This window comes from Lacrimispora amygdalina, from assembly GCF_900205965.1.
Taxonomy (GTDB): Bacteria; Bacillota; Clostridia; order Lachnospirales; family Lachnospiraceae; genus Lacrimispora; species Lacrimispora amygdalina_A.
In genome coordinates, this window is record NZ_OAOF01000014.1 from 57,672 (window position 1) to 115,342 (window position 57,671).

Here is a 57,671-nt window from a genome sequence, read left to right on the forward strand (position 1 = left end):
TTTCCATGGTGATTGCAGGAGCCATTGCAGGTCTTGCAGGCGGACTTCTGTTTCTTGCAGGTACAGGAAAACATATTGAAATTAAAGATGTGCTTCCTTCGGAAGGCTTTACTGGTATTTCCGTCGCACTCCTTGGTCTGAATAATCCCATAGGGGTTCTGTTCTCCGGTATTTTTATTGCATATCTGACAGCAGGCGGCTTTTATTTACAGTTGTTTGAATTTTCAACGGAAATTATTGATATAATCGTTGCAGTTATCATTTACTTCAGTGCTTTTGCCCTGATGGTTAAGATTATTATGTCAAAGTTAGTGAGCCAGAAAAATACAAACTCAAACGAAACGGAGAAAGGAGGCACGAAATCATGAGTGTTATTTATTTCATTTTTCAGCAGACCATGTATTTCATGATTCCTCTCATGATCGTTGCCCTTGGAGCCATGTTTTCGGAACGCAGCGGTATTATCAATATCGCGCTGGAAGGTATTATGACCATGGGCGCTTTTACTGGAATTCTGTTTTTAAATTTAACCGGGAATAACATGAGCGGCCAGCTTCAGCTGACTGCCGCCATCTTAATTTCCATGGGAACGGGAATGATATTCTCTCTGTTCCATGCTTACGCCTCCATCAATATGAAATCAAACCAGGTAATCAGCGGTACTGCCTTAAACATGTTCGCTCCTGCTTTTGCAATCTTTGTAGCCCGTGTCATTCAGGGGGTACAGCAGGTTCCGTTTAACAACACCTTCCGCATTGTCTCAGTCCCGGTTTTAGGAAGTATCCCTTTTATCGGACCACTTTTATTTCAGAATACCTATATTACCACATACGTTGGTATCATCATCTTTCTTTTATCTGCAGTCGTTCTGTACCGGACCCGATTCGGTTTAAGACTTCGTGCATGCGGGGAACATCCTCAGGCAGCAGATTCCGCAGGAATTAACGTTTACCGTATGCAGTATGCGGGCGTTATGATTTCAGGAGCGTTAGGCGGTCTGGGAGGCCTGGTATTTGTTGTTCCCACTTCCACCAACTTTAATGCTGATGTAGCAGGATACGGTTTCCTGGCTTTGGCGGTATTAATCTTCGGTCAGTGGAAACCGGTGAATATTATGCTGTGCTCTCTTTTCTTCGGACTGATGAAGGCGATCGCTTCCTCCTATTCCGGAATTCCTCTATTAAGCGCTCTGGGGATTCCAAGCTACTTCTACAAAATGATACCTTATATCATTACATTAATTGTACTGGTCTTTACCTCAAAGAATTCCCAGGCTCCAAAAGCGGAAGGAATTCCTTACGACAAAGGACAGAGATAACGAATATGCCGCAGGACCGGGATCCAACTGGATTTCCGCCTGCGGCATTTATGTTTTCCTTTTAGAGTCACTGATAAAAAAATACTGCCATATAATACAATACAGAATACGAAAAGAGTGATCTCATAATGTCTGACTGTGATTCCTTTTGCAATGTCATCTGCCACAACCGCTCCTATAATTCCTGGGATGTGACTGATTACGGTCCTTTTCCTCTCATTCTTAATATCCGCGATGAAACATTAAGAAATCCCTCCTTCCGGACAACAAGATGGACCGGAGAACATATGCAGCTTACTTTAATGAGTATTCCTGTGGATTATGAAATTGGTGCGGAGATTCATCCCAATGAGGATCAGTATTTGTGTGTGATAGACGGTGATGGAATTATTTATATGGGAGACAGTCCATATAATCTTTTTTACTCCCACTCACTGGACAATGGCTGTGCGGTTTTAATTCCTGCCAGTACCTGGCATAATCTGATTAATACCGGAGACCGTCCTCTGAAACTCTATTGTATCTACGCTCCGGTTGTCCATCAGCCGGAAACCGTGCACTGGACCAAACGAGAATCTGATATGGAAAAGTAAATTCAAAAGGTGCAGGAAAAGGCATCAGCCCCTTACCTGCACCCTGATCTTCAGTTATTAAAAACAGAATTTATCTTCGAAATAGCTCTTAAGTTCTGCAATAGGAACTCTGACCTGATCCATGGTATCACGGTCACGGACGGTGACTGCGTGATCTTCTTCTGAATCAAAGTCATAGGTAATACAGAATGGTGTACCGATCTCATCCTGTCTTCTGTAACGTTTTCCAATATTTCCCCTGTCATCAAATTCACAGTTATAGTATCTGCGCAGCTCGTCAAATACTTTCTCTGCACCTTCATTTAATTTCTTGGACAATGGAAGGACCCCAATCTTAACCGGAGCAATTGCCGGATGGAAATGGAGAACTGTACGCACATCGCCTTCTGCAATCTCTTCCTCATCGTAAGCAGCGCATAGGAAGGCAAGTGTCACGCGGTCAGCTCCCAGAGACGGTTCTATTACGTATGGAATATAACGTTCCTTTTTCTCGTCGTCAAAATAAGTCAAGTCCTGACCAGAGGTATTCTGGTGCTGGGTCAAGTCATAATCGGTTCTGTCAGCAATTCCCCATAATTCCCCCCAGCCGAAGGGGAATAAAAATTCTATATCAGAGGTTGCCTTGCTATAGAAGGAAAGTTCTTCCTTTTCATGATCTCTGACACGCATTTCATCATCTTTGATGCCTAAGTTCTTTAACCAGCTGATGCAGAACTCTTTCCAATAAGCAAACCACTCTAAATCGGTATCCGGTTCACAGAAGAACTCCAGCTCCATCTGTTCAAATTCTCTGGTACGGAAGGTAAAGTTTCCAGGTGTAATCTCATTACGGAAGGACTTACCAATCTGTCCGATTCCAAATGGGATTTTCTTACGGGAAGTTCTCTGGACATTCTTAAAGTTTACAAAGATACCCTGTGCTGTCTCTGGTCTTAAATAAACCGTGTTCTTCGCATCCTCGGTAACTCCCTGAAAAGTCTTGAACATTAAGTTGAACTGACGAATATCGGTAAAGTCATGTTTTTTGCAGCTTGGGCAGCAGATGTTTTTCTCATCGATGTATGTTTTCATCTCTTCCTGAGACCATGCGTCTACGGAACCTTCGATAGTAATTCCATGTTCACTCATGTAATCTTCGATCAGCTTATCTGCACGGAAACGCTCCTTACATGCCTTACAATCCATAAGGGGGTCGGAAAATCCGCCTAAATGGCCGGAAGCGATCCAGGTCTGGGAATTCATCAGGATTGCACAGTCCACTCCTACGTTATAGGGACTTTCCTGGATAAACTTCTGCCACCAGGCTTTCTTAACGTTATTCTTTAATTCTACTCCCAGATTGCCGTAATCCCAGGTATTTGCAAGACCTCCGTAAATTTCTGAGCCCGGATATACGAATCCTCTTGACTTTGCCAGTCCCACTATCTTTTCCATTGTCTTTTCCATGATCTTAACCTCTCTTATTTATAAATAATGTAGCTTTTTCCCTTTGTTGTCTGTACTGTATGTTTATCTTTTATTACCACATTGTCAGAGACAAACAGCAGCCTACCCTGGGTCTGTATGGTTACCGGATTTTCCGACGTCACTACTATCGCCTGGTTCTCTCCTCTTTTTGACAATGCTTTCCTGTCTGCTTTTTTCCCGTCTGAAGCTTTTATAAAAGCCGTTCCCTCTGATTCGCTCTGATCATAAACATCAGACAGTCTGCTGACTGCAATGGATTCCACCTGGTTTGCCTTATCCTCATACTGTGTTGTAAATCCAATCAGTGCGTCCGGGGAAGCATAATGAAACATCATCCTGGCTGTTCCGCTATCCAGAGTACAGGAATCTAAGGTTACCTGGTTTTGACCGTTTTCCCCGTTATACTTAGAAACTGCCTCTTCCAGAAATGATTTCAGTTCATCTGCGCTGTAATAATCCTGCTGCGCATAAGATTCCACCGTTGCAGTCTGAAAAGTTCCTTCTTCTGTTACAAAGATTCTGCTGCTCTCTGTATTCAGGGTACTGCTGCCGCCAATTCCAAGACAGCCTGTCATCATACCTGCTGCCAGCACAGCCGCCAGAACCGCTTTTAATTTTTTCATCCAAATTCCTCCTGCATTGGCACATATGAGAGCATTATATCAAATGCTGCCTGTCATTTCAATACTTTACTCCCCATCATAGTCTGCAAAATCTCCAGAGAATGAAACTCCCGGTCTACATACCGTTTTTTATTGATTTCCACACACCGGGAGAATTCCAAAAGTACCGGTTCCGTCAGGGTAAAGGTATATAAATGCTCCATGGGAGAAGCAATCACATACTCCCAGGCATAGTTTGCCGAATCACTGACCTGCCGGGGGGGCTGCTCCGTATATTCTCCGTTCAATACCATGGACTTAAGTTCGAATATCCGCTGTACCAGCTGATTATTTAGGGCAGGCTTTAAAAGAGCTCTTACTGACTGGTATAAAAGCTTTAAGAATCCGGTCCCGTCGATATTCTCCCTGGAATAGTAATCGGCAAATTCCAGAAAGTAGGAGCCATAGCAGGTGCATTCCATATCTGCTGCCAGCTCATCAAAATAATTGGAGATTTCCGCAGACTGGAGCGTATAGGAATCCCTGCCGGCATATAGGGAAAACTGACCAAAGGCGAAGGGCCTGGCCACCGCCATAAACGGATTGCCGGGTCTCCTCGCTCCTCTGGCAAATGCGGTGACCTTTCCTCTTTCCCTGGTCAGTATCACAAGACGTTTATCCATCTCTCCTACCGGAGATACCTTGATTACCATCCCCGTCAGTTTTTCTGTTTCCCTCAATGTTAACCACCACTTTTAAATATCCTTCTGGCTATACCCATAATTTTTCATATACAATTCACTGTCACGCCATTCTTTGCGGACCTTCACCCATAGCTGTAAATTCACTTTCATCTCCAGCTGGCTTTCAATTTCCCGGCGTGCCGCACTTCCGATCTTCTTTAACATGGAACCGCCTTTTCCGATGATGATTCCCTTGTGGGATTCCCTCTCACAGACAATGTTTGCTTCAATATCCATGATTCCGTTGTCCCGTTCCTTCATCTTTTCTACTGTTACGGCTATTCCGTGAGGGATCTCATCGTTTAACAGACGAAGTGCCTTTTCCCGGATCAGCTCTGCAGAAATCTGGCGCATGGGCTGATCTGTTACCGTATCTTCATCATAATACTGGGGACCTTCCGGAAGATACTTATATATCAGCTCCAGCATTAAATCCGTATTTTTATCCTTCAATGCGGAAACAGGAACAATCTCCGCAAACTTACAGATATCCTTATAGGCGTTTATGAACGTAAGAATCTCTTCCTGGTTCTTCACCGTATCGATCTTATTGATGACCAGAATAACCGGTGTTTTTACCTGGTTTAACTGCTCTGCGATATGCTGCTCCCCGGCACCGATAAAGGTGGAGGGTTCTACCAGCCACAGCACTACGTCCACTTCCTTTAACGTATGCTCTGCCACATTCACCATATATTCTCCAAGCTTGTTTTTCGCCTTGTGAATTCCAGGAGTATCAAGAAATATGATCTGCCCCCTGTCATCCGTATATACAGTCTGAATTTTGTTTCTTGTAGTCTGTGGCTTATCTGATGTTATGGCAATTTTCTGCCCGATTAAATGATTCATCAGGGTAGATTTTCCCACGTTTGGGCGGCCGATTAAGGATACGAAGCCAGATTTATAGTTATGATCCATATAGTTTCTCCTTTGTGTTATGAATGGAATAAATTCTTGGTCTCTGCAAACAGAGCATGATCCGCTGTAATTTTCTCTTCATTGCCGATCACACAGAGACTGTTTGTGCTTAATACCGCTTTTACGATAGAGGCCAGGTTCCTGATATCTTCCTGGGAAGCATTTAACACCTCTTCCCGCTCCTTTATCATCATCTCTTTCGTCACACCTGATATATAGGCAGACAATCCCCGGTTTCCTTTGGTAGACGGCGGATACGGTACATCCATATCGCTGATGGTTCCGATTACGTATTTGGTCATATCCCGGTCTTCTACCTGGAAGTTTTCTAAATACTCCACCACACCTTCGTAGATCCGGTTTGTTTCTTTTAAATTAGGGTCACGGTAGGAAACGAAATAGCCCTCGCCGGAACGGCCGAATCCGCTCATGCAGCCATATGCGCCTCCTTTGACTCTTAAATTGATCCAAAGGTAATCGTAGCTTAAAATTACTTTTAATATCTTTAATGCCCCGGTATACTTCAGTCCTGTGCCTGCAAAGGTTCCGCACCTTGCCACATAGTTAACCTGTGATGCCGTTGTAAATCCCTCATTTCTGTTTCCTGACGGATAAAGAAACGGAATCCGCAGACCGTCTCCGGAGGGCAGAGCATCAGTCAGTTTTTTCATCGCATCGGGAAGAAGGGCATAACCTTCCTCATCCGCCGTATAGCTAACTATCATATTGCCGGTTGTAAAAAGCTTTTTCACCACGGACTGAAATCTGGCAATGAACATTTTCTTATTGGCTGGATACTCCTTATCCAGCTTCTCTAAAAATTCATAATATCCGATACCGCCGGTTATATCATTAAAATAAGCAGCCGGCGAAAAATAGGATGTAGCTCTTGTCACTGCTGCGGAGTGGCAGGCACCCTCCAGTTTCATTCTTGCTCTGGATCTTGTTTCGCTGATCACTTCTCCCACCCGCTTCTCATCATCCAAAAGAGAACGTGTCAGGATTTCATTCAGAATGGAAAAACCAAAGTCGATCTTATCATAAAGTACTCTGGCACTTGCCATAAAATAACCTTTAAACTGGCCTCTATTCTTTAAATCAGGATAGGACGTTACGCTGAAGCTGACACCTCCGCTGTTTAAATGAATCTCACTGGTTAAATCCCCGTAGGTGTAATTTTCCGTATTCACATATCCTAGCAGAGATTTTAAAAATCCCACATATGGCAAATCTTCCATAGGAAGAACCGATGTGTCAAATAGCACTTTTAAATATCCGATACCAGAACTGAACATCTCATGATGAATGACCTTAATCCCATGGACTTCCTTCTCCTCCCAGATAATCTGTTCCGGTTCCCTGCTTATATCCTCTCTGGAAAGCATGGGAATCTTCTCTAACTCCTGCTGTGGAGATGGGATTTCCTGATATTCCTTTAATGCTTTTGTCTGTTCAATCAACCGGCTGATCTCTGCTTCTGAAAGAGAAGCTTTATATTCTGCAAGCTTTTCTGCTGTTTTTTTATCTTCCTGGGCTGTTAAGTTCTTCTTCGGACTGACCGTCAATACTGCCTCGAACGGATTATCCAGTAAATATTCCCGGATCAGCTGTTCAAAATATCCATCATCTACAACCTTCTTCAAATAATCAAACGTAGCCTGGTACTGTAAATGCATCATGGGATCACCATCATAAAGCCAGCTGTCCATGCACTGCAGACCGTACATCAGCCCCTTCGGTGCTGAACCGTAATCTGCTTCCCGATAACGGAATTCATAATAATTCATCCCGGCTTTTAAACTCTTTTTATTGATTCCTTCATCAGACAGTTTTCTCAGGGTACCCTTGATCACTGCGAGGAATTCACCCAGCTGCTCTTTGTTGGCGTTTTTGGCAATGACAGTAAAATATGGCTGCAGAATTCCGTTGTTATACCCACCGATAATGTCCTGTCCGATCCCTGCATCAATAAGCGCCTGCTTTAAGGGAGCGCCTGGTGCATCCAGAAGGGTATATTCAAGAATCTGGAATGCCACATACAGTTTGGGATCCAAACCGGTTCCCACTACGGTATTAATGGAAAGATAGGTGGCATTCTCTTCTGATTCGCCTTCCGTTATGGAATAGTATGTCTCCTCCTGCACCGGCTTCTCAAACGGCTTCTGCATTCCGATTCTGGAGTCCACCTCAGTCTTGTCATATCGGCTTAAATAATCCTTATCCAGCCACGTAAGTTTCTCCTCCATATCCATATCACCGTACAGGTAGATATAGCTGTTAGAAGGATGATAATATTTTCTGTGGAAATTCAAAAAATCCTCATATGTCAGGTCTGGAATGAAGGAGGGATCTCCGCCGGATTCCTGGCCATAGCAGTTATCCGGGAAAAGCACCTTCCTGGTAAACCGGTCAAGAACCTCTTCCGGCGAGGAAAACGCGCCCTTCATTTCATTGTAAACCACACCGTTGTAGATCAGATCGGAATCTTTGCTGTCCAGCTCATAATGCCAGCCTTCCTGCATAAAGATCTTCTCTTCCTTATAGATATTTGGATGAAGTACAGCATCCATATAAACATTCATCAGGTTATGAAAATCCTTTTCGTTACAGCTGGCAACCGGATATACGGTCTTATCCGGATATGTCATGGCATTTAAAAATGTGTTAAGGGAACCCTTAACCAGTTCCACAAACGGATCCTTGACCGGAAACTGGTCGGAACCGCATAAAACACTGTGCTCCAGAATATGAGCCACTCCCGTGCTGTCCTTTGGAGGAGTCCGAAATCCAATGTTAAATACCTTGTTCTCGTCGTTACATGGTATGATAAATATCCTGGCTCCGCTTTTTTTGTGATGGAGTACGCACCCTGTAGCGTTTAACTCCACAATTTCTTTCTCCTCAACAACCTCATAGGCTGCAAGATTTTTCAACTGATTCATATATGATTTCTTCCTCCTGAAATACTGTATTAATTACATATTGCCCACTAATTTGTCTTTTAATATTGCCGCGCATTCCCTGACACAAAAATGTATAAAAAGAACCGGATCTGAGCCGCAGGATATCCCGTAAATATCAGGTATTCCCCATTTTTCTGCAATCTGCTCCGCCCGGAATACATGAAAATCGCTGGTCAGTACGCCGATTCTTATGGGCTTATCCGGCACTTCTTCAAAGGCTCCCGGAATTATAATATCCGGGCCGTTCTGCCTGTGGGCCTTCTTTCTGGCCTGGTCCTCTTCAATGGCTACACGGCTGTATGCAATATTCTCAACTGTGCTATGGGAACGTGTCTCCAAAATAAGCTGCTCTTCCCGCACACCGTTATACACTAGATAATCTCTCATGGCAACTGCCTCAGCGACCGGTTCATCCTCACCCTTTGCACCGGACAATATAAGGATAGTGCCCGGGTTTTTATCTACATATTCCACCGCCTTATCCAGGCGTTTTTTTAAGGACTTGCTGATTCCCGTATCCTTGACTCTGGCACCCAGAACGATCACATAGTCCAGATTTGATGTATCACGGGCAGCTACTCCGGTAAATACCAGAATTTCCACCACAGCAAATACAAGGACACCGGTACAGCACATGGTAACAACCGAAACCGGAAGCCATAGGGGCACCTTATCCTTATGCTTTATATAAGCTTCCCATCCTGCTGCCAATCCCATGCATATGACTGCAAAAAACAGCCAGATCAGGGAAAAAGAAGTGGTTAAGCCTGAATAAATGACAATCACAATATAATAAATGACACATAAAACAGCTGTCAGCCATAACAACCATATCATACGTAAGCCTCCGCTCTTATAACTTCTTTCTATAAACCGTGTAGACATTGTATAGCATACCACAATATGGCAGTTTCTACAACAGCCATACATCGCCCCGGAAAAAGAAAAACACTGTCCGGCTGGGTAACCTGCCATGCCGGACAGTGTTTAAAATAAGATCATTTATTCCATTTCGCTTCTGCGAAGTATATCGAATGGTTCGATCTGTGCGTCAAGATCGACAAAAAGGATCTGCCTGGAATGAGGCGCACTATCCTGCGGTTCTCCCTCTTCATTAAATATACCCTTTACAGGAACCTCCAGGTTCCTTCCATCAGGCTTCATGACCTCAATGGTTTCTCCCACGGTAAATTTATTCTTCTGCTCGATTCTTGCATATCCTCGCTCATCAACCGCTTCAACTGTCCCTAAATAGGTGTAATTCTTAACATAGGTGTTGTTGTCATAAATCTGAGTGGTTGCGTCTGGTTTTCCAAAGTAAAAGCCGGTGGTAAACTCTCTGTAGGTACATTTTCCGATTTCAGACTTATACCAGTCCATATTGGCTTTATAAATCTCCGGATCTTTATTATAGTCATCGATGGCTTTCCGGTAAGTTCTTGCCACAGTGGCCACATAAAGAGCCGTTTTCATACGTCCTTCAATCTTAAAACTGTCGATCCCTGCATCCATCATTTCCGGAATGTGCTCAATCATGCACAAATCCTTGGAATTAAAGATGTAAGTCCCACGCTCATTTTCATAAACCGGCATATACTCACCCGGACGCTTTTCTTCTACAATGGAGTATTTCCATCTGCAGGGATGGGTACAGGCTCCCTGGTTTGCATCTCTGCCCGTCATAAAGTTACTAAGCAGACAGCGGCCGGAATAGGACATGCACATGGCTCCGTGTATAAAGCTTTCAATCTCCAGTTCATCCGGAATCTTTCCACGTATATCCTTAATTTCAGCAAGGGATAGTTCTCTGGCTGATACCACACGTCTGGCTCCCAGTTGATACCAGAACAGGTACGTTCCATAATTTGTGTTGTTCGCCTGGGTGCTGATGTGAATTTCCATATCAGGAATCACCCGTTTCGCAATGGCAAATACCCCCGGATCGGAAATAATCACGGCATCCGGTCTGATTTCCTTTAACTCATTAAAATATTCTTCTACTCCGGAAAGATCTTCGTTGTGGGCCAGAATATTGGCTGTTATATAAACTTTTACCCCGCGGTCGTGGGCAAAGGCAATCCCTTTGCGGATATCTTCATTCGTGAAGTTTTTTGCCTTTGCACGCAGTCCAAAGGCTTCTCCTCCGATATAAACAGCATCTGCACCGTAAATAACTGCGGTTTTCAACACTTCCAGGCTGCCTGCCGGAATCAAAAGTTCGGTCTTTCTCATGAAACTCCTCTCTCGTATTTCTCTTTTAAAATGCTGACGGTAATTCCATCTCCAATAGGAACCACCGATGTAATAAGCTGGTCACAATGCTTTAATTCAAACAAATATTCCCGCATCCGTCCGTGAATGGTACGATTGCGCCGCTCCACGGCATATCGTGATTCAATAATATCTCCGTCCTGGAGAACATTGTCTGAAATCAGCATTCCGCCCGGTCTTAAAAGTTCAAGAATTCTGGGAAGCCAGATTAAATACTGACCCTTGGCCGCATCTAAAAAGACAAGGTCAAAGGGGCCGTTAAGCCCCTCTAATACCTCCTGTGCATCTCCCTCGTACAGGGTGATCCGTTCCGTTTCTCCGGCCATTAAAATATTAGACCTGGCTTGTGGAATTCTCTTCTCATATTTTTCTATGGTAGTGATATGGCAATTTTCTGGCATAACCTCTGCCATCAAAAGTGTGGAATAACCAACAGCTGTTCCCACTTCTAAAATCGCCTTCGGCTGCACAGCTGCGGTCATCGTCTGCAGAAAAGCCGCAGTCTCCTCCCGAATAACAGGTACCCCTTCTTCTCTCGCTTTTGTTCCGATCTCAGTAAGAAGTTTGCTCCGGTCAGTCTCCAGAGATTTAATATATTCCGTTATCCTGTCGTTAACAATCATTGTTTCTCTTCCTTTTCCTCCGTATTATCATTCATCATCTGAAGGATCTCTTTGGAGGTCATGGAAGTGTTAAAGGTATAGACTCCCGGATTCACCTTGTAATTAAAGAACTCCGCCTGTATGATAAAGGAATACTCATTGGTGATTAAACCGCTGCCCTTTAAAAGCTTTGCCACCCGTACGGCCGAAGCACCCTTTTCCACAGTAATGCTCTTATCATGTCCCGGGCTCTGCTCTACAGCGGAGGCATAAAATATATCATGCCCAAACTCATAGCCCCTGGTCACACCCTCATACACCAGCAGTACGACCAGTGCTAAAACGATAAGTCTGGTGGAAACAGCAATGATCGCTCCTGTTATTTTATTTATCTCATTGGTTGTCCGGCTCATAACGATCTAATCCTTTCGCCTCCTAAACCTCCATAATAATCGGCAGAATCATGGGATTACGCTTCATACGCTTCCAAAGGAAATCGCTTAAACTGTCCCGGATGATATTCTTGATTTTCCCCCAGTCATTGATCTTGCGTTCCAGGCAATCCTGTACCGCATCATTGACTATGGTTCTTGCCTCTTCCATCAGGTCTTCCGATTCTCTCACATATACAAATCCTCTGGATACGATATCAGGTCCAGCAAGAAGCTGATTGGAGTATTTTTCTAATGTGAGCACGACTACAATAATACCGTTCTGAGCCAGATTCTGTCTGTCTCTTAATACAATGTTACCAACATCACCAACACCAAGTCCGTCTACCAGAATACCTCCGGACTGAACATGATCCACTATTTTACAGGATTCCTGTCCCAACTCCACCACATCACCTGATGACATGATGACGATATTCTCTTTTGGTATTCCCATTGCCTCAACCAGCTTCTTCTGAGCCATAAGGTGACGGTATTCTCCATGGACCGGAATCGCGTATTTGGGACGCACGAGGGCATACATCAGTTTAATTTCCTCCTGGCACGCATGCCCGGAAACATGTGTATCTTCACAAATAACCTCGGCTCCTTTCATGGACAGTTCGTTCACTACCTTAGAGACCGCCTTTTCGTTACCTGGTATCGGATGGGAGCTTAAAATGATCACATCATTCGGCTTAATAGAGATCTTTTTATGGGTGCTGCCTGCCATTCGTGAAAGCGCAGCCATGGATTCTCCCTGACTTCCTGTAGTAATGAGCACTGTCTGCTCATCCGGATAATTTTTCAGCTGATCAATATCAATCAGTGTCCCTTCAGGTATGTTAATATATCCCAGTTCACTTGCTGTACCAATTACATTAACCATACTGCGGCCTTCCACAACAACCTTACGTCCGTATTTTGCAGCCGAATTGATAACTTGCTGCACTCTGTCTACATTGGACGCAAAGGTTGCTACAATGATACGGTTGTTTTTATGATCAGCAAAAATGTTATCGAAAGACTTTCCTACGGTCTTCTCAGAAGGTGTAAATCCCGGTCTGATTGCATTGGTGCTGTCACAAAGCATAGCCAGAACACCTTTCTTCCCTAATTCTGCAAACCGCTCCAGATTAGCAGGTTCTCCAAATACAGGTGTGTAATCAATCTTAAAATCACCGGTGTGTAAAATCACGCCTGCCGGAGAGAATATGGCAAGGGCGGAAGCATCGGCGATGCTGTGGTTCGTTTTTATGAATTCAATACGGAAACACCCCAGGTTAATGGACTGTCCATGTTTGATCACTTTTCTTTTTGTATTTTTTAAAAGGTTATGCTCTTTTAACTTATTGTCAATCAGACCTATAGTCAGCTTTGTTCCGTATACAGGTACATTGATATCCCTTAAAATATAAGGGAGTGCACCGATATGGTCCTCATGCCCATGAGTGATTACAAATCCCTTCACTTTGTCCAAATTTTGTTTTAAATAGGATACATCCGGGATAACCAGGTCGATTCCAAGCATATCATCTGTGGGAAAAGCCAGTCCGCAATCCACAACAATGATGCTGTCCTCGTATTCAAAAGCAGTGATATTCATACCAATCTGCTCCATTCCACCTAAGGGAATGATTTTTACTTTCGCGTCAATATCTTGTTTCTTCAATCTTTTACCTCCGTTTTATTATTTCCCGTCCTGTTCTTCCATTTCCTCCCGGCATTCCCTGCAGTACCCGTGAAGTTTCACTTCATGATCTGTTACCATAAACCCCTCTGTATCAAGAAGTGCCTGTTCCAGAGTATCTAAAAGGTCGCCCTTAAAGGAAAATACTTTACCGCATCGGCTGCAAATCGCATGGTGGTGGTGATGTCCGGACTCACGATTAAAGCCCCCCAGTTCATAGCGGGCAAATCCATCATCAAAGCTGACCTTATCAATTACGGATAAATCCACCAGTACCTGTACGGTCCTGTAAATCGTAGCAAGCCCTATCTCCGGACAGCTCTGTCTGGCCAGATCATAGATCTCCTCTGCAGTCAGATGTTCTCCCGGACGCTCAGCCATGAGTTCCAGTACCAGCATGCGCTGATTGGTCACCTTGAGTCCTTTTTTTCGAAGCATATCTTTAAAAACTTCCTGTTCCATACAACAGTCCCTCAATCACTTACCATCATTTTTCAATATCTACATCCGCTCCGTCAAGCAGTTCGGAAAATATTTTAAATAAATAATCTATCTCGTTATCATCCTCAACAAACTCATACAGGGCATCTTCTTCATCCCGTTTTGACAAGTCTTTTAAGATGTAACATTCTCCTTCTTCGTCCTCATCTGCCGTGTCTGTAACCAGCAGATAATTCATACCATTAATTCTGGTTTCTTCTAAAACATAAAAAGCAATCTCTTCCCCTTCGTCATTGGTCAGGGTAATTTTCTTCTCTTCACTGTTCATTGCCTGTCTCCTGTTTTAAGCTGTCTAGATATCCCTGCAGAATCAGTCCTGCTGCAACCTTGTCAATTACCGCTTTCCGGTCTTCCCGTCTTACGCCGCTTTCCATTAAAATTCTCTCAGATGCGGCTGTCGTCAGTCTCTCATCCCATAAAACTACAGTAAGACCTGTCCGGCGTTCAAGCATTTGTTTAAATTCTTCTGTTTTTTTCGCTCTGTCACCAGCTGTATTATTCATATTCTTAGGATAACCCAAAACAATGGTTTCAATCTCATAGTCCCCAATAAGCTGCTCAATCCGGGCACAGGTTTTTCTCAGTTTGTTTTCTTCTTCTCTCGTAATTGTCTCCACGCCCTGGGCGGTTATACCCAGTAAGTCGGAAACAGCAACTCCAACAGTCTTAGAGCCGTAATCAAGTCCCATGATTCTCATATTTTCTCTACTCACCTTCATACGCGCACGAATTGCGCTTAATTTTTAAGCTCCAGCTATATATAGCAAAAAAATGTGTAACAAAATAAAGCTGGTCCCAGCCAACTGGATAAAAACAAACTGTCAGACTCCGCCTCTTTCCACTTCATCTGACAGCTGTAACGCACTGCAAAGGTCTTATAGAGTTGAAACCTACCGGACTGACGTATCTGACATCAGTCCTTTAACATCGTATCAATATATACCCGCATCAATTCTTCCAGAATCTCGTCCCGCTCCACTTTCATGATCAGACTTCTGGCATTCTTATGGCTGGTGATATAGGTAGGGTCACCTGACATAATATACCCCACAATCTGGTTAACCGGATTATAGCCTTTCTCTGTGAGGGCAATATAAACCTGTTCCAGTACCTGACTTACGTCCAGCTTATTTTCCTGGACTGCTTTAAAAAATTGTGTATTATGAATATCGCCCATGTTTCTCACGTCCTTTAACTGTTCTTCCTTATTTTAAACCATAATCATGAATTCGGCAAGATAAAAATAAATTTTGTCTGTCAGCGTTTTAAAATTATAATATCATTGGTCAGCATTTTCCATAAGGTTCCTGTTATCATGGTACCCTTTATACCATCTTCAAATGGCACTGCTGCTTTTATATATTCTCTTGTATGACCGATCATATAACGAGTTCCATCCACTTCATATTCCTCTTCCATAAGCACTTCGGTCAGTGTGCCCAAATGGGATTTACGGTAAGAAAGTGACATCTCCTGTTCCAAAGCGAGAAGTTCACTGCTTCTTTTCGTTTTCACTGATTCCTGTATCTGATCCGGCATATCTGCTGCTCTGGTTCCATTTCTGACGGAATATTTAAACACATGCATTTCATAAAACTGAAGCTTTTTTAAATATTCCCTGGTCGTTTCAAACTCTTCTTTGGTTTCTCCCGGAAACCCTACTATGATATCGGTTGTAATCGCAGGATTCTTAAATGCCTTGCGGAGAAGCTCACACCCCTCAAGATATTCTGTAGTGGTATATTTCCGGTTCATGCGCTTTAATGTGGTATCACATCCGCTTTGCAGAGACAAATGGAAATGGGGGCATACCTTTTTTAGCCCTGCAAGTGTAACTGCAAATTCTTCCGTTATGATACGGGGCTCTAAAGAGCCGAGACGAATCCGTCTGATCTGGGGAATCTCATGTACCTTTATAATTAAATCCAGTAGACTGATTCGTTCCTCCGCCGGAAAATCCATTCCATAAGAACTTAAGTGGATACCGGTCAAAACAGCTTCTTCATATCCAAGAGCCGCCAGACGTCTGATCTCTTCCACCACTTCCTCTGGTTTTCTGCTTCTGACCCGGCCTCTGGTATAAGGAATGATACAGTAGCTGCAGAACTGGTTGCAGCCGTCCTGAACCTTTATAAATGCCCTGGTATGATCTCCAATCCTGCTGATAGAAAGATTCTCATACTCTGCTGTGTGGCTGATATCAATCACAGTATCGTCTTCCGCTTCCTGATTCTTAGAAAAGTAATCTTCCAGAATGGTAATCAGATCCGTCTTCTTATTATTCCCGATAACCAGATCCACTGCATCATCCTTTTTCAGTTCTTCACCTGCTGCCTGGACATAACAGCCTGCCGCAACAACGACTGCGCCGGGATTTAATTTTTTTGCGCGGTGAAGCATCTGTCTGGATTTCCTGTCTGCGATATTGGTAACAGAACAGGTATTAATAATATATACATCTGCTCCCTCTGTAAACGGAACAATTTCATAGCCTGCGTTTTCCAAAAGCTGCTGCATCGCTTCTGTTTCGTATGAATTCACCTTGCAACCAAGGTTATGCAGGGCTGCCTTTCTCATTTTATTTTCTCCTATCTAAATAATGCTTAAATTTTCAGTATTTTCATGTAAAATTACCATTGACTTTTATACAATAAATCAGTAGTATTGAAGTGAAAAAGGGGCGGTTCCCTGATTAATATAAAAGCTCACGCAAGGAGGTTTCTCACATGAAAACAGTTCGTATATCTTTAAATTCCATCGACAAAGTAAAATCTTTCGTAAATGATCTGACAAAATTTGATACAGACTTTGATCTTGTTTCCGGCAGATATGTGATTGATGCAAAATCTATTATGGGTATTTTTAGTCTGGATTTATCCAAACCCATTGATTTAAACATTCATTCCGAGAACAGCGTCGATGAAATCTTAAACATTTTATCTCCATATATTGTAGATTAACTGGATTAAGAATCATGACCAAATGGGATCCGTCCTTTTAAAAAGGAGCCGGACCCCATTTTTTATTTCTAACACCAGATCTTTTCTACCGTGCGTATGGCCGTCTCAACCAGCTCATCAATCTTTTCTTCCAGTTTTTCCTCTGACCGCTCGATCATCTTGATACTCGGCTTCGTCACCGGATGCTTCGCAACAAAGATGGTGCAGCAGTCCTCAAACGGAAGCACGGAAGTCTCATAAGTACCGATCTTTTCCGATACATCAACAATCTCCTGTTTGTCAAAACCAATGACTGGGCGGAATACTGGAATTGTGCAGGCTGCATCAGTGGCTGCCAGTGACTGCATGGTCTGAGAAGCTACCTGTCCGATGCTTTCTCCTGTAATCAGTGCCTGGGCTCCTGATTCCCCTGCCAAATGCTCTGCGATCCGCATCATATACCGTCTCATGATGATGGTAAGCTCCTCATGAGGGCATTTATCATAAATATACAGCTGAATATCAGTAAAATTCACAATATGAAGATGAATCGGTCCGGAGTATCTGGATACCAGCTTTGCAAGATCAATTACCTTTTCCTTTGCCCGTTCACTTGTATAGGGCGGAGCATGGAAGTAAACAGCATCAATCTTCACGCCTCTCTTAGCAATCATATAGCCGGCCACCGGACTGTCGATACCGCCGGATAATAAAAGCATGGCTTTTCCGTTAGTGCCTACCGGCATTCCTCCCGGTCCCGGAATGATTCTGGAATATATATTAATTTTATTTCTGACTTCCACATGAAGCATTACTTCTGGCTTATGAACATCGACCTTCGTCTCCGGAAATGTATGAAGAATTATTTCTCCCAAATCACGGTTGATCTGTTCGGAATTCACAGGATAACGCTTGTTTCCTCTTCTTGTATTTACTTTAAATGTAAAATGCTTATCCTCATAATACTGTTCCACATAGGATAAAGCCTGCTGTTTTAAATCCTCATAGCCATTGTCTTCTACCTGAACCATGGGGCAGATGGCTGCGATTCCGAATATGCGGCTTAATGATTCAACCACCTCATCATAATCATAATCTGATTCTGCTGTAGCATAGATACGTCCTGATTCCTTTGAAACGATAAAATCTCCATCCAGTCTCTTTAATGCGTGACGGATGTGTGCCACAAGGGCATCTTCAAATAAGAAACGGTTTTTTCCCTTTACACCGATTTCTGCGTATTTTATTAAAAATGATTGATATTGCATCTGTTGTCCTTTCTTTGTAAAACCCTAACCTCTCTGATACCGTCTGAGCACAGGCAGCAGTTCCTTTAAAGTATCAATGCAGTAGTCCACTTCTTCTCTTGTATTAAAAACTCCAAAACTGAACCTTAAGGTGGAATCCAGAAGCTCTGGCTTCAATCCTATTCCCTTTAAGGTCCCGCTGACAGCCGGGTGATTGGATGAGCAGGCGGACCCGGAAGAAACATAGATCTCCCGCTCTTCCAGCGCGTGAAGAAGAACTTCACTGCGGATATTTAAGAAACTGGCACTGACTATCTGTGGTGCCGACAATTCACCCTTAAAGCTGTTTATCGTTACTCCCTCTATTTCAGAAAGTCTGTCAATCAAATAGTCCTTAAGCTCTATGATACCCCGTATTTTCTCCCTGTAATTGGTGTACATAAAGCTTGCCGCAGCAGATAAACCTGCAATCCCCGGAACATTTTCCGTTCCGGAACGCATCCCTCTTTGCTGGCCGCCGCCATAAATTAACGGTTTTATCTTAACCCGTTTGTCAATATAGAGGAAACCTGCGCCTTTCGGTCCATGAATCTTATGGGCGCTTGCAGAGAGAAGATCAATTCCCTGGCTCTTTGGCCGGATTAAAAGCTTTCCATATGCCTGAATGGCATCAACATGGAATAAAATATTGGGGTTTTTCTTCTTAATCACTTTTGAAATGGCTTCCACCGGCTCAATGGCACCGATCTCATTGTTCACATACATAATGGAAACAAGAATGGTCTCCGGACAGATTGCATCTTCCAGCTCCTGTAAGCTGATATGCCCATGTTCATTCACAGAAAGATACGTCACCCGAAATCCCTGCTCTTCCAGATAGGCAAGAGGGTTGTATACGGACGCGTGTTCAATTCCGGTACTGATGATATGATTTCCCGCCCGTTTATTGGCCATGGCAGTCTCTATAAGCGCCATATTGTTGGACTCTGATCCTCCGGAAGTAAAAACGATCTCCTTTGCAGCCACCTTTAAGGTTCCGGCTATGGTTTCTGCTGCTTCTTTGATATACCGTTCCGCATCCAGTCCTTTTTTATGCCTTGCAGATGGGTTTCCATAATCCTCCATCATTGTTTTTATCACAATGTCTTTTACCGGCTCCAGAACTCTGGTTGTAGCCGAATTATCAAAATATGCTTCCATTTAAGTCATCTCCTTAAACGCTTTCCAACTGAAACGCCAGTACGGACAGGACAAAAAGTCCTGCTGTTTCCGTGCGTAAAATCCGTTTCCCCAGTGTAATTGTATTCGCGCCGTACGTTCCTCCCAGTTCCACTTCTCCGTCTTCAAAGCCGCCTTCCGGCCCAATAAAGATCCCGACTTTCATACCCGGTTTTATAAGGGAGAAAATCTCTCTGGTCTGTGTCATACCTTCTGCGTGCTCAAAAGGAAGTAAAAGTATATCAAACTCCTTTGCATATTCAAACGCTTCCCGAAGAGTCTTCACACCTGTCACTTCCGGTATTAAAAGCCGCTTGGACTGCTTTGCCGCGCTTTCTGAAACAGCGGACCATCGTTTGATTTTGGATTCCTCTTTCTTCTTATCAAGCTTCACCACAGCACGCTTTGTTTCAACAGGAATAATCTGATATACGCCAAGTTCAACTGCCTTTTGTATGATCAGCTCCATCTTATCGCTTTTGGGAAGTCCCTGAAACAGATAAAGTTTTACAGGCAGCTCAGAGCCGCCTTCACGGACTTCTAATATCTTCGCTGTTACCTCATCAGCTGAAACGGATTCAATCTCACATAAGTAATCCTTATCCACTCCGTTACTGAGCAGGATTTCTTCTCCCGGTCCCATGCGCAGGACATTTTTAATATGATTCACATCAGTTCCTGAGATCCGGACCGTTGTCTCTGTGATCTGCTCCTGCTTCACAAAAAAATGGTACATGATTTCCTCTTTTCTGTCCATGTTCTTTGGACATAAAGGTATGTCCGCAGGACGCGCTCCTATTTCTTCCTTACCGTCACAGAAACCCATTCACCCTGATAGGTAATCTCCACCAGTTCAAAAGCATCGTTGGCAGCAAATGCCTGTTTCACCGCTTCTTCTTTCATATTAATGATACCTGAAGTAATAAAAACAGCGCCCTTCTTCATATGAACAGGGATTTCCTTTTGCAGGGGGATAATGACATCAGCCAGAATATTAGCGACTACAACATCATATTTTTCAAAGCCTGCAGCTTCTTTTACTTCTTTTTCATCGATGATATTTCCCTTTAAAACATGAAACTTGCCGGGATCAATGTGGTTGGATTCCATATTTTCCATAACAGCTGTAATGGCGTTCTCATCCAGATCTGTTCCGAATACCTCTCTGGCACCCAATTTTAACGCTGTGATTCCAAGAATCCCGCTTCCTGTGCCCACATCGAGAATAAGGGTATCCGGTGTCACATATTTTTTCAGCTGGCGTATGCAAAGCTGTGTTGTTTCATGCTGTCCTGTGCCAAATGCTGTTCCCGGATCAATTTCTATTAAAAGCTTATTCTTATGTTCTTCGGGAATTTCTTCCCAGGTAGGCTTAATTAGAATATCGTCAACTGTAAATGGTTTAAAATACTGCTTCCAGTTATTTATCCAGTCCTTATCCTCTGTCTCGCTGGTCTCAATGGTACGTGCTCCCAGATCGGTAAACATGGAAAGTTCATTCAGACCCTGCTCCACCTTTTCTAACATTTCATCAATATTGGTATCGGAGTCCGGGTCCAGATAGAAACTGACTCTGGCGATCCCCTCGTCAGGCGGCAGTTCCGGAAGAATATCAATAAACATCCCCTTTGTCTCCGCCTCTGTAAGAGGAATATTATCTTCTATTTCAATTCCTTCAATTCCAATTTCATCAAACATGCTGCTGACCAGATCAACAGCTTCCGTTGTTGTTGTAAGCGTAAATTTTTTCCATTTCATAACTATTTCCCTATCCTTTTATAATTTTCACAAAGAGACACAAGAGTACTGCCAGGACAACAGGACGGACAATCTTCAGACCGTTTTTTACCACAAGTCCTGAACCGATGTAATGTCCGGCAATACAGAAGAGGCCGGCTGTAAGCCCCAGCGGAATTAATACTTTTCCATTTATTAAAAATGTTATGAGAGCCGCTATATTGGAAGATAAGTTAATAACCTTTGTCGTTCCGGATGCATTCCTGATATCCATACCTGCAAGTCCGGTCAGAATAAGTATTAAAAATGTTCCCGTACCAGGACCGTAAAAACCGTCATAGCAGCCAATTACAAGGGCTGCTCCCATAGCAACCAGAATCATTTTTTTCTCAGATATTTCCTTTTTATCCTTCTGCTCTCCCATATCTTTATTTTTTAAAACATAAAATGCAACAACCGGTAAAGCCACCAGCATCATGGTCTTTAACACCTGTTCGCTGGCCAGCATGGATAAATGAGCTCCGATTACAGAACCAGCCATAGCCAAAAGCGCAGCACCCAAAGACAGCTTCACTTTTATATAACCATTTTTCGCAAACCTTGCCGTAGATACCACTGTTCCCATGGCAGATCCCAGCTTATTTGTTCCAATTGCGAGATGAGGCGGTATTCCTGCTGCAAGATAGGCAGGCAGTGAGATCAGTCCTCCCCCACCGGCAATGGAATCCATAAGGCCCGCAAGAAAAACGAGAGGACACACAATAAAATATTGAATCATCGTCTGTTTCCTTTCTTTTGTAGGTTCCTCTTCGAATATAGATCCTTCATAAGGAAAACCACATGATATCATAACATACAATGATATGGGTTGCAAGCGCAGAAAACAAGGCATTTCAGGGTATATTCCGAAAAAAAATATTTTTTTGAAATTTTTTTAAAAAGTATGCAATAAAAATTACTCCTACTGCATTAACTAATTGAACGGATGAAAAAGACTTTTGTTCCGTACCGGATATAAGGGCAAAAAAAATATCAAGTAAACGAAATTCCTTGATGCATTACACCCCATCACACCCGCCTGAGTGTCCGGAACCGGAACAGAATCTTTTTTACAAAATTACAATCTAAAGGCAATTAGAATTTGTAATGAAAAACAGGAGGAATTTGAATGGCTGATCAGTCATTACAAATTTCTCCTGTTTTTTTTATATGAAACGGATCTTACTGAACCCATGCCCCGTCAGCCCCCACCTTATATCCATCCGGTGTGACTGTATTTAAAAGGAGCCTGCCCAGTGTTCCATCCGACATGGTATTAAAATAATAGGCCTTACTATCAATCAGCTGCCAACCGGTTCTCATGGCGCCAAGCATTCCGTCGTCCACCGGATTTAAATAATACTTAGATCCGGACTCGTCTGTATACCAGCCAGTCAGCATATGACCTCCCTGGTCAAACCGGTACCACCTGCCATTTAAATATTTCCAGCAGTTATTCGGCCAGCTTCCGTCCCCATACTGGAACCACCAGCCTGCAGGGCTGTAGTACCACCCTCTTACATAACCATAGTCCCCGGGACCGTCTTCATCTTCATCCTCGTCATCCCAGAAGCAATCTGAGTTATACGGTCCGTTTACTTTCGTTCCGGAACCATTCCATCCCGGAAAGTCCCTCACGGACCTGTCATAGTCTGCCCATGCATTCATGGACAGCAGGATCATCATTCCCATGACTGCTGCTGCCCATACCATTTTTTTCCTTACCCCGTTCATACCTTCCCCCTTCCTGTGACATGTACATGTAAAAGTTTTATTTAAAAAGTCCCTTCTTTTTATGTTTATCGCTGTCGGAATTACCGTTCATCGCATCATCAAAACTTCTAAGGGCCTCTTTCTGTGCTTCTGTCAGCCGCTCAGGCACGGAAACTACCAGTGTGACATAATGATCCCCTCTGACGGCACGGTTTCTCAGAGTAGGAACACCCTTTCCTTTTAAGCGCACCTTGGTATCTGTCTGGGTTCCTGGTTTTACTTCATATTCCACATCGCCATCTACTGTTTTAATCAGTATCGTTCCGCCCAGCGCCGCTTTTACAAAAGAAATCGGAACCGTGGAGAAAATACTGGTATCCTGGCGCTTAAAGATGGGGTGATTGGATACCACTGCTTCTACCAGAAGGTCTCCTCTTTCTCCGCCGTTGCTTCCAGGTTCTCCTGCTCCAGCTAAACGGACAGACTGTCCGTTATCAATTCCAGCCGGAATGGTTACTTTGATCTTCTTTCTTTTCGTTATATATCCGGTTCCATAGCAATCCGGGCATTTCTCTTTGATCACCTTGCCGGTACCGCCGCAGTCCGGACAGGTCTGTACGTTTTGTATCTGTCCAAAAAAGGATTGCTGGGTGTACATGATCTTGCCCTTGCCGTTACATTTGTGGCAGGTTACCGGGGAAGTCCCTGCTTTTGCACCGCTTCCGTGACAGGAAGCGCACTCTTCCTTAAAATTGATCTCAATTTCCCGCTCACAGCCAAAAATTGCTTCTTCAAAGCTGATCCGGATGCTGGTTCTTAAGTTGGCTCCCTTTAACGGACCGTTATACTGGGCGGTTCTTCTTCCGCCGCCAAAGATATCTCCGAAAATGTCTCCGAAGATATCTCCCATATCCGCTCCATTAAAATCAAAACCGCCGAAACCGCCTGCTCCGCCGCTTCCGTCAAATGCAGCAGAACCAAACTGGTCATACTGGCGTCTCTTATCGGGATCACTTAAAACACTATATGCTTCGGAGGCCTGTTTAAACTTTTCTGCAGCGGCAGTATCTCCAGGGTTCGTATCCGGATGGTATTTTTTAGCCAATGCTCGATAGGCCTTCTTAAGCGCTGCATCATCTGCATCTTTGGAAACACCAAGGATTTCATAATAATCTTTTTTACTTTCTGCCATCTTAGGTCTACCTCTCATAATTGTAGGGAATTTATTCCTGCGGAAAAAGTGCTGTATTCCTACAACACTTTTCCCAAAGCCCTGTCAAACGACTTCTTATTAAACTTCTTTATAGTCTCCGTCTACCACATCGCTGTCCTGGTAAGAAGCTCCTGCTGCTCCCATGTCAGGACCTGCTTCTGCTCCGCCCTGAGACTGTGCCTGCTCATATACCTTTGCAAACAATGCCTGTGCACTGGTCATCAGTTTTTCCTTGCCTGCCTTGATATCATCAATCTGAGCATCTGTCATTTCTTCGATTGGTGCTCTGTTAATTGCTTCTTTTAATGCATTTAAGTCAGCTTCTACTGTTGCTTTATCATTCTCAGAGATCTTATCTCCCACTTCCTGTAAAGCCTTCTCTGTCTGGAATACCATGGAATCTGCGTCATTTCTGGCATCAATGCCTTCCTTACGCTTCTTATCCTGAGCCTCATATTCAGCCGCTTCTTTCACAGCCTTATCAATGTCGGAGTCGGACATGTTGGATCCGGAAGTGATGGTAATGTGCTGCTCTTTGCCTGTTCCTAAGTCCTTAGCAGAAACATTAACAATACCGTTGGCATCGATATCGAATGTAACTTCGATCTGCGGAACACCTCTTCTTGCTGGCGGAATTCCATCCAGACGGAACTGTCCGAGAGTCTTGTTATCTCTTGCGAACTGTCTTTCACCCTGTACTACATGGATATCTACTGCTGTCTGGTTATCTGCTGCTGTGGAGAAAACCTGGCTCTTCTTTGTAGGAATTGTTGTGTTTCTCTCAATCAGTCTGGTTGCAACACCGCCCATTGTCTCAATGGATAAGGAAAGAGGTGTTACGTCAAGAAGAAGAATATCTCCTGCACCTGCATCGCCTGCAAGCTTGCCGCCCTGGATACTTGCGCCGATTGCCACACACTCATCCGGATTTAAGGATTTGGAAGGTTCTTTGCCTGTCAGCTGTTTTACCTTCTCCTGTGCTGCCAGCATACGGGTAGATCCGCCGACTAAAAGTACTTTTCCAAGCTCTGCTGCTGTGATACCTGCATCTTTTAATGCGCTCTGTACCGGAACTGCGGTGCGTTCAATTAAATCCAGTGTCAGTTCATCAAATTTTGCTCTGGATAAATTCATATCCAGATGTTTCGGGCCTTCTGCTGTTGCTGTAATGAAAGGTAAGTTGATGTTTGTGGTAGTAGAAGAGGATAATTCCTTCTTTGCCTTTTCAGCAGCTTCTTTCAGTCTCTGCATAGCCATCTTATCAGCGGATAAATCAACACCCTCTGCCTTTTTGAATTCATCCACCATCCACTGTGTCAGACGGTTGTCGAAATCATCACCACCTAAATGGGTATCACCATTGGTAGAAAGTACTTCAATAACTCCGTCACCGATTTCAATGATGGAAATGTCGAATGTACCGCCTCCTAAATCGTAAACCATAATCTTCTGCTCTTTTTCGTTATCAAGACCGTAAGCAAGCGCTGCTGCTGTCGGCTCGTTGATGATACGCTTTACATCAAGACCTGCAATTTTACCTGCATCCTTTGTTGCCTGACGCTGTGCATCGTTGAAATAAGCCGGTACTGTAATAACTGCTTCCGTAACTTTTTCTCCTAAATATGCCTCTGCATCAGCTTTCAATTTCCGAAGAATCATAGCAGAGATTTCCTGAGGGCTGTAATTCTTACCGTCAATGGTTACTTTATAGTCAGTACCCATATGTCTTTTGATGGAAGAGATGGTGCGGTCCGCATTGGTTACTGCCTGACGTTTTGCAGGTTCACCAACCAGTCTCTCTCCGTTTTTTGTAAATGCAACAATTGATGGTGTTGTTCTAACGCCTTCGCTGTTGGGAATAACAACCGGTTTACCGCCTTCCATAACGGCTACACAGCTGTTTGTTGTTCCTAAGTCGATTCCAATGATCTTACCCATAGTTTTTTCCTCCTATTTGATAAACAAAATTGTGTATGTTTCTGATTTATGTTGTTAATTAGCTACCTGCACCATGGAGTGTCTTACCACGGTATCCCGATAGGTGTAACCTTTCTGAAGTTCCTGGGCAACCACATTCTCGCCCAGAGAATCATCTTCCACATGCATCACTGCATTATGGTAATTGGGATCAAACGGCATTCCAACCGCTTCAATCGGCTTAACGCCTGCCTCTTCCAGTGTTTTCATCAGCTGTTTATAGATTTTCTCCATTCCGTCAGCAAATGGTGATTCCTTTTCCTCTTCCGGAACTGCTGCCAGTCCCCGTTCAAAATTATCCACTACGGGAAGGATTCTCTCAATGATATCCCTGGCTCCGATTTCAAACATGGCTGATTTTTCTTTTTCTGTACGTTTTCTAAAGTTGTCAAATTCTGCCATCGACCGCTGGAGACGTTCTGTCAGCTCTTCTATCTTCTCATCTTTTAAATCTTTTTTCTCTTTTTTCTTGCCGAAGAAGCCTTTCTTTCCAGAATCCTCTTTGCCATCATCCTCTGAATTTTCCGGCTCTTCCTGCACAGCTTCTTCGCTGCATTCACAGGTTTCCTCTATCTCTTTTTCAGCGGATACGGCGTCTTCCTGACTGATCGTCTCATCCGCCTGCTGTCCGTCTGTTTTAACATCTTCCATGCTCAATATTCTACCCTTTACCTTTCCTCTTTTTTCAATATTGTATCCAGCTGGATCATTAAATTTCTCAGCGTATTTAATACCTTTTCATAATCCATCCGCTTAGGACCGATAATACCAATTGTGCCTCTTAATCCTTCCCCAAGCTCATAATTCGCAGTAACAATACTACAGTCCTTCATCGTCTGTACAGGCGCCTCATCTCCGATGTATACCTGTATTCCGGAACTTCTTTCCGAACTGTTAACATCATCTACCAGTTCCTGCAGCAGTTCCTTCTGTTCCAGTGCACCGATTAACTGACTTGCTTTTTCTCCATCGCTAAGCTCGGGATATTTAAAAATGTTAGTTGCGCCGCTGGTATAAATCTGAAGATCTTCGTCATCGGCTCTAATTGCTGCTGCTACTTCAGACAATACCTGATCCACCACTTCACTGTGAGGACCAGCCTGAACCTTCAGTCTGCTGATTACTCCTAAATTAATCTCTTCTATCGAAAGCCCGTTTAAAGCATTATTTAAAAGAATATTAAGATTCAAAAGCCCTTCATCGCTCAAATCTGAACGAACAGGGATTATGGTGTTCTTTATAATATTGCCTTCAACCACAATCACAACAAGAAGTTTTCCTGCATCAACCTTAGACAGCTGGATAAACTTTAATTTATTGCGATGGTACTGGGGCGCGCTGATCATGGCTGCATAATTGGTATTCTGTGCAAGCAGCTTTGCCATCTGCTTGAGCAGAAGCTCTACCCTGTCCACACGTTTCAGCATTAAATCCTTGATCTCTGTAAACTCATCTTCTTTTTCCTGAAGAATCTGATTTACATAGAAGCGGTATCCTTTATCGGAAGGAATCCTTCCTGCAGAGGTATGGGGCTGCATAATAAAACCCATCTCTTCCAGATCAGACATCTCATTGCGGATGGTGGCGGAGCTTAAATTTAAGTCTGTATATTTAGAGATCGTGCGGGAGCCTACCGGCTCTCCTGTTTCCAGATAAGTTTTAATAATCGCTTTTAGTATAATGATCTTTCGCCCATCCAGTTGATCCTTATCATCCAAACTGCCACGCTCCTTTCTGAGTGTTCTGTTAGCACTCAACGTTCAGGAGTGCTAACATCTTCTTTTCATAATATATTCTTTTTTTCTACATTTGTCAATACATTCCTAAAAATTTTTAAATGAAGTTTTTATTACCAGCATGTCCAATTTATATCAAAATTCTATCAAATATTACAAACCCTGTGACATTTTTTTCTTGACTTTTAACACTTTTGTAATATAATGGTAATTGATACACCATAACAACACGATTGCGAGGTAAATCATGAATAGTTTTTCAAGACGAATACGGGTCACCGGATTCCTGACACTCCTTTGTATTCTGCTGTTATCCACTACTGCATTGGCTGCCCAGACGGCTGAAAGCCAGAGTACAGCAAACCAACAGTCCTGGAGTGTTAAAACGGATAACCAAATGAAAAAGAACAGTACCGGAACGGTAGCTACTGCAAGTGAAGCCACGATGAGTGAAGAAGTAGGACCGGGCATAGAGAAGAAAGTACAGCCAGAAGAAACAAAACCCACAGGTCCGGTTTATGAAAAAGGAGCATCTCTCGGAATATTCTCTGCAACGGCCTACTGCCCCAGCAGTTCAGGAAAGCAACAGAGAACTTACTCCGGCACGATACCAAAGCCGATGCACACACTATCTGCCGATCTCACTGTTCTGCCTCTTGGAACAAAAGTCATGATTGACGACATTGTTTATACAGTAGAAGATACCGGAAGCGGAATCAGAGGTAATAAAGTAGATATTTATTTTGGAAGTTATGGAGAAGCCATTGCGTTTGGAAGACGACCGAAAGAAATATTTGCTGTCATAGAAAGATAATTAAAAATTGAATATTGAATATTTTCTGCCGGAAAGCGTACCAATCGCTTTCCGGCAGTTTTTTTTATGAAGAAAAGTGAGTACGGGCATAAAATATCTTTAAAAACTTGACAAATCTGGAAAAAAGTGTAAAATGTGTACTTGTACCTTATTTATTACAAATATGTTACATATATTTATATTATATTAAATCATATGTACTTTTTGTGAAAAAGAAAGGAAGAAAGTATTACATGAAGAATTCAAAGAAAATAAAGTGGTTCCTAGGAACGTTACTAATGATAGCATTTTTAATACCATCTCCCACCGTGGTCTTTGCAGGAGCGGCCCCGGGAATTATAGACGGTGCGGATGAAGCCGGTGTCAGAGGCTGGGCGTGGAACAGCTTAGATCCGTCTGCATGCGAAGAGGTTAAAGTCACAATCACAAGCCAGACAACCGGAACGGTTGTGGGGGAACTGACCTCTTCTGCCTCCAAATACAGAAAGGATTTAGCTGATCAGGGCACAGGCACGGGAAATTATGGTTTTGAGATATCCGTCCCATGGAGCAGCTACGGGGATGGCTCCTATCTTGTGGAGGCCTATGCCGGCGGACAGAAGCTCTCCGGTTCCAGAGTATATGGGGTGGGTTCCTTTGCCTCTGCGTCAGGAATCCGTTCTCTGGGCATTTTTAAAACAACTGCCTACTGCCCCTGCAGAAGCTGTTCCGGCAGATGGGGCGGACGGACCAGTACCGGTACGGTTGCCACTGCAGGACATACGATTTCCGTTGATCCGAGAGTCATTCCTTATGGAAGCCGGCTTATGATTGGCGGAGTTATTTACACGGCAGAGGATTGCGGCGGCGGTGTAAAAGGAAATCACATCGATATCTTCTTTAATACACATGGAGAAACCCGGGCTTATGGAACCAGAGATATGGAGGTTTTTCTGGTTCCATAACATAACCAAAAAGGTCTGCAAAGAGAGATTGGAAAACACACTCTTTGCAGACCTTTCTGTTATATCAGAAACTGGCTCATAACATAATTGCTGATGTCAATCCCCCGCTCTGTCAGACGGTAGTAACCGTCTTTTATTTCAAGCAGTCTATCCTGCTTTAACTTATCAAGAACAGGACCGTATACGTGACGTATATTCTGTCCAAAGCTGCTGACAAACCCCTGGGCAGATACCCCTTCTATCAGGCGGAGTCCTAAAAACATATACTCTTCCATCTTTTGTTCCGTAGTAAGCCGTTCAAACTCCTGCCTTAATAGCTGGTCAAAATCTTCTTCTCTTCCAAATCTGCCGTTCTTATACGCCTGATAACTGGCTGTATTATGAAACCTGCAGCCATTCATATAGGAAGAAGAACCAAGTCCCAGCCCTAAGTATTCGACTCCTGTCCAGTAGCCGATGTTATGCCTGCATTCATATCCAGGTCTGGAGTAATTGGAAATCTCGTACCGCTCATACCCCTGTTCGTTTAAGAATGCCCTGGTCAGGTAATACATCTCTCTCTCCATATCCTCGTCAGGAAGGTCCGGAAGAGCCATGAGATGCCGTCGTTCCTCTTTTGACATGGAATCGTTGTCCAATGCCACATGCTCTCCGTAACGGTCATAAAACGGGGTTCCTTCCTCCACAATGAGGCTGTAGGCAGAAATATGCTCCGGTTTTAACATGGTGACCTTTTTTAATGTATTCTTCCATGATTCCACCGTCTGACCGGGAATTGCTGAAATTAAATCTACATTTACGTTATCAAATCCCGCCATGCGGACTCTCTGGAAACTTTTTAAAAACTCGTCGTAGGTGTGTATCCTTCCCAGATATTTAAGTTCTTTGTCATCAGCCGACTGAAGTCCCATACTGATCCTGTTTACTCCAGCCTCCCGGTACTGACAGAGTGCCTCAGAAGTTACAGTTCCCGGATTGGCTTCTAACGTAATCTCCGCCTCCGGATGAACATCAAACTGATGGCTTAAGGCGGTCAGAACAGCGCTCATCTGATGGAAATCCAGAATCGAGGGTGTCCCTCCACCAATAAAAATACTGATGACCTGATATTCTTTGGCATATTCACTCTGGTATTTTATCTCTTCCAAAAGCCGGTCAATATATTCCTGCTGCATCTGCCTGTTTCCTGGAAATGATAAGAAATCACAGTAAGCGCATTTTTGTGCACAAAATGGAATATGCACATAAATCTCTAATTTTTTTTTATTCATCATCTAATTTCAGTACGCTCATAAATGCCTTCTGCGGTATCTCAACGTTACCGACCTGGCGCATACGTTTCTTACCTTCTTTCTGTTTTTCAAGAAGTTTCTTCTTACGTGAAATATCACCGCCGTAGCATTTGGCAAGTACATCTTTTCTCATGGCTTTTACTGTCTCACGGGCGATGATCTTGCCACCGATGGCTGCCTGAATGGGAATCTCAAAGAGCTGTCTGGGTATCTCATCCTTTAATTTTTCACACATTCTTCTGCCACGTTCATACGCGGACTCCGCGTGAACGATAAAGGAAAGGGCATCCACTTCTTCTTTGTTGACTAAAATGTCCAGTTTTACCAGTTCGGACTTTTCATAGCCCTTGAGTTCATAATCAAAGGAAGCGTATCCTCTGGAACGGGATTTCAGTGCATCAAAAAAGTCATATATGATTTCATTCAGCGGAAGCTCATATTTAAGCAGCGCTCTGGTGGCTTCCATATATTCCATTCCAAGATAAACACCCCGGCGTTCCTGGCAAAGCTTCATAATGGCTCCAACAAATTCAGTTGTAACCATAATTTCCGCACTGACAATTGGCTCTTCCATATATTCAATCTCAGTTGGATCAGGCAGATTGGAGGGATTGGTCAGTTCCAGCTTCTCCCCATTCTTTTTAAATACATAATATACAACACCTGGTGCGGTCGTAACAAGGTCTAAATTGTATTCCCGCTCCAGACGTTCCTGAATGACTTCCAGGTGAAGAAGACCTAAAAATCCGCATCGGAACCCGAAGCCCAGTGCCAGAGATGTCTCCGGTTCAAAGAATAAGGAGGCATCGTTAAGCTGAAGTTTCTCAAGTGCATCACGCAGATCGTTGTAACGTGCTCCGTCTGCCGGATACAGACCGCAGTAAACCATGGAGGTTACTTTTTTATAACCTGGCAGTGCAGATTTGCAAGGCCTGTCTGCATGGGTAATGGTATCTCCCACTGCCGTATCCTTCACGTTCTTGATGCTGGCGGTTAAATATCCAACCATACCTGCCGACAGCTCTTCACAGGGTAAAAACTGTCCTGCGCCGAAATATCCCACTTCTACCACCTCTTCTACCGCACCTGTGGCCATCATGCGTACCTTGTCTCCTTTTTTAACCGTTCCTTCCTTCACACGGAAGAATACGATTACGCCTTTGTAAGAATCGTAAAGGGAATCAAAGATAAGGGCCTGGAGCGGAGCAGACGGATCACCAACAGGTGCTGGAATCTTCTCAACAATCGCTTCAAGTACCGCTTCCACATTCAAACCTGTCTTGGCGGAAATTCTGGGAGCATCGTGAGCTTCAATTCCGATCACATCTTCTATCTCCTCAACCACCCGCTCCGGCTCCGCACTGGGAAGGTCGATTTTATTGAGAACCGGAAATACATCCAGATCGTGATCCAGTGCCATATAAACGTTAGCAAGTGTCTGGGCTTCAATTCCCTGGGAAGCATCCACCACAAGGACAGCGCCATCACACGCTGCCAGACTTCTTGAAACCTCATAATTAAAATCAACATGACCTGGTGTATCGATCATGTTAAAAATGTATTCCTGTCCGTCATTAGCTTTATAAACAGTACGGACTGCCTGGGCCTTAATGGTAATCCCACGCTCCCGTTCCAGATCCATATTATCAAGAATCTGAGCCTGCATCTCTCTGCTGGTGAGCAAACCTGTCTTCTCTATAATACGGTCTGCAAGGGTTGATTTTCCGTGATCAATATGAGCAATAATGCAAAAATTACGTATTCTATTCTGCTGGGCAGCTGCCATATAGTATAATCCTCTTTTCTGATGTTTCTAATGTCTTCAAATATACCATTAAAATCACCGGTTGTCCACCGGGAAAGCGTTGATTTGCCTGAATCCTATTACTAGCTAGCGTAAAGTTTTATTCGGATAATGGGAAATAAATAAAAAGAGAACACCACTTTGTGATAAAGTATTTAGCGACAAACTAATACAAACAAAGGATTGGTGTTCTCTATGATTAATAGTATACGATATTTTGAGGAAGAATGCATCAACAGATTTGAAAAACTTGAAGATAATTTTATGAAAAATCCGCTGCAAATGGCAGAATACATAATCAGTATGACTGCAGAGCTCCATAACCTGGGGTTACGAATGATACAGGATTCCTTAGAAACAATGGACCAAATGCTTCAGGACAGCCCTATCCGATTAAAACATTGGATTGTAGAGTCTCATACAACAAAGCAGCTGGTGACTTCTTTGGGAACTGTCACATTCCGCAAAACATTATTCACCAACAAAGAGACAGGAAGCAGTGAATATCTGCTGGATAGAATCCTTGGTCTGGAGCGGAATGAAAGACTCACTCAAGACGCAGAAGCAAGACTGTTAAATGAGGCAGTACAAACTTCTTACCGGCGGGGTGGAGAAGAAACCAGTCTGACAAGCGAAGTGAGCAAGCAGACGGTAAAGAACAAACTCCATCAGTTGAATTTTCCAATGCATGAGGTAAAGGCAGAAAAGAAGAAAGTAGACTATCTCTATATCGATGCCGATGAAGATCATGTATCTTTGCAATGGCGCGAGAAGAAAGGCGATCTGCGGGAAAATGAGAACCATCAGAAAAATAACAACCTGATAGCAAAACTGGTCTATGTTTACGAAGGAATAGAAAACGAATCACCGAAGAGTAAACGGCACCGTCTGGTTAATCCGTATTATTTTTGCAGAGTGAATACAGGAGAGGATAATCTAAAGTTTTGGGATGAAATAAATGACTATATCACAAACCACTATGAACTGGAAACAGTCAAAAATATATATTTAAATGCAGATGGTGGAGGCTGGATTAAGGCCGGAATGAATCGTCTGGAAGGAGTTACCTATGTACTGGATGAATTTCATCTGGAAAAATATTTGACAAAACTTACGAGCCATATGAAAGACAGCCGCGATGATGCGGCAGATGAACTCAGGAAAGTGATCAGAAGCAAAACAAAGAAGGAATTCACAAGGCTGGTGGACCGTTTGGAAGAATATCTGAAGGACGAAACAGGAGTAAAAAGAATTAGGGAAGCCAGGGAATACATTTTGTCTAACTGGACAGCAGCAAAGCTAAGGTTAAGTCATCAGGATGGAGTAAAAGGAAGCAGTACAGAAGGCCATGTAAGCCATGTACTCTCAAGTCGTATGAGTTCAAGGCCAATGGGCTGGAGCCGAAAGGGAGCGGGAAAGATGGCACAGCTGCGGGCGTATTATCTAAACGGAGGCGATATGCTGGAATTAGTGAGATACCAAAAGAAGGAGCTTCCTAAGGCGGTAGGTGCCGAATACGATGTTCTGAGCGGAGAAGTGATCCAAAGGTCAGAAAGAAATCGGCACGGAGAGCTGGGAAAATATACGGACCGAATATCACATAGTATCTCTCTTCAGAACAAGAAAATCGTATACTTTAATTCTCATATCTGGGGATTATGATACAAAGCCAGGTAAATATCAGGAAGACACTTTGCTCGTCATCATTGCTCTGCAATCAAGCTCAGGGCTTGTTTCGAATGCAAAAATGATGTATATTAAAGCCACAAGTCATTGCCTGATACGTTATCAGAGCATCGTGGGTGAACTCTGCACCATTCAATCCGAAGATAAATTTACGCAGTCCCTATTACTATTTTCGCTTGCAAATTGAGTAAATATGTATTAGAATAATAGTAAAGAAACAACCGCCCCAATACAAGGGGTTGGCCAATGACAATGATAGAAATCCATCCTTGCTACCGTCCAAAGTATACAAGGGTGGTTTTTCTATGCCTGTTACCAGGTCTTTATAGAAATACGCTACTTACAATTATAAAAAATAAAGGTAAGTAATGCTAAAATGAATGTACCAAAGGCCATAAGGTCCTTAAAGTCATATTTCATCCGCATCACCTCCCATCTATGTAATGATGGAAGGCCAACGCCCCTGCAGTGACACGATTGTTCCTTGTACTTATGGTAACATATCCCAATTTAAGATGCAATTAGTTTGCCCGTTGCAGAAAGCATTTTTTTAAGAATAATTAAAGCTGGATAAACCTGATATAAAAACAGGCCTCCAGCTTTTATAGTACCAGTATGTTCTTTGTTTAATTTCCTTTTAAGACCATATCCAGAACCTCTGAAAGTGGTTCCATGGCATTTAATGCTTCCTGATAGGAATTGGTCTGGGCACCTACTTCAATCAAAGTGGACCGGGCTCTTAAATGCTGGTTATAGCGAAGTCCTTTTATGTAGATCTTACGGGTGAGACCCGGAAAATAAGCTGCGCTGTCTAACTGCATCTGAAAGCTGAAAGCAAGATTTTTCTCTCTGTATGGATTGGGAAGATATTCAATGGGACCTTCGGGGGTCTGGCAGATTCCGTTAAAAAACATAATCGGCGCCGTCATTTTTCCATTTACCTTGTTCACCATATGCAGATCACTGTTTACTCCATCCCGGTGAATATCCATAATCACTTCGATGGAAGGGTTTTTTTGAAGAATTCCGGTTATGCCGTCAAGCGCGTAGGTATAAGCCTTATTTCTGTCCAGCTTTCCGTTTTGCAGATCATAAACAGATGTATCGTGTATGACATTATATCCCTTTGCCGTTAATAATTTCGTTAAATAGGTTCCGATTCCCACCACTGTGGCTTCCTTATTCCCAGGTCCGAAATCAGAATATTCTTCCTGAGAGTGTGTGTGATAGATCAGAATCTGAGGTTTGTCATTTCCTCCTTCCAGAGTGAAATTTTCCGAAAGAAACTGATCGGCTTTCATTAAATCACGTCCTGCGGTCGTAGAGGTATGAACACTGTAAAAATGCTTCATCATATAATCGTAATCTGCCAGCTGTTCCTTTCGGTAAGTGGTGCCCACAATCGGCCAGATACTGCTTGATGCACAGGTCATCGCAGAATTTTTATCCTTATTTACAGGGATTTCTGGTTGTGTCACAGCACTTAAATCCTGCTTAGAACCATCTTCTGCTGGGGTTTCCTGTGTCTCTGGCTGGGCCTTATGTGTCCCTGCATTTACGCTTCCGTCCTCTCCGCTTTCTTCCCCTCCATCATATAGAAGAAAGCTGTGTTCTTCATAGAATTTCCCGCTTTCCAGATAGCTTATATATGCCGGATCACTTTCTCCGTAATAATCTGCTGTCTTCCTGCTTCTGCCTGTATACCGGGAAAGGGGGGAATGGCTGAAGAAAAACCCGCAAAATAAGCTTCCAAGAGATTTTTCCTGATACAGCGCTTCCCCGTCTTCTACTTCTAAATCCCAGGAAGCAGCAGGATACTGGTAATGCCAGATAAGGGAGACACTCTCTGCAACTCCTTCGCCGACCCAGTTTTGTATATCCTTTATATCCAGTCTGCCTGCTGCCTGGGCTGCTTCCTTCAGACTTAAAAAAGCGGCCAGAATCAGGATTACTGCAATCATTAATTTTTTAATAAAATTGTTCCATTTATCACTGCTTTGTCTCATAGCCGCCTTCCTGCATTCTTACTTCATACTATACTATGCAGAAATCCTGCCGTTTACTACGAAACTTCCTGTCCCAGAAAGGTCATATGGATTCCCTCTGAGATGGTAAAGCTCAATTCTTTCACCGTTTCGTCAATATCCGGAGGGGTCACATAAAGCGGCCCGAATTCCGGTTCCAACAGCTCTCTGATCAGATCATACTGCTCATCGGAATTTAAATTTTCCACAAAATCTCCCATTCCCTTGGTTTCCATATTATCGGACAATGCTCTGATCAAGGTTGTGACCGTATCGTGAACAATGGCAGCTGCTCCTACCACGGTGGGAACGCCAATAGCCATGACCGGTACTCCTAAGCTTTCTTCTGTTAAGCTGTGACGGTGGTTTCCTACTCCGGAACCTGGATGAATTCCCGTATCTGTTAACTGTATGGTGGTACCAAGACGCTTTACGCTTCTTGCGGCTAACGCATCAATTGCAATAATGAGATCCGGATTCGTTTCTTTTATGATGCCTTTTAAGATTTCAGCAGTCTCCATTCCGGTCTGTGCCATAACGCCCGGGGCGATTCCACTGATCACTGGCATGGTTTTTCCCTGCCAGAATTCATCTCCATACTGAACCTTTAAATGCCTGGTAACCTGAAGATTATTGAGCACTCTTGGTCCCAGTGAATCCGGAGTTACGGAAGAATTTCCCAGTCCTGCCACCAATACGTGAAAATTTGGTTTTTTGAAATCCTTTCCCTCCAGCAGCTTGGAGATCTGGGCTGACAGTTCTTGTGACACCTCCCTGTGATAATCCTCGTCTTTTAAAGACAGCTGGTCTGCCTCCAGAGTAATGTAGGTTCCAATGGGTTTACCCATCGCCTTTGATCCATTTTCATCAAGAATTTTTACCTCTGTCATTTTAATCCGGCTGTTGGAACGGTGCCATTCCCGTAAGGATACTCCCGATATTTCACCGCCGTCACCAGGAAAGCTTTCTTTTTCTTCAACCGCAAGGTCTGTACGCACTTCAAATGTGTTTTCCATTTCTTCCTCCTTTCCAGTATTTCTAAGGTATTTTCTGCAAAAAAGCAGGAATTATGTATTGACATCTGTATTGAAATTCGTTAAAATATAAAAGTATGTTTACATTGAACTGTCCGTGTCCAGGCTTTGATGCAAAACAAAGAATAAATCATATTACATTTTATTGGAGGTGTACAGATTGGCTAACATTAAATCTGCAAAGAAAAGAATCTTAGTTAACGAAACTAAGGCTGCTAGAAACAAAGCAATCAGATCCAAAGTGAAAACATCCATTAAGAAAGTGGAAGTTGCTATTAATGCCGGTGACAAGGCTGCTGCACAGGCATCATTAGTAAGTGCTATTACAGAGATCGACAAAGCTGCTACCAAAGGCGTATATCATAAGAATAACGCTTCCAGAAAAGTATCCAGAATCTCTAAAGCTGTTAACGCTATGGCTTAATTCATAAACGATATTGATCCCATTCAGACTAACCCGCTGAATGGGATTTTTTGGTTTAGCGGAATCAGCCTTTACCGGTCTGATTCCGCTAAATTTTTATAAAGTTTGAAGTGCGCCATTTTTATCCGTCTGCAGACGCATCTCTCCTTCGTACATACTTCCGTCAGCCGTTAACCGGTAAAGCTCTTCCTTCCAGATCACCCATTGGTTCTTTGCCATTTTTCCGGTATCTCCTAGATAATACCATTTGCCGTTACTTCCGGTCTTCCAGGTGTCCTTTACCATATATCCGGCATCATCAAACCAGTACCAGTCTTCTCCATCCTGATACCAGTCGTTTTTTACATAATCTCCCGTGTTTCCTAAATAGAATCTCCAGCCGTCTTCCTCTTGCATCCATCCGGATTTTACTTCTGCAGCAGATACAAGGGATTCTTTAAAATCTTCCCAGGTATGGCTTGTGTGATTGTATACGTAAGGATTGGGGCAGATTTTACCGGTCACATCGTAGTGGCGGATTACGTGATCTTCTCTGATCCCGTACTGTTCCATCAGATGCTTGGTCAGTTTTATTGCGGATGCAACGGTTGCATCTTCAAAATACCAGTCTCTGCTTGTATCGGACTGGCTGCCTTTATTTCTGACGCACAGTTCAATGCCAATGCTGTTGCTGTTGCGGCATTCCGGGTGGATGTAGGATTTGGCTCCGCAGTGCCATGCGATGTTTTTGTCCTCTACGGACTGCCAGATCTCCCCGGAAAAGCCTACAAAGTAGTGGGCGCTGGCTCCAACATACTGGGAAGCATAGTATTTGCAGTTTGCTTCTGCTCCTCCCAGTGCCCCTACATAGTGAATAACAATATATTTAATACGGCTTAACTCGCCGTTGCTGTAGTTATATGGGGTTATAAGTTTGTTTATTTCCACTTAAATCCCCTCCCTTCTTCCCGAGAATCCCATGTCGTCTGCGTCAAAGGATTCCCGGAACCTTCAATTTCTGTATGATCGGAATTTTTCAGATTTTCCTGTATTCCGATAAGTTCTATGCGGTTCATGTCTTTGGTTGATTCGCTTTTTACCATGGTTATCACCTTGTCCCTTTTTATTAATATATGAAGGAATGTTTAAAGGTGTACCGTTTATATATAGGTTTGTCCATGAAAGAGACTGTTGGGTGAATTTTTATTATGAGGGCTGTGATTTCTGATTTAGTAAATCAATCGCCTTTGTTAAAACTGCCGGTAGAGGAATTCCCATAAGCCCGGCATTTTCTACTATGGATATAAGCTCATTCGCCATAAAACCGATAACTACAGTATCTCTAATGTATGTAGTCCCAATTGATAAATCAAGACGATGAGCAATTAAAACAAAAAGTAGAGTCATGGATTTTCTGCACAGACCTTTCCAGCCCGCTTTTGATTCCAATGTTCCAGTCTCTGTTTTTTTGCTGTTATGGAAAATGGCGGCTACTACAATTCCGGATATGAAGTCAATTGCCATGAACATAATTAAAGTGGCAATACCAGTATCCCAGCCGCCGAATAGCGTTGTGATTATGCTGCCAAGTATACCTGTTAGGGTGCATAAGGTGTTTTTCATATTGATTCTCCTCAATTTTGATTAATGTTTTAAAAACATATAATCTTCATTTTTTATAATTTAAGTAGTGATTTAAACGGTATGAAATTTTATACCACGCCAGAGCAACTGGGACTAATAAACCCCACTTCCATAGTTGATGTGATTAATGCAATGGCTGATAATAGTGTTTTATTCATAAGAGTAGCTGATGATACGCCTGCTTTTCAGACCTTATGTCCTAAATATTGGGGTCTATTAGAAATTGTAAAACTTACTATCTATAGGGTTAATTTTAAATTTTCAGATGTAAATAAATTAAAAATAATATCTATCAAGCAAATTATTATGAAGATAGTGGGTTTTCAGGTTGGAAAAGGATTATATTGAGTAGTGATTTAGGTAGTTTGGTTTCTGATGCAACTGCAATAGCCGATTGCAACTCTATTTTTAAAAATTTTGGCGTGTCTATACTGCGCTGGGATGCAAATACGCAAAACACTCCATATAAGCAAGGGTTATATGTTAATACAAATCAAGGATTTATAATAGATTTTCCAATTGCATCAACCTATAAACACAAATTGCAACTGGAGGAGGAATTAATACAATCGCAGCTCGTTCTGGGTATGCCGGTACTTGGAATAATTGGTCTATGCTGGCAAATATAAATGATCATTTAGCTATACCAAAAAGTATTATAAAATATATTACACCAGATTGATTACATTATTATGTAACCACATAGTAACCGTCTCCTCCATCACCCCCAAAGATATTAATACTATTTTGGGATTTTATTATAAGGTTGTAGACATTAAAATTTATTGATATTATCCTGCGGCCAGAGCCATTTCCTGTATAACTTGTTGATACAACTTTTGTAAGACTATTAAATTTAACATTAATCTCTGCCTATATCGACCATCATGATCACCAGTAGTTTTATGTATATTAAATGTAGTTATAGCAAGTTTTTTACTTAAATCATTATTATATTTGATCCGATAATAATGGCCACTGTTGCCACTCCACTGTCAGACAGGTGAGGCTGCAGATGCCGTTTGCAATGTTGTAGGTGATTTTGCCTACTTTTATTGTTTCCTGATTCATATTAAGTCCTCCCTTATGAGTTTGTTGGATAAGTTACACTTAATTGAATAACTGTACCAACTGGTTTTTGAACATTTGCAGACATTTGCAAATATCCTGTCGAACTTTGGAGCCAGCTATTAATGGTCGGTGGCGTATTTGAAGCTACCGCAATATCATTAACTGTAATTGGTTTTGGAAATCCAGTAATTGAATATACTGTTCCAGAAGTTAGTGTGGTTGTTGTTGTTACTTCAAGGCATATTGATACCATAGCCATACCATTCAAATTTCCATGTCTTACATATCCACTTTTTAATGTCCCCCACGTACAAGATAAACCCGCAGTTATCAAGCCTGAAATCTGAGTACCATTTGTATCTACTATCATACCACCAGAAGTTTGCATCAATCCATATGTACTTCCAGGATATGTGCCCAAGATATGTAGTACTGATGCGCCAGAGGTGTTGCAAGCATATGAATTATTTGCGCCAGTACAATTTTGCATATATGCCTGTGTATTGACACATGCTACTGCTTGTAACTTTCCTGTGATATCACAACCCGCAATTCTAACGAGATTTGATTCACCACATCGTATGCCCATTTTGGTAGGTGCAAGTGTAGTTATTTTCAGGTTGTTTAATAATACATTTGAATTACTAGTCACTCTAATAGAAGCATCATCATCACTATTGTTAATCTTGATACCACTTATTATAGTTAACGCGGAACAGTAGTTTATGTTAACGTATGATACAGTCACTTCATCAGAAACAGTTTCAGCGTTACTTTTTATGTATATAATACCCCCATGAAAACTATCAACTTGCAATCTTTCGAAATAAACACCGTTAGCAACTATAATTGTTGCAGTATGTCCACCTAAATCTTTGGGTAGTATATCTACCGCGTGCTGTATGGTCCTAAATGGATTTTCACTTGTACCATCACCTGTTATATCGGATCCCGTAGTCGCCACATATAATGTCAAATCATATCTTAATGTACCAATTTTAGCTCCATAATTGCTAGCAACAATACCACCAGATACATAATAATCATCTAGTGTCGTACCGGTAGTTTGATACATATCGCCTTTAAAAATTTGACCTCCACCTCCTACATAAGTCCCGTATTGATTACCAACACTATTAGACCAACTACCAGAATATATGTATGAACTATATGATCTTAAACAAATAGCGTGGTTTAATGATCGGCAATTAGTAATCCTAACTGTTGGCGTGTAATCAAAACTAAACGAAGGATTACTAGGCGCACTGACAATAGATTGACAAGCCTCAACAAGTACAAACTTACACCGATCTACATACATACTTGTTACATTTTCAGTAGTGAAATTAAGCCCTATTACTGATATAGATTCACATGTATTAATAGCAATTGAACCCGCATTGCAAAGTGAATTTAATACCAGATCTCCTTGCCTACGCAAAACCAATTGTCCGTTATCAAAACCACGAATTGTGATATTTTCATTATATGTACCATCAGATATAAATATTGTTGCTTTGCATCCACTTAAGTCCTTTGGTACTACGCTTAATGCCTTTGTAATACTGGCATATGGACTTGTTTCGCTACCATCACCTATTGTATCTGATCCAGTTGTTGCCACATAATAAGACACATCAGAATATAAACTCAACGCCTGCAAATCACTATTTAATTTATTATACAAATCAAACAACGTCTTCCCATACCTCGCATCAAGAGCATACCCTCCCGCAGTCGTACTCCCATTATTTACCAACTTCCCCACTGTGATGATACCAGTCTTAAAGTTATTATAATCCTGTATAAACTTCCTGACTTTCCCAAAAAACTGTCTGGAACTTTCCCCCTCTTCCGGAACAGGAAATTCAGATGAAACGGAATCCAGTGATTTAATTTTAGTATCTGAGATATCACCATCAGCCGATACTTTTGAATTCCAGTCCTTTTTTTCTCCATCGGAAACAAACCGATTCGCCCCATCCGTTTCAATATCCGATGCGCGTCCTGAAAATGCGATATTCTTCATTTCAGAGAACCATTTTTTTATCTTACCATGAGTTAACGATAAGGATTCCCCGGACTCAAGATTTTCCCGTAACACCTCTTCTTCAAATGTGGTAACTGTCTGCGAGGAATCTCCTGTTTTATCCAGTTTTTTCTGTTCCTGATTCATAAGTTCCTCATCAATTGAATCCAATGTCCCGTTGTACTCATTTATATCATAGAAATCGTCTTCCCCTGGTTTGGGAAATTTATAATTCTTCGTTTCATTTTTCATTATTAAGCACCTCGTTTCGTATATGACCGTGAGTCCACGCTGCTAATTGCCTGTGGGTATAATTTTTCAGCAGTCCATGCTGATTATAAAGAAGATCTAAATCTATCACCATGTTGCAGGGAGTAAATTCTTCCAGCAGTTCAGCCACTTCTGAAAAGCTCCGTTTACTCTTCAATGCAACACGTACAATAATTATTTTTTCCGGTTTTATTTCCATGAAAAAGCCATCATTCCCACAGAGCATTGACAATTTTTTTCCTAAAGTTGCCCTGGTATATGGAATCATCCGATTCCATTTTGATAAAACTTTAAAACGCCTGTCTTCCAGCGTGTCTCCACTTTGTGGGTATACCTTGAGCATTGTTTCATAGCGTTTTATATTCCGTTCATCGGAGCTGTTTATAAACTGATTGTCAAAAAGTACTTCTGTTTCATCTTCCAGAATCTGGATTTCAGGCTGGATTACCTTCTGAATCACACTCATTTCCATGTATTCTCGTAAAAAATCAGGAATATAAGACAATAAATCAACTTCACGAATCAATTGCCACCCCTCCATTTACCGGTATCTGATACGGATTTAACTCCAGGTTTACCGTTTGTCCATTTATTTTTGTGTTTTTAATATCATAGATTCCCTCTATTGATAAAATTTTAGATTCCAACTGGGAAATTCTAACTATACACCCATAATCGCCCATACTCTCCCAGGAAGTTCTGATTTCTTTTAAATAATCTTCTACCGCCTTATTAATCAGTTCTTTTAATGCCTCCAACGTGTAGTTTTCATTAATTTCTAAAGCAGTACTGATTTGTATCGGCACAGCTTCAGCTGAAACAACAGTAACCCGATGATCAATAGGGGCCAGACCATCTCCATTAGCCGTTTCTGCTGGGTCCATTATATTTTGTACTGTCTGCACTAACACATCCGAGGCCTTGTTGCAGTCGGAATCCAATATGGTCAATTTTACTGTAGAAGGACCATCCCATGCCCTGGTAACTTTCGTTGCCCCAACTCCTGCAATTCCATTTGTTTTCTCAATATAATCCTGTTTATTTCCCCCATACGATTTTTTCTCAAAAGAATCAAAATAATTCTTCCGAAACACCTCCGTATCTACAGACTCCTCCCCAGGTATAAGAAGTTCTGTAATTTCCATAGAAGTAAGACCGGAAATATTCTGAACAGGGATCAACCTGCCGAACTGATGATTTCCCTCTTCTCCGGCTTTTTCGCAGACTACCTGAAATGTACCGTTACCCATACTTTCTGAAACAGTATAGTAATAAGTGCCCTGGCGGAACCGTTCCCCCTTTTTTATAAGAACTGTATCAGGAACTGCTACTGCTTTTAATACTGCCCTGGTAGCTTCCGTTGGCTGCAGCCCCCGTTCTGCCGCTCTGCGGATCAGATTCTCCCTGGAGGCTGTCTGGGCAAATGTTTCTTTTAATATCGTATCAAACTCTATGTATACAATCTGCATTTCAGCTGCCGCCGCAGAAAGTGCTGTATAAATCAAAGATCCTTCCCTTTTATCCAGTCCATTTGGAACACGGTCCATCATCCTCTTTAATATCACTTCATATGTCATACTTTCATACATCAGGTATTCACCTCCTTCTCTATTCTTAAGTCACCAAATATGGAGTTGACAGTAAATGTTACGTGAAGACTTTTTTCTTTCATTTCAAATTCAAAATGATCCACGTTCTGAATACGGTCGTCCTGGAGAAGTGCCTCACGGATTCTCTTCTTTATTTTTGTCTTTACTAATCCAGAGGGTTTACCGAATAAATGATTAAGCTCAGCTCCATAATTCCAGCTGTAAATCAGCCACTCAAACCGCTCTGTATTTAAAATACAATAAACTGCCTGTTTCACTGCATCTGATCCATCCACACTTCCATTTATCCGCTTATTTTTTATATCCAGATAAAATGTTGTTGATGGCTGCTGTATTATATTAAAATCCTGCTGCAATATATTGCCCGTTACCGGAATCATTCTACTCCCCCTTTCTTACCACTTTCCAATGGCCACAAACTGCTGACCTCCTTTTTTCTGGATTAACAGCACATGATCTCCCGATTTTAATGTGTTTTTTACCGTAACTGCAACTTCTCCCACTCCAGGAATATCCATTATTTCCCTATGTTCCAAAAATTGTTCTGTCAATAGTATCTGATTCTGGTTTAATATAGTCTTTTGACTAATTTGAATTTCAACCGGATGTTCTTTTACAACTGTTCCAGCTATTACATCACAAGGGTCTGCCGCTTCCATTGCCTGAAACACAATTTTCTTTATGTTATCTACCCAAATAGTATCAGCCACTTATTTTTGCTCCTCTCAATGTCAAATCCATTGTATGTATCCCTCCCGCTATCTTGTGGGTAACGGATTCAATGATAAGATAATTTTTAAGACCGATATCATTGACATTTAATATTACAGGAATCAGACTGCCTGCTCTTACACGGATATCTCCAAATGCATCTTTAATTGTTAAGGTTCTTGAAGGTCGATTATATAAATTCAGATATCTTTCCGCGATTGACTGGGCATCTACTCCTTTTTCAATGGATTCATCTTTTTGGAGAATTCCCCATTTATTAATGGATTCGGAGTTTTTTGTCATAAAAATTTCTCTTTTTTTACTGTCAGTATCATCGTAATAAAGCTTGATCTGATTATAGGTATTGCTGTCTATACTTACCTTATAATCATAATCCTGAGCTGTCGTATCATCTATCTGAATATCAAGTATCATACTCTCCATATTTTTTAAGGCCAGTTTGCCTGCATCATCATAAAATGTGTATATCTGTCCGATACGGATCATGGTAAGGTCTAAGTTATTCAGAATAATGTCAAACAAAGTCTTGTCCTTTTCATTTCTGGAAAATGATATCCCTGTATCTTCCAATTCACCTACGTTTAAATGATAATCCTGTGCTATCATCTGAATCACTTCACCTGCTGTTAAATTAGTGTAATTGTAGGAGTCTTTATTTTTTAAGTAGCGAAGCTGATCATATGCGGTGACCTTCATCTTTCCATCATGATTCCAGCTCCGTTCAAAAATAAATCCGAAAAAAACTGATTTTCCATTAACGTCAAGACGTATTGTATTCCCTTCTTCTATTACAAGATTGCTGTCAGGGATCAATGTAAAGGAACACTTACCAGGCTGGCCTCTTCGCTGAAGTACCCAGGAAATGGCTCCTTCCACCACTGGTTCATATACAGTCTGACCGTTTTGAATATATAAATGTGCCTCCAATTCCTTCCTCCCTTTACGGTATAATCAGAACCTGTCCAGGATAAATAAGATTCGGATTCTTGATTTTATCCTGATTTAACTGATAAATCTCCTGCCATCGGTTCCCATTTCCAAGTTGCTTTTTTGAGATTGACCACAGACAGTCTCCTTTTGTCACTGTATAATTTTTTTGAGTCTGCGGCTCCCCCTGCCTCTTTGTACCATCTTGTGAAGAATCCGTCTCCTGTTTGTCATCTACAATAGTGAAGTTCATAATTTTAGTGCCATAATGTTTATATTCCTTCATGGAAAGAGAAACCTTTACATCAAGTCCCTCTCCCACATCATCAGACACCTGATATTCTTCAAGCGTTACATCCATACTGGTATCAAACAGACTTTCTCCAGATGGTCCCTGACGAATTATTATGAATTCAAATGGTCTCTTGCTTTTTTTTAATTGACCAAGCCTTTCTAAAAAACCTTCTGCGTTGTCTATACTACCATCCCATACTGCACACGGGTAATCCATCTGCGGAATTATGATATCAAGGCTTATATCTGCCAGACCAGATGGCTTAATTAAGTTTATTTCTTCTCCATTGATTAGACTTACCGTTTGATTTTGACCATTATATTTAACCGGGATTTTTTCAGGCGGCAGGGGAAGCAGCATATCATCTATATATATTTCATAAGACATATTAACCCACTCCTTCCGCTGCAGATGCTAATATCTCACCAGTTACATCAGATAGTCTGCGGTTTAATTCATCAAAATCCGTAATATTTTTTATGGTATTGTTATTATTTACATCCACCTTCAGTTCAGCAAGAGTAAACCGGTTGATAATCTCCTGCTCTGCTGCATCCCGCATATATTTTAATTCCTCATCTACAACATCCATAGAATCTGCCATGGCTGCTGTACTCATTGCCGTATCACCTGTATTTCTGATAATATTTTCATTTGAATCCAACTTGTTATCTGTATTTTCTGTAGGATCCTGCTGCTTTAAAAAAGTTTTGAAATTCTCATATTTATCTTTAGCACCAGCTTCCATATTTGAACCAATTTTATCACCTGTTTTGAAACTATCTTCATAATTTATATGTTGGAAATTGAATTTTTCACCTAAATCCATAGTTTCAAACTCTTTTTTATATTTACCGTTCCCATGTTCTTTTGCAAATTTATCAGCAAAGTCAGAAACGCCTTCTCTCCAAACTGATACCGTTGCTTCCATCTTAGTGCCGAAAACCAGATCCAGAGCCTTTGCTAACTTCTGAATGAGTCCCAGAACCTGATCTGCAAAATCTGCAAATAGATGCACGGCTGCTCCAATTGGATCCCGGAACACATTTGCTATAAAATTGGCCAGTATAATAAATGGATTCAACATAAATTCAACTACTCCAAAAACCAGTTCAGCCATAGCCATCAGTATATTGCTAATAGCTGCTAATGCCATGAAGAATACTCCAACAATGATTCCTGTTACACTATAAGAAGTTCCGGCAAACTGATTAATTGCTGCTACTCCGGCATAAAACAGAGCGATTAACATAATGATCAGTATTATGATCCAAGTCAGAGGGCAAGCCGCAAGAGCCGCATTTAAACCTTCCGTAGCAATTGTTTGTGCTGTAGTAGCTGCTACCTGTGCCCAGCTGCAGACCGTACTCCAGGCAGTTGCAGCCGCACTCCCAATCATCGTCAGCCAGCCAACTCCCAGAACTGCATTGTAAACAACCAGCGCTGCAATAATTCCCAGGATAACAGGTTGTAAGACGGACCATGATTCTGCAATGTAATTTCCAATCTCTCCCGCAACTAAACCAATTACACCAAATATTCCACTGATATTTTCCACATCCCCCTGCAAGCCTGACGTAAAATCTTGGATGCTTTTTGTTACAAAATCTACCACTCCGCCAATTGGACCGGCTAATCCCACATTTATTGTTTTTGCAAGTGAACTGAGAGCACTTGCCGCATCATCATACTTTGTCCTGTTTAACTCCTCCAGATGACTCTTTGTCAACTCTACGGATCCACTTAAATCAGTAAGTGCAGTAACTCCATCGCTTCCAATATTTTTCCATGCCTCTCCAAACAACTGTACACCGGCCAGATTCCTGTTAACCGGATCTTCCATGTTGTTCAAGGCGTTCATTGTCTGTTGGAATGCCTGCTTCGCTGTCTCTCCCCCGCCTCTGAATGCTTCTGTCATCTTATTTGCATCAAGTCCCAGAGCTGAGAATCCCTGACTGGAATCTTTACCTCCGCTGACAGCACGTTTTGAGAATTCACTTACTGCATCTCCAAGTGAAGCCACTGAGATTCCTCCGCTTTCAGCACCATTAATCATAGCCTGGAACATTTCAGCACCGCCAAGACCGAGGCTTTTAAATCTGGATGAATACTGATTAATTGTCTCCAGCAAATCCCCGTTCTTATTAAGCCCTGCCTGGGTTCCCTGAATAATCAGATCGAACGCTTCCGCACCGGATATTCCAAACTGCTGCTCTAACATTCCTGCAGATTTTATACTGTCTGTCAGACCATACCCAAACGTATCCTGCATCAGCAGTCCTGCACGGGTGATCTGCTCTAACCCACTTCCCGTCTGCCCTGTAAGCTGATTAACTGCAGACAGACTTTGGGCTGCAGAGTCCAGACTGGGGCTTAAATTATCAATGTAGAGATTAGATGCACTTTTTTCTGCTGCTTTGAGTTCCGGTCCCTGTAAGCCAGTTCTATTCTGAATAACATTACCAGCAGCCTTCCGATCATTAGCCTGGTTAAAAACCTCCATAGGACTTGTGTTTATTCCCATATTCTTTGCTACAGAGACCACTTTTTCCCAGGCTTTTTTCAGCCTTTCCATTTCCTTTGTATTCTCACTTGCGCTCTCTGTTAACTCGTCTTGTTGATTCTTCACTTTATACATAGTCTCTTCTACCCGGTCATACTGGATACGCATCCCCGCCAGAGAAGATTCCCACATCTGCATTCCCGGTAATGCCAGCGCATTAGATGAAGCCATCTGTAAGCTGCGCATCAGGCGGGCGGTAATCTTTATAGAATTGCTGACTCTTTGCAGTACAGGAGTCGCTCCATCCACAATTTGTATCGAGTTTTCTGCTGTTGCCACACCACTACCTCCTTCCTTTTGTTATTGGGAAAACGTCCGTTAAGACGTCCTCCCTTTTTCTATCTGTGCTTTGATTTTGCTTTTTGAGCCTGTTTTTTATCATTTTCCAGTTTAAGATTGACTGCTGCTATGATAAACGCCTTTTCATACCGGTCAAGACTTAAAAATCCATGGGGCCACTTATGAAGCTTATGGAGGCAATAGTAGGCAATATTTGCTTCCATATCGCCTCCTTCTATCAGTTTTTTGCTTCTTCTACCTGTTCTTCCAGAGTTGTATCAAATCCATTTACCTGCTGAATCCGTTCCAGATAGCCTGCATATTCTCCTGCAGTGAGCATTGCCTTTAACAGTGCATCTGCTCCCATCACATGATAAGAATCCTGAAGGCTCTTATCATTTAAATTAGGGTATACAGTACATTCCGCAGCCAATTTTCCAAGATAGAGATTGTAATCTGTCTCCTGCGTATATTGTCCTTTTTTACCGGTCACCTGTACCCGTTTCGTACATTCTTTTCTCAGTGCTTCGTCTTCTTTTGAAGTAATGGCTTTTATTTCCCATTCCACCGGCTTATTCTTCTGACCAACAAATCGTTTCGATGCTACAAATTTTTCATTTTCCGCTTTCACAGCATTCTGACTTAAAAAGCAACTTAAATCTCCCATAATTAATCTCCTTTTTTCTTACTGCATTCCAGCAATTGATCCAAAACGTTCCGGCATCTCCCAGCTTTCAAAAGTAAATTCAAATTCATCCTCTAAATATTCTCCGGATGCATCGAATTTGGTAATAATACCGCCATTAATGTTACAATTTTTTAAAATAACCGTCTGCCTTCCCACGCTGGAAGCAGGATCTTCATTTGTAACCTGGATATCAAAGTAAATATCTCTTCCGGTCTGCTGGTAGCGGTATAAAATGTCGCGGAAGATACTTGTGTTATAGTGAAATTTTGCGGATCCGGTCCCTTTCATACCAACAGTCTTATTCCCCTTCATGGCACGTCCAAGAATGGGGATCTCAGATTTCACCTTCTCAATTTTAGCTTCCAGATTCAAAGCCTGCATAAAATTGTACCGCTCATTTTCAATTGTTATAAAGCACTCCGCCTTTGTTGCGCTGACTGCATCCCATGCATTCATAGTTATATTACTCATAATTCATTACTCCTTTCTTATGAAACAACGACTGTCATGTATAAAATACTCATACAGTTAACCGGCTGAACTGGAAAATTAACTAAAACAGATCGTTTTCCATCCCCCTTATCCACAGTAACTGCCTCTGTGTCAAAATCATCAATTGCTCTTAAAGCAACCAGATGCTTTCCATAAGTAACAATATCATTCCAAAGACTGATACGCCCTCCATTATCATTTGGCATTTTTCCAAGATAACGGGAAGAAAAAAGTTCGGAAATGTCGTTACCAATCTGGTCCAGAACACGGACAGTCTGATTATTGGAAAAATCTTCTCCCTTTTCATCTGTATAGGTAACAAATGTATTAACATCGGTAAGAACACGGATCTCACTTCCAACTTTATGGAAAAGAAATTTTCCGGCCTTTATTGCATCCGCCAGCTGAGCCTGAGTATAAGGAACCTTAACGGTATATTCCCCGTTATACTTTCTGTTTTCTATGGTTTTGTTAATCTCACATGCAGCTTCAGCACCCGCAACCCAGTAAACAAGACCTGCTGCACTTTCCTCTGCTTCATTTTCCACCGAAATAATTCCCTCATGGTCCGCTTTGGCGTACTGATGTAAAACTGTCTGGAATTTTACGCCAACTTCATCTCTCATTCTCTTTGTAAATGCTGCAAACAAGGCTTTTACACTCTCATCCTGGGAAGGGCAGCAAAGAATCTGGAATGAACCGCTCTCTACAGCACTGAGAAACTCTGAATAATCTTCACCAGTTATGTCACTGCCATCTGTGCCGCCAGAAAGCGTAAGACCAGCATTTTCTGCAAGTGTTCCATCTTTCTTAAACGTTACGTAATGGTTGTCCTTCAGTTCAGCGGCTTCGGAAACTGTCTGCGCATCCACTTCTCTGCCATCAAACATGACTCGTACATCGTACTTTGAATTTTCATCAACGTTCTTTGATATAACAATCATTAAACTATTTCCTCGTATGCCGGAATATCTTGCTGTACCATAATCACAGGAGGCCTGCACACCAGAATTTAACCGGTAAAAAATACCCTTCTTTAAATTTTGAAATAATTCTCTGATGGGGCGCATTTCCTCTGCATCATATGAATAACCAAATAATTCTTTGCTGTTATTCTGAAATTCTTCAGCTGAAACTTCAAAAGTCTCTCTTTCAGGACCCCAGCTTAGTTTCATGGGGATTGCAGCTGTTCCTCTGCCTCCCATAGCTGCCCCAGAAGCTGTACGATTAATAAAATTTATGTACGCACCAGGAAACACCTTATTTTGAATCTTGAAATTACCTCCACCTAACATACTTTTACCTTTCCTTTCTTAAATCGAATCATTATTTCATCCGCTTCTGCAAATGTATAAGTCTTACCATTTTCCAGAAGTGCACACAGTAAGTCGCTTTGATTGCAGTACCTTTCCGAACAAATTAACTGTTTCTTTGTATAACGTGATGAATTTGCAGCAATATCTCTTTTTTTACCATTCTCAGTCATAAATTACCTCTTTACTTTAACCTTATGTCCTCCATGGACACGTCTTCCCCCTTATTTTTCAAGAAAAACATCTGGTATTCCGCCTGAAAAATCAATTTTCCATTTTCAAATTTACCATTTCTGCTGACACAGCCCATAGACATCCCATTCTCCATAGAAACAAATTCCAGATGCTCCATTAACAATTCCAGAACATGATACTGGTCTTGACAGGACTCTTCTGTATCCATTGGATGGTAATTAACAAATAGTCCTATGGAACAACAGTATCGGTTTCCATTGACACATTTTTCCGACACCTGTGAGATACCGGCTTCAAGACAGGATTCCTTTTCCCCTTCTTCTATTTGACCTGACACAATTTTTTTATCAGGAAAAATAACATTCAGCTTTCCAATTACAGAATCCATAATCTGGCTATACATTATCAACCATCACCCCTCTTCTGTTTTTGTAGTCTTTTTGTCTACTTCATCATTAAAAAAAATATCCCTCATTTCCTCTAACGACGCAATCCCAAGCAATTCACACAGCAATTTGATCTCCCCCGCCTTAAACTGGCTCTTATTCCATAACTTTCTCCGAAACCCATAGCAGGATAAGTGAAGCCTGTCTGCAATCCACCCCTTTTTCAGCCCGGATTTTCTGATTAACTCATTTAGCCGAACCGTATTTGTCATTTCTTCCTCCTTTCTTGTAGTCTTTTTGTCTACACCACAATCATACTCTGTTGTTTCTGTTTTGTCAACACTTTTCTATTTTTTTGTTGAACACAGTTCTACTGCATGGTATAATACATTTAAGGAGGTGATCCTATGGACATCGGTCAGATCATAAAACAAAGAAGGGAAGAACTGGGAATGTCTCAGGAAGAACTTGCGCAAAAGGCGGGTTATAAATCCCGTTCTTCCATTAACAAGATAGAAGTGGACGGCAGAGGACTTCCCCAGTCTAAGATAACTGCCATCGCAAAAGCGCTGAAAACAACTCCCGCTTTTCTTATGGGATGGGAGGAGACAGAGAATACCACCCTTGGCGAATCCGCAAAAGAAATGCTGAATAATTTTCAAAAGCTGAATGATTATGGACAGAAAGAAGCATTAAAAAGGGTTAGTGAAATGGTACACATCCCCCAGTATTCCAAATCCGGCTCTGTTGTACAACCGATAAAGCCAGATCCCCGGTCTTATTTACAGCCGGTTGCCGCTCATGAACGGACAGATATCGAAGTGACAGAAGAAATGAAGCAGTATGATGATGCCTTTTTCGATGAATAAAGAATAAACTCGTTGAGGTGATTTGTTTGAATTATGACATATTATTAGAAGAAGCAGAATCTGATGGAATTCTGATTAAAGAAAAACCGTTAGTCGCAAATGATGGACGGATCAGAGGAGATCATATCCTGATCCGGCAGAATATGCCCGGATGCCAGAAGGCCTGCGTTCTGGCGGAAGAGCTTGGACATTATTACACCACTGCCGGAAACATTCTGGACCAGTCCGATGTTTCTAACCGGAAACAGGAGCGTACCGCCCGTCTGTGGGCTTACAACAAGATGATTACATTGGAAAAGCTGGTTACGGCTAAAGAAGCCGGATGCCGGAATAGCTATGAAATCGCAGAGCACTTAGATGTAACGGAAGAATTTTTGCTGGAAGCACTGGAATGCTATCACACAAAATACGGGAAAGGTTTGCAGAAGGACTGCTATTTAATCTTTTTTGAGCCATTTAATATCTATAAAATGATTGAATAGTTTTTTTTATCGTATTATAGGCATAGTTATCATATATTATCCAGAGGTGATCTTACATGCAATCTTGTGAACTCGTAGCGCTTGTGTCATCCATCGCCTGCTGCCTGGCGAAAGACCGCTCTGCCGCTGAAATTGCTCTGCTAAGTAGTATTTTCAATCAGCTTAGTGACACTCTGGAGACTATTGCTGCCCATCAGTTGCTCTGTAGTGGAGACAAGGATGTTGAAGATATCTTTTTTTTCCAAAGTAAACAGGAAAACCAGGAGTGATAAGGAACTACTCAGCCGTTCCTTATTCTCCTGGTTTTCAGTTTTTATACAACCCGTTTTCTTAATATGCTGCCGTAAGTAAAAGCTCCACTGCCAGACGGTCCGAAAGCCGCCCCGTCTTTACTGCCTCTTCAGCCTCCACGCAGGTATTCACATAGGAGAGAATCTGCTCCTTTGAAAAAGTTCTGGCCTGGGGCATCAGTTTACCTGCCGCAAAAGGCGGTATTTTAAGCCTAGATGCGATACCACTCTTGTCCATCCCCTTTCCCATCAGTTCCTTAACCTGCAGCAGCTGATTAAACTGTCTGGCTATGAGAAACAGGATTCTCATGGGCGGCTCTTTTAATGTGAGTAAATCTTCATAAAGCGCAAGAGCCTTTTTTGTCTGTCGGTTAACGATGGAATTAACCATTTCAAATATCTTATTGGCAGTCCGTTCCGTACAGATTGCCGCTACATCTTCATTCGTTATCACTTCTCGTCCCAGGGTGAAGCTGATTAGTTTTTCTAACTCCATCCGGATGTTCTCCATATCGTCTCCGGTCATACTCAGAAACAGTTCCATGGTCTGCCCTGTCACCTTCTTTCCTTCTCTGGAGAGAAGTGTTCCCGCCCATTTAGCAAGCTGGCCTATATCCTGACGCTCCATCTCTGCCGCATAGCCCAGTTCCTTTATCTTTTTAAACATTCGGCCTCTTTTATCCACTTCTGATTCCACAAACACCATGCAGGTTGTATCCGGAATCTGGGGAAGGTAAGAAACCAGCTCCTCAGCCGGGGATTTGAAAAATCCGCTGTCTTCCACCAATATCATTCGCTTCTCAGAAAAAAATGGCATGGTATCAGCTAAACTGATCAGCTCCTTTACATCAATGGACTTTCCGCCAAACTGATTGAAATTCATGGTATCTCCCTGGGTTATAGCCGATTTGAGCTGATTTTTATAGCTGTTTTTTAAAAAGGCTTCCTCCCCGTATAAAAGATAAACCGGCTTAAAACTACGATCCTTAATATCCTGATTCAGCGTCTGCATGTAATGTATCTCTCCTTTTCCTATCTTTCATTATACCCAGCCTTCCGGTTTCCGTCAACGAAAGTTGAAAAACCAATCCTGCTTCCATCCGTTACCAGTCTGACCGCTCCGCTCTCTCCCGTCTGAAAAACCGTAACGTTCCGCTTACTCAAACGGTTTAACACTTCTTTATGAGGGTGTCCGTATGAGTTACCCTGACCGTAGGAAATAACAGACCAATGGGGAGATACTGCATCAAGAAACGGTTCACTGGAAGAATACTTAGAGCCGTGATGGGCAATTTTCAGAACATTTACTTCCCCCAGGTAATTCCCTTCTTTCTTTCCAAGAAGGCGCTGTTCCTCTGTCTCCCCCATATCTCCGGTAAACAGTATATGGCAATTTTCGTAGTCCATTTTAAGGACCTGGGATTCTCCGTTGGTATCTGCCGGGGTTTCCTCTTTGCCGGGATAAAGGCAGGTAATGGAAAGCGCTCCGATTCTCATATAATCTCCTCCAGTTATATACCGCACACTGGTTCCCCGCTTTCCTGCCAGCGCATCCAGGGACTGAATGGATTCATCGTCTCTCCCATGATAAGGCAGAAACAGATTCCCGATTCGTATGTCTTCATTATTTTCCAGAAGGTATTTTACTCCGCTTAAATGATCCAGATCCCCATGACTGACAAATGCGTAATCAATTACAGAAATACCAAGAGATTTTAAACAGGGAGCAAGTGTGTACTCTCCCAGAGACTTCTTTGAAGAGCTGCCGCCATCAACCAGTATACATACGTCTTCTGTCCGCAGTAAAATTCCATCTCCCTGCCCCACATCAAGAAACCAAGCCTCCAGCCCCTTTACGGGGCGAGGCAGAAAAATCACTATAGACAGGAGGTAAATTCCCATTAAGAAAAAAAGCTTCCCCCAATACGGAATTAACCATTTATCCGCTTTCTTTTTTAATAATCCAATAATAACCATACTACCTGTAAGAAATACCGCGTAAGCAGCAAGCACCACCAAGCCAGGTCTTCCCAAAATAAGATTATTCCCAGGCAGCCCGCCTGCGGCATTTAATAGGATCTCATAAAGAGACAGTATATAATGCCCGGTTCCTGCAGCCGCAGTTCCCAAAACAGGGCTTAAGGTACCAAAAACAATCACCCCAAGACCGGAACTAAGAACTCCTCCCATAAGGGGAATTACCAGAAGGTTAAGTACCAGACCGTAAGGAGGCATCTGATAAAAATGAAAGGCCGTTACAGGCAGAATAATCATCTGGACAGCGAAGCAGGCAGAAAAACTCCTGGCAGACAGACCTTCCTTTCCCAGCCAGCTGCTAAGATAAGGAGCTGCTCCTCCAATTGCAAAAACAGCACCAAAAGACAGCTGAACGCCTCCCTGCATAATCAGATACGGGGAATAAAAACCTTGAAAAAGCAGAGCCATCGAAGCGGCAGATAATAAATCGTATGTTCTGCCAAGACAGGCAGCATAGAATCCGGCACTCATCATTATACCTGCCCTTATAACAGAAGGGCTTGCACCGGTTAACATGCCGTATAAAATAAGGAGACCCGTACTCACAAGACCAGCTTCCCAAAAACCAGCTCCTGCCTTTCTCACCAGTTTGTAGAAGGACAGACCTATGAGTGACATGTGAAGACCACTGATAGCAAGGAGATGTGCAATGCCGTTTCTCTGATACAGATCCTTAATCTGACTGGAAATTCCCATTTTGTCTCCCAGTACTGCAGCAGCGAAAATCCCGGCATCCTCTTTTGATGCATCCCGGTAGAGAAGCTCCTTACTTCGCATCTTTAGACCTCTCAGATACTCCAATAGCGGTGATTTGGAAGGATCCGTAACCTGGATCTCCTCCGCAGACAGGCGGCAATCCAGCCCCTGGGATTGATAGTAATTTTTAAAATCAAACTCTCCGGGGTTTCTTGCCTGGGAAAAAAGCTGGATCTCTCCGCGTACTGTTACGGTCTGCCCGATCCCCAATTGTTCCCAGGAAGGACCGTTTTCTTTTTTCAGGGAAACCAACAGCCCGGAAGCTTCATAAGGAACTGCCTCCCATTTACCGAACCGGAATATTCTCAACCGGTTATGCTTTAATACGAGCTGTGCCTCTCCCTCATCTTCCTCAATGGAGGAAATTCTTCCCTGAGCTTCTGTGTAACAAGACGAGATTTGATCAAGTATCTTATCCCGCTCTCTCCATTTCTCCGTTTCCGCGTCAGCACGTGCCGCTCCCAGATAGAAAAAAATCAGAGGCAGAAAGACCCAAAGCGGGGTTCTGCCTCTTCTGCAACCACAAAAAATCATCCCGGCGGCAATCAGCGCCGGAAGAAAAAGCCAAGATGTCAGAGCCAGCAGTACGGCAGTCTCTCCAAGTACAAATCCCCCTGCGATCAGACATAATGGACGTTTTATTAATTTGTTCCTCCTGTTTCTTCTGTATTTTCTGTAGATTCCTCATTCTCTTCATTATAATCCAGATTCCGCTCAAACAACTGGTTTAGGGAAATGGAGTCCCGAAACATCACTTCCTGGGAACCATTGACTGTGATCTGGACCTTATTGACAGATGATACCGCAGCCAGTGAATTCACAAT

At 42.3% G+C, this 57,671-nt stretch carries 62 protein-coding genes (2 of these 62 cut by a window edge); 13 read left to right on the plus strand and 49 right to left on the minus strand.

Features of this window, described 5'->3' with window-relative positions; all coding sequences use genetic code 11:
- The 3 genes from CRO04_RS17545 to CRO04_RS17555 all read left to right on the plus strand — a co-directional run.
- Positions 1-368, plus strand: the end of a protein-coding gene (locus CRO04_RS17545) for an ABC transporter permease (RefSeq protein ID WP_097005539.1). The gene continues 742 nt to the left of window position 1, outside the view; 368 of the gene's 1,110 nt are visible here — the last part of the coding sequence; the start codon falls outside the window, past its left edge; its stop codon occupies positions 366-368.
- Entirely contained in the window at positions 365-1,318 is a 954-nt protein-coding gene (locus tag CRO04_RS17550) for an ABC transporter permease (RefSeq protein ID WP_097005540.1), read from the plus strand. The genes CRO04_RS17545 and CRO04_RS17550 overlap by 4 nt, the downstream gene beginning before the upstream one ends.
- Before the next feature lie 128 nt (positions 1,319-1,446).
- A complete protein-coding gene (locus tag CRO04_RS17555) occupies positions 1,447-1,911 on the plus strand; it encodes a cupin domain-containing protein (RefSeq protein ID WP_097005541.1) in 465 nt (154 codons plus the stop codon).
- A 57-nt stretch (positions 1,912-1,968) separates the two neighbouring features.
- Here CRO04_RS17555 and CRO04_RS17560 read toward each other — a convergent pair whose 3' ends face one another.
- The 15 genes from CRO04_RS17560 to mtaB form a co-directional block, all read right to left on the minus strand.
- The gene (locus tag CRO04_RS17560) at positions 1,969-3,357 is read right to left on the minus strand and encodes a glycine--tRNA ligase (protein WP_097005542.1); all 1,389 of its coding nucleotides are present in this window, start codon (positions 3,355-3,357) and stop codon (positions 1,969-1,971) included.
- A gap of 14 nt (positions 3,358-3,371) precedes the next feature.
- Positions 3,372-4,001 (minus strand): hypothetical protein, encoded by a 630-nt coding sequence (locus CRO04_RS17565; protein WP_097005543.1) that lies wholly within the window; start codon positions 3,999-4,001, stop codon positions 3,372-3,374.
- Positions 4,002-4,054: 53 nt separating this feature from the next.
- Complete coding sequence (gene recO / locus CRO04_RS17570; protein WP_097005544.1) at positions 4,055-4,720, minus strand: DNA repair protein RecO; 666 nt, start codon at positions 4,718-4,720, stop codon at positions 4,055-4,057.
- 15 nt (positions 4,721-4,735) lie between these two features.
- Positions 4,736-5,641, minus strand: coding sequence for a GTPase Era (era, locus tag CRO04_RS17575; RefSeq protein WP_097005545.1), 906 nt, complete (start codon positions 5,639-5,641; stop codon positions 4,736-4,738).
- Positions 5,642-5,658: 17 nt separating this feature from the next.
- Positions 5,659-8,583, minus strand: coding sequence for an insulinase family protein (locus tag CRO04_RS17580; protein ID WP_097005546.1), 2,925 nt, complete (start codon positions 8,581-8,583; stop codon positions 5,659-5,661).
- 33 nt (positions 8,584-8,616) lie between these two features.
- The gene (locus tag CRO04_RS17585; protein WP_097005547.1) at positions 8,617-9,441 is read right to left on the minus strand and encodes a YdcF family protein; all 825 of its coding nucleotides are present in this window, start codon (positions 9,439-9,441) and stop codon (positions 8,617-8,619) included.
- 165 nt (positions 9,442-9,606) lie between these two features.
- Entirely contained in the window at positions 9,607-10,836 is a 1,230-nt protein-coding gene (locus CRO04_RS17590) for a peptidase U32 family protein (RefSeq protein WP_097005548.1), read from the minus strand.
- Complete coding sequence (locus CRO04_RS17595) at positions 10,833-11,498, minus strand: O-methyltransferase (protein ID WP_097005549.1); 666 nt, start codon at positions 11,496-11,498, stop codon at positions 10,833-10,835. The genes CRO04_RS17590 and CRO04_RS17595 overlap by 4 nt, the downstream gene beginning before the upstream one ends.
- Positions 11,495-11,890: an endolytic transglycosylase MltG gene (locus tag CRO04_RS17600; protein ID WP_097005550.1), complete on the minus strand. Its 396-nt coding sequence runs from the start codon at positions 11,888-11,890 to the stop codon at positions 11,495-11,497. Before CRO04_RS17600 ends, CRO04_RS17595 begins: the two co-directional genes overlap by 4 nt.
- 22 nt (positions 11,891-11,912) lie before the next feature.
- Positions 11,913-13,580 (minus strand): ribonuclease J, encoded by a 1,668-nt coding sequence (locus tag CRO04_RS17605; RefSeq protein ID WP_097005551.1) that lies wholly within the window; start codon positions 13,578-13,580, stop codon positions 11,913-11,915.
- A gap of 18 nt (positions 13,581-13,598) precedes the next feature.
- On the minus strand, positions 13,599-14,060 hold the full coding sequence (locus tag CRO04_RS17610; protein WP_097005552.1) for a Fur family transcriptional regulator: 462 nt from the start codon (positions 14,058-14,060) through the stop codon (positions 13,599-13,601).
- 25 nt (positions 14,061-14,085) lie between these two features.
- Positions 14,086-14,367 (minus strand): DUF1292 domain-containing protein, encoded by a 282-nt coding sequence (locus tag CRO04_RS17615; protein WP_097005553.1) that lies wholly within the window; start codon positions 14,365-14,367, stop codon positions 14,086-14,088.
- Positions 14,357-14,797 (minus strand): Holliday junction resolvase RuvX, encoded by a 441-nt coding sequence (gene ruvX / locus CRO04_RS17620; RefSeq protein ID WP_097005554.1) that lies wholly within the window; start codon positions 14,795-14,797, stop codon positions 14,357-14,359. Before ruvX ends, CRO04_RS17615 begins: the two co-directional genes overlap by 11 nt.
- Before the next feature lie 215 nt (positions 14,798-15,012).
- Complete coding sequence (locus CRO04_RS17625) at positions 15,013-15,276, minus strand: IreB family regulatory phosphoprotein (RefSeq protein WP_097005555.1); 264 nt, start codon at positions 15,274-15,276, stop codon at positions 15,013-15,015.
- 80 nt (positions 15,277-15,356) lie between these two features.
- Positions 15,357-16,676, minus strand: coding sequence for a tRNA (N(6)-L-threonylcarbamoyladenosine(37)-C(2))-methylthiotransferase MtaB (gene mtaB / locus CRO04_RS17630; protein ID WP_097005556.1), 1,320 nt, complete (start codon positions 16,674-16,676; stop codon positions 15,357-15,359).
- Positions 16,677-16,825: 149 nt separating this feature from the next.
- On the opposite strand from mtaB, the gene CRO04_RS17635 reads away from it, so the two are divergent.
- Positions 16,826-17,059, plus strand: coding sequence for a PTS sugar transporter (locus CRO04_RS17635; RefSeq protein WP_097005557.1), 234 nt, complete (start codon positions 16,826-16,828; stop codon positions 17,057-17,059).
- Positions 17,060-17,127: 68 nt separating this feature from the next.
- Here the strand turns inward: CRO04_RS17635 and thiI are convergent, their stop codons facing one another.
- The 10 genes from thiI to hrcA form a co-directional block, all read right to left on the minus strand.
- The gene (gene thiI, locus CRO04_RS17640) at positions 17,128-18,306 is read right to left on the minus strand and encodes a tRNA uracil 4-sulfurtransferase ThiI (RefSeq protein WP_097005558.1); all 1,179 of its coding nucleotides are present in this window, start codon (positions 18,304-18,306) and stop codon (positions 17,128-17,130) included.
- A 24-nt stretch (positions 18,307-18,330) separates the two neighbouring features.
- Positions 18,331-19,485 (minus strand): cysteine desulfurase family protein, encoded by a 1,155-nt coding sequence (locus tag CRO04_RS17645; RefSeq protein ID WP_097005559.1) that lies wholly within the window; start codon positions 19,483-19,485, stop codon positions 18,331-18,333.
- Between the two features lie 13 nt (positions 19,486-19,498).
- Positions 19,499-20,239: a 16S rRNA (uracil(1498)-N(3))-methyltransferase gene (locus CRO04_RS17650; RefSeq protein ID WP_097005632.1), complete on the minus strand. Its 741-nt coding sequence runs from the start codon at positions 20,237-20,239 to the stop codon at positions 19,499-19,501.
- 59 nt (positions 20,240-20,298) lie between these two features.
- The gene (gene prmA, locus CRO04_RS17655) at positions 20,299-21,261 is read right to left on the minus strand and encodes a 50S ribosomal protein L11 methyltransferase (RefSeq protein ID WP_097005560.1); all 963 of its coding nucleotides are present in this window, start codon (positions 21,259-21,261) and stop codon (positions 20,299-20,301) included.
- A 10-nt stretch (positions 21,262-21,271) separates the two neighbouring features.
- Positions 21,272-22,018 carry a sulfite exporter TauE/SafE family protein gene (locus CRO04_RS17660; RefSeq protein ID WP_097005561.1) on the minus strand — a complete coding sequence of 249 codons (747 nt, stop codon included), beginning with the start codon at positions 22,016-22,018 and terminating at the stop codon, positions 21,272-21,274.
- Between the two features lie 443 nt (positions 22,019-22,461).
- On the minus strand, positions 22,462-23,013 hold the full coding sequence (locus tag CRO04_RS17665) for a glucan-binding protein (RefSeq protein ID WP_097005562.1): 552 nt from the start codon (positions 23,011-23,013) through the stop codon (positions 22,462-22,464).
- 37 nt (positions 23,014-23,050) lie between these two features.
- Positions 23,051-24,184 (minus strand): molecular chaperone DnaJ, encoded by a 1,134-nt coding sequence (dnaJ, locus tag CRO04_RS17670; protein WP_097005563.1) that lies wholly within the window; start codon positions 24,182-24,184, stop codon positions 23,051-23,053.
- Between the two features lie 99 nt (positions 24,185-24,283).
- The gene (gene dnaK / locus CRO04_RS17675) at positions 24,284-26,143 is read right to left on the minus strand and encodes a molecular chaperone DnaK (RefSeq protein WP_097005564.1); all 1,860 of its coding nucleotides are present in this window, start codon (positions 26,141-26,143) and stop codon (positions 24,284-24,286) included.
- Positions 26,144-26,197: 54 nt separating this feature from the next.
- Complete coding sequence (gene grpE, locus CRO04_RS17680) at positions 26,198-26,833, minus strand: nucleotide exchange factor GrpE (protein ID WP_097005565.1); 636 nt, start codon at positions 26,831-26,833, stop codon at positions 26,198-26,200.
- A 17-nt stretch (positions 26,834-26,850) separates the two neighbouring features.
- Positions 26,851-27,900 (minus strand): heat-inducible transcriptional repressor HrcA, encoded by a 1,050-nt coding sequence (gene hrcA / locus CRO04_RS17685; protein WP_097005566.1) that lies wholly within the window; start codon positions 27,898-27,900, stop codon positions 26,851-26,853.
- 265 nt (positions 27,901-28,165) lie between these two features.
- Between hrcA and CRO04_RS17690 the strand changes: the two genes are divergently transcribed.
- Both CRO04_RS17690 and CRO04_RS17695 read left to right on the plus strand, forming a co-directional pair.
- The gene (locus CRO04_RS17690) at positions 28,166-28,732 is read left to right on the plus strand and encodes a 3D domain-containing protein (RefSeq protein ID WP_097005567.1); all 567 of its coding nucleotides are present in this window, start codon (positions 28,166-28,168) and stop codon (positions 28,730-28,732) included.
- 278 nt (positions 28,733-29,010) lie between these two features.
- Positions 29,011-29,676, plus strand: a complete 666-nt coding sequence (locus tag CRO04_RS17695; protein WP_242974536.1) for a 3D domain-containing protein — start codon at positions 29,011-29,013, stop codon at positions 29,674-29,676.
- Positions 29,677-29,735: 59 nt separating this feature from the next.
- Here the strand turns inward: CRO04_RS17695 and hemW are convergent, their stop codons facing one another.
- Both hemW and lepA read right to left on the minus strand, forming a co-directional pair.
- On the minus strand, positions 29,736-30,950 hold the full coding sequence (gene hemW / locus CRO04_RS17700; protein WP_097005569.1) for a radical SAM family heme chaperone HemW: 1,215 nt from the start codon (positions 30,948-30,950) through the stop codon (positions 29,736-29,738).
- Complete coding sequence (lepA, locus tag CRO04_RS17705) at positions 30,940-32,754, minus strand: translation elongation factor 4 (RefSeq protein ID WP_097005570.1); 1,815 nt, start codon at positions 32,752-32,754, stop codon at positions 30,940-30,942. The genes hemW and lepA overlap by 11 nt, the downstream gene beginning before the upstream one ends.
- Positions 32,755-32,967: 213 nt before the next feature.
- On the opposite strand from lepA, the gene CRO04_RS17710 reads away from it, so the two are divergent.
- Positions 32,968-34,434, plus strand: coding sequence for an ISLre2 family transposase (locus tag CRO04_RS17710; protein ID WP_097005571.1), 1,467 nt, complete (start codon positions 32,968-32,970; stop codon positions 34,432-34,434).
- 650 nt (positions 34,435-35,084) lie between these two features.
- Here CRO04_RS17710 and CRO04_RS17715 read toward each other — a convergent pair.
- Together CRO04_RS17715 and gpr are read right to left on the minus strand one after the other, a co-directional pair.
- Positions 35,085-36,464, minus strand: a complete 1,380-nt coding sequence (locus CRO04_RS17715) for a stage II sporulation protein P (protein ID WP_097005572.1) — start codon at positions 36,462-36,464, stop codon at positions 35,085-35,087.
- 56 nt (positions 36,465-36,520) lie between these two features.
- Positions 36,521-37,498, minus strand: coding sequence for a GPR endopeptidase (gpr, locus tag CRO04_RS17720; RefSeq protein WP_097005573.1), 978 nt, complete (start codon positions 37,496-37,498; stop codon positions 36,521-36,523).
- A gap of 178 nt (positions 37,499-37,676) precedes the next feature.
- Between gpr and rpsT the strand changes: the two genes are divergently transcribed.
- Positions 37,677-37,940 carry a 30S ribosomal protein S20 gene (gene rpsT, locus CRO04_RS17725; protein ID WP_097005574.1) on the plus strand — a complete coding sequence of 88 codons (264 nt, stop codon included), beginning with the start codon at positions 37,677-37,679 and terminating at the stop codon, positions 37,938-37,940.
- 96 nt (positions 37,941-38,036) lie between these two features.
- Here rpsT and CRO04_RS17730 read toward each other — a convergent pair whose 3' ends face one another.
- On the minus strand, positions 38,037-38,867 hold the full coding sequence (locus CRO04_RS17730; protein ID WP_097005575.1) for an N-acetylmuramoyl-L-alanine amidase family protein: 831 nt from the start codon (positions 38,865-38,867) through the stop codon (positions 38,037-38,039).
- A gap of 258 nt (positions 38,868-39,125) precedes the next feature.
- On the minus strand, positions 39,126-39,542 hold the full coding sequence (locus tag CRO04_RS17735) for a phage holin family protein (RefSeq protein WP_097005576.1): 417 nt from the start codon (positions 39,540-39,542) through the stop codon (positions 39,126-39,128).
- A gap of 81 nt (positions 39,543-39,623) precedes the next feature.
- Here CRO04_RS17735 and CRO04_RS17740 point away from each other — a divergent pair, with 81 nt between their 5' ends.
- Together CRO04_RS17740 and CRO04_RS17745 are read left to right on the plus strand one after the other, a co-directional pair.
- Positions 39,624-39,911 carry a hypothetical protein gene (locus CRO04_RS17740; RefSeq protein ID WP_097005577.1) on the plus strand — a complete coding sequence of 96 codons (288 nt, stop codon included), beginning with the start codon at positions 39,624-39,626 and terminating at the stop codon, positions 39,909-39,911.
- On the plus strand, positions 39,908-40,192 hold the full coding sequence (locus tag CRO04_RS17745) for a hypothetical protein (protein ID WP_097005578.1): 285 nt from the start codon (positions 39,908-39,910) through the stop codon (positions 40,190-40,192). The genes CRO04_RS17740 and CRO04_RS17745 overlap by 4 nt, the downstream gene beginning before the upstream one ends.
- A 455-nt stretch (positions 40,193-40,647) precedes the next feature.
- Here CRO04_RS17745 and CRO04_RS17750 read toward each other — a convergent pair whose 3' ends face one another.
- The 15 genes from CRO04_RS17750 to CRO04_RS17815 are packed head-to-tail and all read right to left on the minus strand — an operon-like array spanning position 40,648 to position 52,685.
- Entirely contained in the window at positions 40,648-42,915 is a 2,268-nt protein-coding gene (locus CRO04_RS17750) for a hypothetical protein (RefSeq protein ID WP_097005579.1), read from the minus strand.
- Complete coding sequence (locus CRO04_RS17755; protein WP_166432603.1) at positions 42,905-43,459, minus strand: putative phage tail protein; 555 nt, start codon at positions 43,457-43,459, stop codon at positions 42,905-42,907. The genes CRO04_RS17750 and CRO04_RS17755 overlap by 11 nt, the downstream gene beginning before the upstream one ends.
- Positions 43,449-44,522 carry a baseplate J/gp47 family protein gene (locus tag CRO04_RS17760; RefSeq protein WP_097005581.1) on the minus strand — a complete coding sequence of 358 codons (1,074 nt, stop codon included), beginning with the start codon at positions 44,520-44,522 and terminating at the stop codon, positions 43,449-43,451. The genes CRO04_RS17755 and CRO04_RS17760 overlap by 11 nt, the downstream gene beginning before the upstream one ends.
- Positions 44,522-44,923: a DUF2634 domain-containing protein gene (locus CRO04_RS17765; RefSeq protein WP_097005582.1), complete on the minus strand. Its 402-nt coding sequence runs from the start codon at positions 44,921-44,923 to the stop codon at positions 44,522-44,524. Before CRO04_RS17765 ends, CRO04_RS17760 begins: the two co-directional genes overlap by 1 nt.
- Before the next feature lie 15 nt (positions 44,924-44,938).
- The gene (locus CRO04_RS17770; RefSeq protein ID WP_097005583.1) at positions 44,939-45,253 is read right to left on the minus strand and encodes a DUF2577 domain-containing protein; all 315 of its coding nucleotides are present in this window, start codon (positions 45,251-45,253) and stop codon (positions 44,939-44,941) included.
- Positions 45,246-46,202 carry an XkdQ/YqbQ family protein gene (locus CRO04_RS17775; protein WP_097005584.1) on the minus strand — a complete coding sequence of 319 codons (957 nt, stop codon included), beginning with the start codon at positions 46,200-46,202 and terminating at the stop codon, positions 45,246-45,248. Before CRO04_RS17775 ends, CRO04_RS17770 begins: the two co-directional genes overlap by 8 nt.
- Positions 46,203-46,215: 13 nt before the next feature.
- Entirely contained in the window at positions 46,216-46,884 is a 669-nt protein-coding gene (locus CRO04_RS17780; RefSeq protein WP_097005585.1) for a LysM peptidoglycan-binding domain-containing protein, read from the minus strand.
- Between the two features lies 1 nt (position 46,885).
- A complete protein-coding gene (locus CRO04_RS17785) occupies positions 46,886-49,339 on the minus strand; it encodes a phage tail tape measure protein (RefSeq protein WP_097005586.1) in 2,454 nt (817 codons plus the stop codon).
- Positions 49,340-49,398: 59 nt separating this feature from the next.
- Positions 49,399-49,563 carry a hypothetical protein gene (locus CRO04_RS26360; RefSeq protein WP_166432604.1) on the minus strand — a complete coding sequence of 55 codons (165 nt, stop codon included), beginning with the start codon at positions 49,561-49,563 and terminating at the stop codon, positions 49,399-49,401.
- Positions 49,564-49,577: 14 nt separating this feature from the next.
- Positions 49,578-50,006 (minus strand): phage tail assembly chaperone, encoded by a 429-nt coding sequence (locus CRO04_RS17790; RefSeq protein ID WP_097005587.1) that lies wholly within the window; start codon positions 50,004-50,006, stop codon positions 49,578-49,580.
- 18 nt (positions 50,007-50,024) lie between these two features.
- Entirely contained in the window at positions 50,025-50,498 is a 474-nt protein-coding gene (locus tag CRO04_RS17795) for a phage tail tube protein (protein ID WP_097005588.1), read from the minus strand.
- Between the two features lie 17 nt (positions 50,499-50,515).
- Positions 50,516-51,814, minus strand: coding sequence for a phage tail sheath family protein (locus CRO04_RS17800; RefSeq protein WP_097005589.1), 1,299 nt, complete (start codon positions 51,812-51,814; stop codon positions 50,516-50,518).
- Complete coding sequence (locus tag CRO04_RS17805; RefSeq protein ID WP_097005590.1) at positions 51,808-52,005, minus strand: hypothetical protein; 198 nt, start codon at positions 52,003-52,005, stop codon at positions 51,808-51,810. The genes CRO04_RS17800 and CRO04_RS17805 overlap by 7 nt, the downstream gene beginning before the upstream one ends.
- A gap of 11 nt (positions 52,006-52,016) precedes the next feature.
- Positions 52,017-52,430 carry a phage tail terminator family protein gene (locus tag CRO04_RS17810; RefSeq protein WP_097005591.1) on the minus strand — a complete coding sequence of 138 codons (414 nt, stop codon included), beginning with the start codon at positions 52,428-52,430 and terminating at the stop codon, positions 52,017-52,019.
- Positions 52,431-52,439: 9 nt separating this feature from the next.
- Positions 52,440-52,685, minus strand: a complete 246-nt coding sequence (locus CRO04_RS17815; protein ID WP_097005592.1) for a hypothetical protein — start codon at positions 52,683-52,685, stop codon at positions 52,440-52,442.
- A gap of 135 nt (positions 52,686-52,820) precedes the next feature.
- Here CRO04_RS17815 and CRO04_RS17820 point away from each other — a divergent pair, with 135 nt between their 5' ends.
- Genes CRO04_RS17820 through CRO04_RS17830 form a run of 3 tightly spaced genes read left to right on the plus strand, consistent with a single transcriptional unit; the run spans position 52,821 to position 54,033 of the window.
- Positions 52,821-53,282 carry a helix-turn-helix domain-containing protein gene (locus CRO04_RS17820; protein ID WP_097005593.1) on the plus strand — a complete coding sequence of 154 codons (462 nt, stop codon included), beginning with the start codon at positions 52,821-52,823 and terminating at the stop codon, positions 53,280-53,282.
- A 26-nt stretch (positions 53,283-53,308) separates the two neighbouring features.
- The gene (locus tag CRO04_RS17825; RefSeq protein ID WP_097005594.1) at positions 53,309-53,764 is read left to right on the plus strand and encodes an ImmA/IrrE family metallo-endopeptidase; all 456 of its coding nucleotides are present in this window, start codon (positions 53,309-53,311) and stop codon (positions 53,762-53,764) included.
- Positions 53,765-53,820: 56 nt separating this feature from the next.
- The gene (locus CRO04_RS17830) at positions 53,821-54,033 is read left to right on the plus strand and encodes a DUF6774 domain-containing protein (RefSeq protein WP_097005595.1); all 213 of its coding nucleotides are present in this window, start codon (positions 53,821-53,823) and stop codon (positions 54,031-54,033) included.
- A 61-nt stretch (positions 54,034-54,094) separates the two neighbouring features.
- On the opposite strand, the gene holA is transcribed toward CRO04_RS17830, so the two are convergent.
- The 3 genes in view from holA to CRO04_RS17845 are tightly spaced (at most 20 nt apart) and all read right to left on the minus strand, a layout consistent with a single transcriptional unit that may run on beyond the window.
- On the minus strand, positions 54,095-55,066 hold the full coding sequence (gene holA, locus CRO04_RS17835; protein WP_097005596.1) for a DNA polymerase III subunit delta: 972 nt from the start codon (positions 55,064-55,066) through the stop codon (positions 54,095-54,097).
- A 20-nt stretch (positions 55,067-55,086) separates the two neighbouring features.
- The gene (locus CRO04_RS17840; RefSeq protein ID WP_334293627.1) at positions 55,087-57,489 is read right to left on the minus strand and encodes a DNA internalization-related competence protein ComEC/Rec2; all 2,403 of its coding nucleotides are present in this window, start codon (positions 57,487-57,489) and stop codon (positions 55,087-55,089) included.
- Positions 57,489-57,671 carry the end of a GerMN domain-containing protein gene (locus CRO04_RS17845; RefSeq protein ID WP_097005598.1) on the minus strand. The gene runs 807 nt beyond the window's last position, so 183 of the gene's 990 nt are visible here — the last part of the coding sequence; its start codon lies beyond the right edge, outside the window — the gene reads right to left on this strand; its stop codon occupies positions 57,489-57,491. Before CRO04_RS17845 ends, CRO04_RS17840 begins: the two co-directional genes overlap by 1 nt.

What these genes read in the sequence shown, in the direction of transcription:
- CRO04_RS17555 (WP_097005541.1), top strand. Translation starts at nt 1,447, where the DNA reads ATGTCTGACTGTGATTCCTTTTGCAATGTCATCTGCCACAACCGCTCC.
- prmA (WP_097005560.1), bottom strand. Translation starts at nt 21,261, where the DNA reads ATGAAATGGAAAAAATTTACGCTTACAACAACAACGGAAGCTGTTGAT.
- dnaK (WP_097005564.1), bottom strand. Translation starts at nt 26,143, where the DNA reads ATGGGTAAGATCATTGGAATCGACTTAGGAACAACAAACAGCTGTGTA.
- hemW (WP_097005569.1), bottom strand. Translation starts at nt 30,950, where the DNA reads ATGATGAATAAAAAAAAATTAGAGATTTATGTGCATATTCCATTTTGT.
- CRO04_RS17610 (WP_097005552.1), bottom strand. Translation starts at nt 14,060, where the DNA reads ATGGAACAGGAAGTTTTTAAAGATATGCTTCGAAAAAAAGGACTCAAG.
- CRO04_RS17580 (WP_097005546.1), bottom strand. Translation starts at nt 8,583, where the DNA reads ATGAATCAGTTGAAAAATCTTGCAGCCTATGAGGTTGTTGAGGAGAAA.
- grpE (WP_097005565.1), bottom strand. Translation starts at nt 26,833, where the DNA reads ATGGAAGATGTTAAAACAGACGGACAGCAGGCGGATGAGACGATCAGT.
- CRO04_RS17625 (WP_097005555.1), bottom strand. Translation starts at nt 15,276, where the DNA reads ATGGGCGATATTCATAATACACAATTTTTTAAAGCAGTCCAGGAAAAT.
- CRO04_RS17615 (WP_097005553.1), bottom strand. Translation starts at nt 14,367, where the DNA reads ATGAACAGTGAAGAGAAGAAAATTACCCTGACCAATGACGAAGGGGAA.
- CRO04_RS17600 (WP_097005550.1), bottom strand. Translation starts at nt 11,890, where the DNA reads ATGAGCCGGACAACCAATGAGATAAATAAAATAACAGGAGCGATCATT.
- CRO04_RS17585 (WP_097005547.1), bottom strand. Translation starts at nt 9,441, where the DNA reads ATGATATGGTTGTTATGGCTGACAGCTGTTTTATGTGTCATTTATTAT.
- CRO04_RS17780 (WP_097005585.1), bottom strand. Translation starts at nt 46,884, where the DNA reads ATGTCTTATGAAATATATATAGATGATATGCTGCTTCCCCTGCCGCCT.
- CRO04_RS17595 (WP_097005549.1), bottom strand. Translation starts at nt 11,498, where the DNA reads ATGATTGTTAACGACAGGATAACGGAATATATTAAATCTCTGGAGACT.
- CRO04_RS17760 (WP_097005581.1), bottom strand. Translation starts at nt 44,522, where the DNA reads ATGTATGAAAGTATGACATATGAAGTGATATTAAAGAGGATGATGGAC.
- CRO04_RS17830 (WP_097005595.1), top strand. Translation starts at nt 53,821, where the DNA reads ATGCAATCTTGTGAACTCGTAGCGCTTGTGTCATCCATCGCCTGCTGC.
- CRO04_RS17765 (WP_097005582.1), bottom strand. Translation starts at nt 44,923, where the DNA reads ATGATTCCGGTAACGGGCAATATATTGCAGCAGGATTTTAATATAATA.
- era (WP_097005545.1), bottom strand. Translation starts at nt 5,641, where the DNA reads ATGGATCATAACTATAAATCTGGCTTCGTATCCTTAATCGGCCGCCCA.
- CRO04_RS17695 (WP_242974536.1), top strand. Translation starts at nt 29,011, where the DNA reads ATGATAGCATTTTTAATACCATCTCCCACCGTGGTCTTTGCAGGAGCG.
- ruvX (WP_097005554.1), bottom strand. Translation starts at nt 14,797, where the DNA reads ATGAGAATCATGGGACTTGATTACGGCTCTAAGACTGTTGGAGTTGCT.
- CRO04_RS17565 (WP_097005543.1), bottom strand. Translation starts at nt 4,001, where the DNA reads ATGAAAAAATTAAAAGCGGTTCTGGCGGCTGTGCTGGCAGCAGGTATG.
- CRO04_RS17665 (WP_097005562.1), bottom strand. Translation starts at nt 23,013, where the DNA reads ATGAACGGGGTAAGGAAAAAAATGGTATGGGCAGCAGCAGTCATGGGA.
- gpr (WP_097005573.1), bottom strand. Translation starts at nt 37,498, where the DNA reads ATGGAAAACACATTTGAAGTGCGTACAGACCTTGCGGTTGAAGAAAAA.
- lepA (WP_097005570.1), bottom strand. Translation starts at nt 32,754, where the DNA reads ATGGCAGCTGCCCAGCAGAATAGAATACGTAATTTTTGCATTATTGCT.
- CRO04_RS17635 (WP_097005557.1), top strand. Translation starts at nt 16,826, where the DNA reads ATGAAAACAGTTCGTATATCTTTAAATTCCATCGACAAAGTAAAATCT.
- CRO04_RS17800 (WP_097005589.1), bottom strand. Translation starts at nt 51,814, where the DNA reads ATGTTAGGTGGAGGTAATTTCAAGATTCAAAATAAGGTGTTTCCTGGT.
- CRO04_RS17690 (WP_097005567.1), top strand. Translation starts at nt 28,166, where the DNA reads ATGAATAGTTTTTCAAGACGAATACGGGTCACCGGATTCCTGACACTC.
- thiI (WP_097005558.1), bottom strand. Translation starts at nt 18,306, where the DNA reads ATGCAATATCAATCATTTTTAATAAAATACGCAGAAATCGGTGTAAAG.
- CRO04_RS17740 (WP_097005577.1), top strand. Translation starts at nt 39,624, where the DNA reads ATGAAATTTTATACCACGCCAGAGCAACTGGGACTAATAAACCCCACT.
- CRO04_RS17710 (WP_097005571.1), top strand. Translation starts at nt 32,968, where the DNA reads ATGATTAATAGTATACGATATTTTGAGGAAGAATGCATCAACAGATTT.
- holA (WP_097005596.1), bottom strand. Translation starts at nt 55,066, where the DNA reads ATGCAGACGCTGAATCAGGATATTAAGGATCGTAGTTTTAAGCCGGTT.
- CRO04_RS17820 (WP_097005593.1), top strand. Translation starts at nt 52,821, where the DNA reads ATGGACATCGGTCAGATCATAAAACAAAGAAGGGAAGAACTGGGAATG.
- CRO04_RS17815 (WP_097005592.1), bottom strand. Translation starts at nt 52,685, where the DNA reads ATGACAAATACGGTTCGGCTAAATGAGTTAATCAGAAAATCCGGGCTG.
- CRO04_RS17650 (WP_097005632.1), bottom strand. Translation starts at nt 20,239, where the DNA reads ATGTACCATTTTTTTGTGAAGCAGGAGCAGATCACAGAGACAACGGTC.
- CRO04_RS17560 (WP_097005542.1), bottom strand. Translation starts at nt 3,357, where the DNA reads ATGGAAAAGACAATGGAAAAGATAGTGGGACTGGCAAAGTCAAGAGGA.
- CRO04_RS17750 (WP_097005579.1), bottom strand. Translation starts at nt 42,915, where the DNA reads ATGAAAAATGAAACGAAGAATTATAAATTTCCCAAACCAGGGGAAGAC.
- CRO04_RS17590 (WP_097005548.1), bottom strand. Translation starts at nt 10,836, where the DNA reads ATGAGAAAGACCGAACTTTTGATTCCGGCAGGCAGCCTGGAAGTGTTG.
- CRO04_RS17790 (WP_097005587.1), bottom strand. Translation starts at nt 50,006, where the DNA reads ATGGGAGATTTAAGTTGCTTTTTAAGTCAGAATGCTGTGAAAGCGGAA.
- CRO04_RS17645 (WP_097005559.1), bottom strand. Translation starts at nt 19,485, where the DNA reads ATGGAAGCATATTTTGATAATTCGGCTACAACCAGAGTTCTGGAGCCG.
- CRO04_RS17810 (WP_097005591.1), bottom strand. Translation starts at nt 52,430, where the DNA reads ATGTATAGCCAGATTATGGATTCTGTAATTGGAAAGCTGAATGTTATT.
- CRO04_RS17795 (WP_097005588.1), bottom strand. Translation starts at nt 50,498, where the DNA reads ATGAGTAATATAACTATGAATGCATGGGATGCAGTCAGCGCAACAAAG.
- CRO04_RS17715 (WP_097005572.1), bottom strand. Translation starts at nt 36,464, where the DNA reads ATGAGACAAAGCAGTGATAAATGGAACAATTTTATTAAAAAATTAATG.
- dnaJ (WP_097005563.1), bottom strand. Translation starts at nt 24,184, where the DNA reads ATGGCAGAAAGTAAAAAAGATTATTATGAAATCCTTGGTGTTTCCAAA.
- CRO04_RS26360 (WP_166432604.1), bottom strand. Translation starts at nt 49,563, where the DNA reads ATGGAAGCAAATATTGCCTACTATTGCCTCCATAAGCTTCATAAGTGG.
- mtaB (WP_097005556.1), bottom strand. Translation starts at nt 16,676, where the DNA reads ATGAGAAAGGCAGCCCTGCATAACCTTGGTTGCAAGGTGAATTCATAC.
- CRO04_RS17805 (WP_097005590.1), bottom strand. Translation starts at nt 52,005, where the DNA reads ATGACTGAGAATGGTAAAAAAAGAGATATTGCTGCAAATTCATCACGT.
- CRO04_RS17550 (WP_097005540.1), top strand. Translation starts at nt 365, where the DNA reads ATGAGTGTTATTTATTTCATTTTTCAGCAGACCATGTATTTCATGATT.
- CRO04_RS17660 (WP_097005561.1), bottom strand. Translation starts at nt 22,018, where the DNA reads ATGATTCAATATTTTATTGTGTGTCCTCTCGTTTTTCTTGCGGGCCTT.
- CRO04_RS17735 (WP_097005576.1), bottom strand. Translation starts at nt 39,542, where the DNA reads ATGAAAAACACCTTATGCACCCTAACAGGTATACTTGGCAGCATAATC.